Below are 57,671 nucleotides of genomic sequence, written 5' to 3'. Positions count from 1 at the left end.
GCCCCGGCCCGGCGTCACCGGAACGAACAGCAGCAAGCCGCCGTCGACCGAACGCGGCGGATAGTCACGGGCGTTGACCTGGAGGCGGCCGTCGCCGAGCCAGCGCATCTTGCCGGGACACAGCTCGTCGAGCGCCGCCGCCCAGCCGCCCTGGCTCAGCCGCGCGGTCCGCGCGACCACGTCGGCCTCGATGATCCGCCGCCGGCGCGGCCAGTTCGGCAGCACCGTCTCCTCCCAGACCCAGGTCAGGATCGCGGCCATCCGTCGGGGCAGGTCGGTCGCGGACCGCAGCGGCTCGGGCACCGGGCCGCCCAGCGAGACCGCCAGGTCCGCGACGGCCGCGGCAGGGTCCGCGTCCCGGACGACGGCGACCTCCTCCTCGAAGTTCTGCTCGCCGTCGCCGAGCGGCGTCGGGGTGAGGAAGTCGGCGTTCCAGGTGGCGCCGAGCGCGGCGCGTACCAGGAGCGCGTCCACCGGGTCGTGTGCCAACCGCCCCCGGTAGCGGGGGAGATGGGCCCCCAGCCAGATCCGCTCACCGGGGTTCGCGGCCGCCGGACGGTCCAGCGCCTTCAGCGCCGCGACCGTCTCGGCCAGCGGCGACACCACGAACCGGCTCCTCGCCAGTGCGTCCGCGTCGATCTGCCACCAGCCCATGTTTCGCCTCCCCGCGAAACTGTAACGGCACTGCGCCGCCGCCTTCCAGACTCCCTCGCATGCGCACCTATCGCGAGTTGTTCCGCACGCCCGAGTTCAGACCGTTCTTCTTCACTGTCGCCGTCCAGGTCGCCGCGCAGACCGTCGCCGGCCTGGGACTTGCCACCCTGGTCTACCGCGACACCGGGTCGCCGCTGCTGTCCGCGCTCGCCATGTTCGGACCCTCCCTCGCCCAAATGGTCGGCGCCGCCACGCTGTTGTCCGCCGCCGACCGGCTGCCGCCGCGCGCCGCCGTCACCGGCCTGGCGCTGCTGTTCGCGCTGAGCACCGCCCTCCAGGTCCTTCCGGACCTGTCCGTCGGGACCCTGTTCGCGATCCTGTTCGTGCAGGGCCTGATCGGCTCGGTGGGCGGCGGGGTGCGCATGGGGCTGCTCGGCGAGATCCTCTCCCGCGACGGGTACCTGCTCGGACGCTCGGTTCTCAACGTGGCCGTGGGCGTCTGCCAGATCGCCGGCTACGGCGCGGGCGGGCTGCTCGTCGCGGCGCTCTCGCCGCGCGGGGCGCTGCTGACGAGTGCGTCGCTCTACCTCGCCGCGGCCCTGGTCGCCCGCCTCGGCCTCAGCCGCCGGGCGCCGCGCGCGTCGGGCCGGCCGTCGGTCGCGGAGACCTGGCGCATCAACGGGCGGCTGTGGTCCTCCCCGGCGCGCCGCCGGATCTACCTGGCCCTGTGGGTGCCGAACGGGCTGATCGTGGGCTGCGAGTCGCTGTTCGTCCCGTGGGCCCCCGAGCAGGCCGGCACGCTGTTCGCCTGTGCCGCGATCGGCATGCTGGCGGGGGACGTGGCGGTGGGACGCTTCGTACCGAAGGCGTGGCGCGGCCGGCTCGCCTCGCCGCTGCAGGCCCTCCTCGCGGCCCCGTTCCTGCTGTTCGCCCTCGATCCGGCCCTGCCGCTCGCCCTTGCCGCGGTCACCGTGGCGACGGCCGGCTACGCCGCGAGCCTGCTGTTCCAGGAGAAGCTGCTGGCGCTGACGCCCGACGAGTTGAGCGGTCAGGCCCTGGGCCTGCACAGCTCGGGCATGCTCACGTTCCAGGGCGTGAGCGCCACGCTGGCCGGCGTACTGGCGCAGTACACGTCGACGACGACGGCGATGGCGCTGCTGGCCGGGCTCTCGCTGACGGTCACGGCGGCGCTCGTGGTCGCGGGCCGACGCACCCACGCGGAAGAGCGCGGACACGCGGACGAACCCGGACACGACGATGAACCCGGACACGCAGAAGAGCGCGGAACCAGGGACCGTAAACCTGGTTCCGCGCTCTCGTTGATGACCGCCCGACGGAGCGAGGCTGGCGCGACAGGACGTTCGCGCCGCCGGGCGGAGTCCGAATGAGCCCATGAGGCCGATGAGCTGGGGACCGCGGCGGCGACGACGGGCTTCTCTGCGTCCCTTCCTTCAGGTCAAGAAGGGGGCCGGTCCGCCCTTACCACCGCACTGGCTCGCACGCCGCCGCGGTCCTCAAGCCGTCCGGATCCCGACCACCCCTCATCCGGGCCGGGATTCGGACTGCGTACGGAACACGACCTCCCGTCATGTCCGTACGCGGTCTGGTACGGAGATCAGTCGCGCAGGGCGCGGACCGCCTCCTCCACGCGCTTGCCGTAGTCCGCGTCGGCGGCGGCGAAGTGCGCGATGTTCTTCTCGATGAGGTCCTCGCGGGAGACCTGGGAGAGGCCGCCGGCGATGTTGGCGACGAGGCGGTTCTTCTCGTCCTCGGACATCAGCCGGTACAGCTCACCGGCCTGGAAGAAGTCGTCGTCCTTGGTGTGCAGCGGGGCCGCGTGGGTGCCGGTCCAGCCGTGGATCGCGAGCGGCGCGGACAGCGGGGTGTCCGTCTGGGCCGGGCCCTGGTACGAGTTGGGCTCGTAGTTCTTGTCGTGGCGCGAGCCGTTGCGGGTGGCCATGTAGCCGTCCCGGCCGTAGTTGTCGGCCTCGGTCGCCTTGGGGGCGTTCACCGGCAGCTGGGTGTGGTTGACACCGAGACGGTAGCGGTGGGCGTCCGCGTAGGCGAACAGCCGGCCCTGGAGCATCTTGTCCGGCGAAGGACCGATGCCCGGCACGAAGTTGTTCGGGGAGAACGCGGCCTGCTCGACCTCGGCGAAGACGTTGTCCGGGTTGCGGTCGAGGACCATCCGGCCGACGCGCTGCAGCGGGTAGTCGCTGTGCGGCCACACCTTGGTGAGGTCGAACGGGTTGAAGCGGTACTCGGCGGCCTCGGCGGCCGGCATGACCTGGACGTACAGGGTCCAGGAGGGGTTCACGCCGCGCTCGATGGACTGCAGCAGGTCGGTCTGGTGCGAGTTGGCGTCGCTGCCGACGACCTCGGCGGCCTGCTCGGCGGAGAGCGAGCGGATGCCCTGGTTCGTCTTGAAGTGGTACTTGACGAAGAAGGCCTCGCCCGCCTCGTTGGTCCACTGGTAGGTGTGCGAGCCGTAGCCGTTCATGTGGCGGTACGAGGCGGGGATGCCGCGGTCGCCCATGAGCCAGGTCACCTGGTGCGTCGCCTCGGGGGCGTGCGCCCAGAAGTCCCAGACGTTGTCCGCCTCCTGCTTGCCCGTGAAGGGGTCGCGCTTCTGGGAGTGGATGAAGTCGGGGAACTTGATCGGGTCCTTGATGAAGAACACCGGGGTGTTGTTGCCGACGAGGTCGTAGTTGCCCTCTTCGGTGTAGAACTTCACCGCGAAGCCGCGCGGGTCGCGGACCGCGTCCGCGCCGCCGAGCGAGTCGGCCACGGTGGAGAAGCGGATGAAGAGCTCGGTCTTCTTGCCGACCTCGCCGAGGAAGTCCGCCTTGGTGTAGGCGGTGACGTCGTCGGTCACCTCGAAGTAGCCGTACGCGCCGGAGCCGCGGGCGTGCACCACGCGCTCCGGGATGCGCTCGCGGTTGAACCGGGCGAGCTTCTCCAGCAGGTGCTGGTCCTGGAGCAGGATGGGGCCACCGACGCCGGCGGTGGCGGAGTTCTGGTTGTCGGCGACGGGGGCGCCGGACTCGGTCGTAAGCACGCGCTTCGACATGGTGACCTTCCGTACAGGGGAGCTCTGCTGACATCTGCGTGACGGTGCGAGGAGCGTAAATTCGCCACCAACGCGACGTCAACAGTTTGTTGAAATTGAGGTGTGGTGTTCCGGGCGGCGACGACGCCTGGGCGCGACAGGACAGGTGTCAGCGCCGCCGCCGCCCGGAAATCTGGGCCCCGTAGGACGGGGTGGCCGATCAGACCTGCTGGCCGGAGAGGCGCTCGACGGCGCGCAGCAGGGCCGAGTGGTCCAGGCCGCCGTCGCCCTGCGCACGCAGGGAGGCGACGAGCTGGGCGACCACGGCGCCGACCGGGAGGGCCGCGCCGACGTTGCGGGCGGCGTCGGTGACGATGCCCATGTCCTTGTGGTGCAGGTCGATCCGGAAGCCGGGCTTGAAGTCCCGGTTCAGGAAGTTGTCCTTCTTGCGGGTCAGCACGGTCGAGCCGGCCAGACCGCCGTTGAGGACGTCCAGGGCGGCGTTCAGGTCCACGCCGGACTTCTCCAGGAAGACCACGGCCTCGGCGCACGCCTGGATGTTGACCGCGACGATCAGCTGGTTGGCGGCCTTCACCGTCTGGCCGGAGCCGTGCGGGCCACAGAGCACGATGGTCTTGCCGAGGGCCTCGAGGATCGGGAGGGCCTCGTCGAAGTCGGCCTGCTCGCCGCCGACCATGATGGACAGGACGGCCTCGATGGCGCCCGCCTCGCCGCCGGACACCGGGGCGTCGATGACGCGGATGCCCTTCTCGGCCGCGTTCTTCGCCAGGTCCACGGAGGTCTGCGGGGTGATCGACGACATGTCGACGATGAGGGCGCCGGACCTGGCGTTCTCGAGGATGCCCTCGGGACCGTAGTTGATGGCCTCGACCTGCGGGGAGGCCGGCACCATCGTGATGATGACGTCGGCGTCCTTGACGGCCTCGGCGATCGAGCCGGCCGCGGTGCCGCCGGCGGCGGCCAGGCGCTCCAGCTTGTCCTGCTCCAGGGTGAAGCCGGTGACGGAGTAGCCCGCCTTGATCAGGTTCTCGGACATGGGCGAGCCCATGATGCCGAGGCCGATCCAGGCGATCTTGGGAAGGTTGCTCATGAGGGTGCCTCTCAAAACAAGGTGGTACGGGGAGGAGTCAGGGGGTTCAGCGGGCCGCGCGGGCCTCGGCCGGGAGCCACTCGAAGGACGCGGCGGCGTCGGCGGCCTTGTACTCCAGGCCGACCCAGCCGTCGTATCCGGCCTTCTTGAGCTCGTCGAGCAGCTGCTCCAACGGGAGCGAGCCGGTGCCCGGCGCGCCGCGGCCCGGGTTGTCGGCGATCTGCACGTGGCCGGTCTTGTCGGCGTACTGCGCGATGACCTGGCTGACGTCCTCGCCGTTCATCGACAGGTGGTAGATGTCGAGGAGGAACTTGGCGTTGCCGAGTCCGGTGGCCGCGTTCACCTTGTCGACGACCTCGATGGCGGCGGGCGCGCTCACCAGCGGGTAGAGCGGCGACTCCGGCTTGTTGAGGGTCTCGACCAGGAGGATCGCACCGACCCGGTCGGCCGCGCGGGCCGCCAGGACCAGGTTCTCCAGGGCGAGGGCGTCCTGGACCTGCGGGTCCACGCCCTCGACGCGGTTGCCGTAGAGCGCGTTGAGCGCCTTGCAGCCGACCGAGGCGGCGAAGTCCGCGGCCACGTCGATGTTGGCGCGGAAGCGGTCCGACTCCTCACCCGGTACGGAGAGGGCGCCGCGGTCCGGGCCGGGCAGCTGTCCCGCGTAGAAGTTCAGGCCCACGAGCTGGGTGCCGGCGTCGTCGAGCGCCTTCTTCAGGGCGTCGAGCTCGCTCTGCTCGGGGGTGGCGGTGTCGATCCAGGGCCACCACAGCTCGACCGCGGTGAAGCCGGCCGCGGCGGCGGCCGCGGGGCGCTCCAGGAGCGGGAGTTCCGTGAAGAGGATCGACAGGTTCACATCGAAGCGCTGGTCCGTGTATCCCATGAGGGGCGGCGCTCCTTCCGTATTGCGGAAGTAACTTTCTGTCTGACGGAATGTTGCACGGACGGGTGGGGAGGTGTCAAGGGGGGTCGCGCAGGTCGGGCCTGCCGTAGGGGCGGCGCGGGGGTGGTGAGGGGGTGCGGACAGGGGTGGGGTCGGCGGACCCGACCGATCGGTCGGACGGGGAGTGGTCTCGGTAATGTCCGGTAATCGGGGAAGATCCACAGGGAATCCACAGCTCAACTTATTCAGCCGCGAGGATGACCGGCGCATTCCCGGTTTTCGAATGGGGTCGGGCCGGGCGACGCCTTTTCTGCGGAATGGCTGATTCGCCGTACAGGCCGTGATCATGAGAGTGCAATGAGAATTGACATGCTCTCGGCGCCCTGGCAAGAATCGCGGTGCCCGCTCACCCGGCGGGCAAAAAGGTACGAACCAACGGGCAAGAATTGGGGGAGAAATGAGCATGCGCAAGAGTCTGGCCGTCATGGGTGCCAGCGCCCTGCTGGCTCTCGGTTCCGGCGTCGCACTGGCGCCCTCCGCGTCCGCGGCCTCGGCCGGCAACGCGGGGCAGACGGCCGCCACTGCGCAGTCGTCCCAGGGGGAGGTCAAGTCCGGCGGTGCGGTCACCAAGTCCCTCGACAAGTCGACGGGCCTGGCCGCGGCGGCCAAGGGTGAGATCAACACCCTGGCCAGCTGCTGGAACGGCTCCACGTCCGGTCGGTACATGTACATGACCTGTTCCGGCAACGGGTACCGGGTCTACATCGACTGCTCCAACGGCTACCGGTACACGTTCCCGACGTACTACTACGGCACCTTCAACCACACCATGTGGTGCCCGTCCGGTACGTACGCCATCTGGGGCGGCTCCATCGGCGGCTGAGTCAGCCGGCCCGTCAGGGCGTGAACCTCGGGTCGAATTCGTGGACCGTCCGGAAGGTCCACGAATTCGGCTCTTTCGCGTGTGCGCGACCTGGAATCTTTTGCTCCGGTCTTTCTCATCCGTTTCTCATAAAGCTCTCATCGGTATCTCGGCGGCCCTTGGCAATCATGATCTCGCACGCCGCTCGGCGTGGATTTCCATGTATGCATGGACAGGGAGTCGACGTTGAAAATGCAACCTTTAAACCGTGTGGTGCTGAGCTCCGCCGCCGCATTGCTCTCGATCGGTCTGCTGGCCGGTTGCGGCGACGACCCGAAATCCGAGGTCCCGTCCGGAGGCGGCAAGCCCAGCGCCTCCGCCGAGGCACAGAGCAGCCCGGGCTCCGGCGAGCCCGACGCGGACGCTCTGAAGTTCGTCCGCTGCCTGCGGGACAACGGGCTGACCGTCGACGACCCGGAGAGCAACGGGAACGTCTCCATCCAGGTCACCGGGAGCCAGGACCAGGCCAAGATCGCCAAGGCCCAGGAGGCGTGCAAGCAGTTCGCCGGGGAGGGCGGCTCCGGCGGGGCCTCCCAGGGCAAGGAGACCGAGGAGCGCAAGACCTGGCGGCTCAAGGTCGAGGCCTGCATGCGGAAGAAGGGCTTCGATCTGGGCAACGTCAAGACCGGCCAGGAGAAGGAGCACGAGACGGCCACCCGGGCGTGCTACCAGGAGGCCGGCCCGGTACCGGGGCAGGGCGGGCAGTGACCGGCGCCGACCCCGGCGGCAGGGTCGCGCTGGGACCCGTCGTCGACGACCCGCCGGGCAGGCGGGTCCGCGCGCCGGCGCAGGCCCCGGGCGAGGAGACCCGGGTCGAGGACGCGGTGGCCGGGGAGGGCCCGCGCCGACCCCGACGTACCCGCATCCTCCTCGCGTCCTGCGTGGCCGTCGCCGCCGTCGCCACCGCGGGCGCGGTGGTCCTGGCCGGCCGGGGCGGGCAGGAGGCGCCGCCCGGCCGGGGGGAGGCCCCCGCCACCGCGCCCGTCACCCGCGGGGATCTCACCGCTTCGGAAACCCTCGACGGCACGCTGCAGTACGGCGACGAGGTCTTCCTGCCCAACCGGCTGAACGGGACCGTGACCTGGGTCGCCGCGCCGGGGACGCAGGTCGCCCGCGGCGGGGTCCTGTACCGGCTGGACGAGAAACCCGTCGTCCTGCTGTACGGCGACGTCCCCGCGTACCGCGCCTTCAAGGAGGACATGTCCGACGGCGGCGACGTGAAGGAGCTGGAGCGGAACCTCGCCGCGCTGGGCTACTCCGGCTTCACCGTCGACGAGGAGTTCACCGAGAACACCGCCGCCGCGATCAAGCGCTGGCAGAAGGACCTCGGCCTGAAGAAGACCGGCGAGCTGGAGCTCGGCCGGGTGCTCTTCGCCCCGCAGGCGGTACGGGCCGGGCAGCCCGACAAGAAACCCGGGGTCGAGGCGCAGAGCGGCAGCCCCGTCCTCGCCACCACCAGCGCCGAACGGTCGGTCACGGTCAAGGCCACCATGGCCCAGCAGCAGCTGCTGCCCCAGGGCGGGAAGGTCTCCGTGCTGCTGCCCGGCCGCGACGCCCCCGTCCCCGGCAAGGTGACCTCCGTCGGCACCGTCGTCGGCGGAGACGGCGACGGCGGGGACGACGACAAGGACGACGGCGGCGACCCGAAGAATGACGGCGACCGCACCGTGACCGTACGCATCGCGCTGCTCGACCAGAAGGCCGCCGGCGCGCTCACGTACGCACCCGTCCGCGTCCGGGCCGAGAGCGAACGGCGGCGCGGGGTGCTCTCCGTGCCCGTCGCCGCGCTGCTCGCCCTGCGCGAGGGCGGACACGGCGTCCAGGTCGTCGGGGCCGACGGCGCCACCCGCATCCTGCCGGTCACCACCGGGCTGTTCAGCGGCGGCCGGGTCGAGGTGTCGGGGGCGGGCGTCACCGAGGGACTCAAGGTGGGGATTCCGGCACTGTGAACGTCATCGGTGAGGTGACCGCGGAGGCGGTCGCCGGGGCGGACGAGGCCGGCGGGTCCGAACGCCTCGTGGTCGAGCTCGCGGGCGTGACCCGCAGCTATCCGGGCAGTCCGCCGGTGCATGCCGTGCGCGGGGTCTCGCTCCGTGTCCGGCCGGGCGAGCTGCTCGCGGTCGTGGGTCCGTCCGGCTCGGGCAAGTCCACGCTGCTGAACCTGATCGGCACCCTCGACCGGCCGTCCGCGGGGCGGGTGCGGATCGCGGGGTACGACGTGGACCGGCTCTCGGACCGGGAGCTGTCCACGCTGCGCGCGGAGCACATCGGCTTCGTCTTCCAGCAGTTCTTCCTCACCCCCGGGGTGAGCGCGGTCGGCAACGTGGCGGAGGGCCTGCTCTACACCGGGCTCTCCCGGCGGGACCGGATCGCCGCCGCCACCGAGAGCCTGCGCCGGGTCGGCCTCGGCCACCGGCTGACGCACCGCCCGCACGAGCTGTCCGGCGGCGAGCGCCAGCGCGTCGCGCTGGCCCGCGCGGTGGCCGGCCGGCCGAGCCTGCTCCTCGCCGACGAGCCCACGGGCTCGCTCGATTCGGCGTCCGGGGCGAGCGTGGTCGAGCTGCTGCGGGAGCTGAACGCGGACGGCACGACGGTCGTGGTCATCACCCACGACACGGACCTGGCGTCCCGGCTGCCCCGCCGCGTCACGATGCGCGACGGCCACCTGGTGGGGGACGAGACAACGGCCCCGGGCAGCGGCCGTCCGCCCGCTCCGTCCGGTGGGCCGGAGGCCGACGCTTCCGAGGAGGACCGCCGATGAACCCGTCCCTGCCGCCGCTCCGTCCGGCGCGGCTGCGACCGCTCGACGTGCTGCGGCTGAGCCTGTCCGGGCTGCGGGCCAAGCCGATGCGGGCGGTGCTGTCCGCCGCCGGGATCTCCATCGGCATCGCCGCGATGGTGGCCGTCATGGGCATCTCCACCTCCAGCCGGGCCGAGCTCCAGGCCACCCTGGACACGCTCGGCACCAACCTGCTGCGCGTCGAGGCGGGGGAGTCGCTGACCGGCGAGCGGACCGCCCTGCCGCCCGAGGTCACCGGCATGGTCCGGCGCGTCCCGCCCGTCACCGACGCCAGCTCCGTGGCCGGGATCGACGCCAAGGTCTATCGCTCCGAACTGATCCCGAAGGAGGAGACCAACGCGCTGGAGGTGATGGCGGTCCAGCCGGACCTGCTCGGCACCCTGGGCGTGCGCACCGCTCAGGGCGCCTGGCTCAACCGGGCGACCGGCCGCTACCCGGCGGTGGTGCTCGGCTCCGCGGCGGCGCGCCGGCTGGGGGTGATCCGACCGGAGCCGGGCCTGCAGATCCTGGTCGGCGGCAAGCAGTTCACCGTCGTCGGCGTCCTGGAGCCGGCCGTGCTCGCGCCCGAGCTCAACAGCGCCGTACTCGTCGGCTTCGAGGCCGCCCGGCGGACCCTGGAGTTCGACGGCCGCCCGACCGCGCTGTACGTGCGTGCCGAGGAGCACGCGGTGGGCGACGTGCGCGCCGTCCTGGCCCGTACGGTCAACCCGGAGCAGCCGGACGCGGTGCGGGTCGACCGGCCCTCGGACGCGCTCGCGGCCAAGCTCGCCGCGGACGAGGCGTTCACCGGCCTGCTGCTCGGCATCGGGGCGGTGGCCCTGCTGGTCGGCGGGATCGGCGTGGCCAACACCATGGTCATCGCGGTCCTGGAACGCCGCGGCGAGATCGGCCTGCGCAGGGCACTGGGTGCCACTCGGGGGCAGGTGCGGAACCAGTTCTTCACCGAGTCGCTGGTGCTGTCGGGCCTCGGGGGCTGTGGCGGCGCGCTGCTCGGCCTGGTCATCACCGTCGGGTACGCGGGGCATCGCGGCTGGCCGGTGGCCCTGCCGGCGACGGCCGTGGCGGGCGCGGCGCTGGGCACCCTGGTCATCGGCGCGGTGGCGGGCCTGTACCCGGCGGTGCGCGCGGCGAAGGTCTCGCCGACGACGGCCCTGGCCACGGCCTGAGCGCACGCGGCTGCCGCTACCGGCCCCGCGGACAGTAGCGTGGGGCCATGGTGCGTTTGAGAGTGGAGTTCACGACCGAGCCGTTCGACCTGGACGAGGCGCCGGAGCACGCGGTCGTGGCCCGGGAAGTCATCCAGTCGGCCGAGCTGGACGCGGTCGACGTCGGCCCCTTCGGCAACACCGCGGAAGGGGGCGCCGACCAGGTGCTGACCGCCGTCGACGCGCTGCTGCGCAAGTCGCTGGCGGCCGGCGCCACGCGGGTCTCCCTCCAGGTCAACGTGATCGGGGAGGGCGAGAAGTGACCGAGCACCCCCTCGTCGCGGCCGTGAAGCCGCTCGTCGACGCCATGGGCGCCGAGATACTCGGCCCCGAGCAGGCCGGGGCCGACGACGTCGTGCTGTCCTGGGAGGGCACGGACGTCGTCGCCGTACGGCTTCCGCAGCTGTCCGAGTCGCTGGACCACATCCTGGCGGCCATGGAGCGGCGGCACGGAAAGCCGCTGTCCGAGCTGGACCGCAAGGCCAAGCAGGAGACTGTCCGCATTCTGGAGGCACGGGGTGCCTTCTCGGTGCGCCACGGAGTGGAGACGGTGGCCGGCGCCCTGGGTGTCAGCCGCTTCACCGTGTACAACTACCTGAACAGGGAGACCGCCCTGAACAGGGAAAAGGCTCCCAAGGGCGACTAGTTGATCATGTCCCGGCACAAGCCGTCGTCCACATGTCGGGACGGCGGCTTTTGTATGACCGAGTTTTCAACAAAGTGTTGACGTGGTGTTGCGGAGGGCGTTAGCTATCCGCAGCCCGTCCGACGCACAGCGAAAAACAGCCACGGAGGCTTCCCGTGACTTCAGGTACGACACCGGGTCTCACCCGGTTCAACACCTCGGCGGACAGCGACGCTGTCGCGGCCCTCCACGAGGTGTGCTCCAGTTCGGCGTGGGGGAGCAAGGTTCTCGCCCAGCGCCCGTACACCACCGCCGAAGCCCTCTTCCTCGCCAGCGACGCCGCCATGGCCGAACTGACCGCCGAGGATCTGGCCGAGGCGATGGCGGGCCACCCGCCGATCGGTCGTCCGAAGGCAGGGGACCCGACCTCCTCCCGCGAGCAGAGCGGGATGGCCGGGGCCTCCGAGCAGCTCAAGGCGGAGATGCTCGAACTCAACCTGGCCTACCAGGACAAGTTCGGCCACGTCTTCCTGATCTGCGCCACCGGCAAGTCCGGTGCGGAGATGCGCGACGCGGTCCGGGAACGGATCGAGCACTCGCCCGAGCAGGAGCGGGAAATCGTCCGCACCGAGCTGGGCAAGATCAACCGGATCCGGCTGACCCGTCTCGTAGAGGAAGAGAACTGATGAGCACGGCAACCACCGCCTCGGTGTCCACGCACATCCTGGACACCAGCATCGGCCGCCCCGCCGAGGGCGTCGCGATCTCCCTGTCGGCCCGCTCGGGCTCCGACAAGGAGTGGACGGCGCTCGGCGGATCCGCCACCGACGCCGACGGGCGGTGCAAGGACCTGCCGGCGCTGCCGGAGGGCACCACCCACGTACGTCTCGACTTCGAGACCGAGGCGTACTTCCTGAGCAAGCACAACCAGCAAGCCGAGGCGCAGCAGGACGCCCCCGCGAATCGGGACAGCGATGCGTTCTTCCCGGAGGTGGCGATCACGTTCGCCGTCAAGCCGGGCGAGCACTACCACGTACCGCTGCTGCTCAACCCGTTCGGCTACTCCGTTTACCGAGGGAGCTAGCAGACATGCCCACGATTCTCGGCCAGAACCAGTACGGCAAAGCAGAGAACCGCGTCGTCAAGATCACGCGGGACGGCGACACCCACCACATCAAGGACCTCAACGTCTCCGTCGCCCTCTCCGGCGACCTCGACGACGTCCACCTCAACGGCTCGAACGCCAACTGCCTGCCCACCGACACGACCAAGAACACCGTGTTCGCCTTCGCCAAGGAATACGGGATCGAGTCGGCCGAGCAGTTCGGCATCCACCTGGCGCGTCACTTCGTGAACAGCCAGGAGCCCATCAAGCGGGCCCGGATCCGGATCGAGGAGTACGCCTGGGACCGCATCGCGTCCTCCGCGGCCAACTCCAAGTTCATCGGCGCCGACGAGGTCAACCACTCCTTCGTCCGTCAGGGCCAGGAGACCCGGGTCACCCAGATCACGTACGACGGTCAGAACTGGGAGGTCATCTCCGGCCTCAAGGACCTGATCGTCATGAACTCCACCAACTCGGAGTTCTGGGGCTACATCAAGGACAAGTACACGACGCTCCAGGAGGCGTACGACCGCATCCTGGCCACGCAGGTGTCCGGTCGCTGGCGGTTCAACTGGACCGACGACGAGCAGCGGATGCCCAACTGGGAGAAGTCCTACGCCGAGACGAAGAAGCACATGCTGCAGGCCTTCGCCGAGACGTACTCCCTCTCCCTGCAGCAGACGCTGTACCAGATGGCCTCCCGGATCATCAACCACCGTTCGGAGATCGACGAGGTCCGCTTCTCGCTCCCGAACAAGCACCACTTCCTGGTGGACCTGGAGCCGTTCGGCCTCAAGAACGAAAACGAGGTCTACTACGCCGCCGACCGCATGTACGGCCTGATCGAGGCCACCGTGCTGCGTGACGGAGCGACGGCGCAGATCCCGGTCGACATGACCAACCTCTAACGCGGACACCGAGTGGTCGCCCCCGCCCGTCCGCAGTCGGGCGGGGGCCCACCACAGCGGAGGAACCACCATGGCACAGCCTGCACAGGGGCCGGCATCCGCCGAAGGCCCGTGTCCCACCCCACCGGACTCCGTGAACCCGTCCGTCCACCCGGTGGATGAGAAGCTTCCCGCCTCGCGGCTCGTCCCCGCGGCACTCCAGCACATCGCCGCCATGTACGCGGGCGTCGTCACCCCTCCGCTCATCATCGGCCAGGCCGTCGGCCTGGACGCCGCCGGCATGACCCGGCTCATCGCTGCCGGCCTGCTCATCGCCGGCTGCGCCACGATCCTGCAGACCATCGGCGTCGGCGGCCTCGCCGGAAACCGGCTGCCGTTCGTCAACGCGGCCTCCTCCGCGGGCATCGCGCCGATGCTCGCCATCGCCGAGACCAGTGCCCCCGGACACCAACTCCCCGCCATCTACGGCGCGGTGATGGTCGCCGGAGTCTTCTGCCTCGCCGTCGGCCCGTTCTTCGGCCGGCTGCTCCGGTTCTTCCCGCCGCTCGTCACCGGCGTGGTGATCACCCTCATCGGTGTCACGCTGATGCCCGTGCCGGTGAGCTGGGCCCAGGGCGGCGACAGGACCGCCGCCGACTTCGGCGCCATGAAGTACCTGGCGCTGGCCGGCTTCACCCTCGTCGTCATCCTGCTCTTCCAGCGCTTCGGCGGGGGCTTCGTCAAGCAGATCGCGCTGCTGCTCGGCCTGTTCATCGGCACCGTCGCCGCGATCCCGTTCGGGATGGCCGACTTCACGGCGCTGCGCGAGGCCCCGGTTGCCGCGCTGCCCACCCCGTTCGCCTTCGGCGCCCCCGAGTTCCAGCCCGCCGCGATCCTCTCCCTGTGCATCGTGATGCTGGTGCTGATGACCGAGTCCAGCGCCGGCATGCTCGCCCTGGGCGAGATCTGCGAACGGCGCAGCGACGGCCGCACCATCACCCGCGGCCTGCGCACCGACGGCATCGCCACCCTGCTCGGCCCGGTCTTCGGCGGCTTCCCCACCTCCGCCTTCGCGCAGAACGTCGGCGTCGTCTCGCTCACCCGGGTCCGCTCCCGGTACGTCGTCGCCACGGCCGGTGGAGCGCTCCTGGTCCTCGGCGCCTTCCCGGTCCTCGGCGCGGTCGTCTCGCTGGTCCCCATGCCCGTCCTCGGCGGCGCCGGCATCGTCCTCTTCGGCTCGATCGCGGTCAGCGGCATCCGTACACTCTCGGAAGCCGGACTCGACGACAGCTCCAACATCATCCTGGTGGCCGTCGCGCTCGGAGCGGGCATCATCCCGCTCGCCGCGCCCACCTTCTACGCAGGCTTCCCGGCCTGGGCGCAGACCGTGCTCGGCTCCGGCATCAGCGCCGGAGCGCTCGTCGCCGTCACGCTCAACCTGTTCTTCCACCATCTCGGCACCCGGAGCCGTCACACGGTTCCGGCACTCAAATCCTCCTAGGGTCCTGCCGTGCCCACACCGCCACAGAGGAATGAAGGAAGCACCATGGCAGCACCTTCGGCAGCCCCCCAGCGCATCGTCATCGAGAACGCGGCGATCGCGACGGTCGACGCCAACGACACCGAGTACGCCACCGGCTACCTGGTCGTCGCCGACAACAAGATCGAGTCCCTCGGCGCCGGCAAGGCACCCGAGGGCCTGGAGAACGTGGTCCGCAGGACCGACGCGACCGGGCATCTGATCACGCCCGGTCTGATCAACACGCACCACCACTTCTACCAGTGGATCACCCGTGGTCTCGCCACCGACCACAACCTGTTCAACTGGCTCGTCGCCCTGTACCCGACCTGGGCGCGGATCGACGAGTCGATGGTCCGGGTCGCCGCGCAGGGCTCGCTCGCGATGATGGCCCGGGGCGGTGTCACCACCGCGATGGACCACCACTACGTGTTCCCGCAGGGCTCCGGCGACCTGTCCGGCGCGATCATCGGTGCCGCCAAGGACATGGGCGTCCGCTTCACCCTCGCCCGCGGCTCCATGGACCGCAGCGAGAAGGACGGCGGCCTGCCGCCGGACTTCGCCGTCGAGACCACCGAGGGCGCGCTCGCCGCGACCGAGGAGACCGTGAAGCGGTACCACGACGCCTCCTTCGACTCGATGACCCAGGTGGCCGTGGCCCCCTGCTCCCCGTTCTCCATCTCCACCGAGCTGCTCCGCGAGGGCGCCGCGCTCGGCCGTCGTCTCGGCGTGCGCATGCACACCCACGGCTCGGAGACCGTGGAGGAGGAGAAGTTCTGCCACGAGCTGTTCGGCATGGGCCCGACGGACTACTTCGAGTCCACTGGTTTCCTCGGCGAGGACGTGTGGATGGCGCACTGCGTCCACATGAACGACTCCGACATCGCCGCCTTCGCCCGGACCAAGACCGGTGTGGCGCACTGTCCGTCGTCCAACGCCCGGCTGGCCGCCGGCATCGCCCGGGTACCGGACATGCTCAAGGCCGGTGTCCCGGTCGGCCTCGGCGTCGACGGCACCGCCTCCAACGAGTCGGGCGAGCTGCACACCGAGCTCCGCAACGCGCTGCTGATCAACCGCCTCGGCGCGCACCGCGAGTCGGCGCTCAACGCCCGCCAGGCGCTGCGCCTCGGCACCTACGGCGGCGCCCAGGTGCTCGGCCGCGCCGACAACATCGGTTCGCTGGAGCCCGGCAAGCTCGCCGACTTCGTGCTCTGGAAGATCGACGGCATCGGGCACTCCTCGATCGCCGACCCGGTCACCGCGATCGTGTTCGGCGCCGCGGCCCCGGTGACGGCCTCGTTCGTCAACGGCAAGCAGATCGTCGAGAACAACCGCCTGCTGTTCGCGGACGAGGAGGCCATCGCCCGCGACGCGCGCGCCGAGGCCCAGCGCCTCGCCCGGATCACGGCCCAGGCCTGATCCGGCGGCCCGTGGCCGGCCCGTACTGGGCGGCCGGCCACACCACCCCGCACCATCGCACCACCCGCACCATCGCACCACCCCGGATTTCCGCGGCCCTTCGCAGGTCGCGGACGCAGAGTCCGGTCGAGGGGGACGGCCCTCGACCGGTCGCCACGGTCCCGAGCGGGGCCCGTGGCAGCCGGACGGGGGGTGTACGTATCCCCAGAGGTACGGCACCCCCCGGACGGTGAGTTCCTCCCATGGGCATTCGCCGCGTGCACCCCCCCCTCGTCGCGCGGACCGCACGACCTCATGAGCCGCACCCGTGAGGCGCACCACTGCACCACTTCGCACCACCTCCCTGACACCCGCGTTCACCGCCGACGTGTAACCGACCGGAGGAACCGCCGTGGCCGCTGAGCCCCAGGTTCGCAACGATGCAGACCGCCCCGACCCCGACGCCCGGACCACACATCCGGTCGACGAGACGCTCCCCCCAGTGAAGATGTTCACCAGTGGCCTCCAGCACGTGGCCGCCATGTACGCGGGCGTGGTGGCCCCGCCGCTCATCGTCGGTGCGGCTGTCGGACTGTCCGGCACCGAACTGACCTTCCTCACCGGTGCCAGCCTCTTCACCGCCGGCATCGCCACCTTCCTGCAGACGCTCGGCGTCTGGAAGATCGGCGCCCGGCTGCCGTTCGTCAACGGCGTCACCTTCGCCGGCGTCGCACCGATGCTGGCGATCGTCGACACCACGGACGACAAGGCCGACGCCCTGCCGATCATCTTCGGCGCGATCATCGTCGCCGGACTGCTCGGCTTCATAGCCGCCCCCTACTTCTCGAAGCTGGTCCGCTTCTTCCCGCCGGTCGTGACCGGCACGGTGATCACGCTCATCGGCGTCTCGCTGCTGCCCGTCGCCTTCGGCTGGGCCCAGGGCCCCAACCCCAGGGCCGAGGACTACGGTTCGACCACGTACCTGACGCTGGCCGCGATCACCCTCGTGGTGGTGCTGGTCCTGCGCCGCTTCACCACCGGCTTCCTCAAGCAGATCGCCGTCCTGGTCGGCCTGGTCATCGGTACGCTCATCGCCATTCCGTTCGGCGTCACCGACTTCAGCCCGGTCACCGAGGCGGACATCGTCGGCTTCCCGACCCCGTTCCACTTCGGCGCCCCGCAGTTCGCACTCGCCGCGATCATCTCGATGTGCGTCGTGATGCTCGTGTCGATGACCGAGTCGACCGCCGACATGCTCGCCCTCGGCGAGATCGTCGACCGCCCGGCCGACGAGAAGACCATCGCGGCCGGACTGCGTGCCGACACCCTCGGCTCCGCGATCAGCCCGCTGTTCAACGGCTTCATGTGCAGTGCCTTCGCGCAGAACATCGGCCTGGTCGCGATGACGAAGATCCGCAGCCGGTTCGTCGTCGCCTGCGGCGGTGGCTTCCTGGTCCTGATGGGCCTGTCCCCGGTCGCCGCCTCGCTCATCTCGGTCGTGCCGCGCCCGGTGCTCGGCGGCGCGGGCGTCGTCCTGTTCGGCTCGGTCGCGGCCAGCGGCATCCAGACCCTGGTCAAGGCCGGCCTGGAGAAGGACAACAACGTCCTGATCGTGGCCGTCTCGCTGGCGGTCGGCATCATCCCGATCACGGAGCCGGAGTTCTACCACGCCTTCCCGGAGACCGCGAAGATCATCCTGGACTCCGGCATCTCCACCGGCTGCGTGGCGGCCGTCCTGCTGAACCTGGTCTTCAACCACATCGGCCGGAACAGGGACGCCGACACCGTCACCGCGCCCATGGAGCCGGGCGAGGAGATCTCCGGAACCGCCGGCGCGAAGGCGGCGCACGTCCACTGAGCATGAGGACTCCTCTCTCCGAGCCGGTCCCCGCCACCGTGGCGGGGACCGGCGTCGTGCGTCCGGTCGTGCGTTCCGTCGTGCTGATCAACCCGAACACCTCGAAGGCGACGACGGCGATGATGACCGCCATCGCCTCCCGGGCGCTCGGCCCGGCGGGCGTGCCGGTACGCGGCGTGACCGTCGCCCGCGGCCCGCGGATGCTCACCGACCCGGCGGCGCTCGCGGCCGCCGCGCCGGAGGTCGTCGCCGCGGGCCTGCGGGCCGTGGCGACGGGCGACTGCGCGGCCCTGATCGTCGCCGCCTTCGGCGACCCGGGCGCCGCCGAACTCCGCGCGCGGGTGGGCGTCCCGGTCGTCGGCCTGGCGGAGGCGTCCCTCGCCGAGGCCGCGGCCGGCGGCGCGCGCTTCGGCGTGGCGACGACCACCCCGGCCCTGGCGGACGCGATCGCCGCCCGCGTCGCCGAGCTGGGACTCGCCGACCGCTACACCGGCATCCGCCTCACCGAGGGCGACCCCCACGAGCTGTCCGCCGACCCGGAGTCGCTCCGCGAGCGCCTGGCCGAAGCGGTCCGCCGCAGCCTCCAGGACGACGGCGCCACCCGCGTCGTCATCGGCGGCGGCCCACTGGGCGACGCGGCCGCGGCTCTGCGGACCCGCTTCCACGCCCCGGTCATCGCCCCGATCCCGGCGGCCTGCCGCAGCGTGCTGCGCCAACTGCCGGACGACGGCGCCGGCTCCACCGGTTAGCCCGTCATCCCCACCCCACCCCTCTCCTCCCCGGCGGCGATCCGCCTCCGGCACTCCTCGGCCAGCACCGGATACGCCACCGCGATGGCCTCGTACAGCCGGCGGTCGAGGAGCCGTTCCGCCTCGGGGCGGCCCACGTCGCCGAAGAGCCCGTCGAGCAGCACCTCGTAGCGCACCAGGGCGTGCCGCAGGTAGTTCACCTGCCACCGCACGAGCATCGCCGCCGTGACCTCGCCGGGCCCGCGCGCCCCCAGCAGCCGCCGGTGCCGCACCGCCCGCCGCTCCAGATCCGGGCCCGCCAGCCGGGGCACGGCGATGGGCTCCGCGCCGATCGCCGCGAGCACGGCCCGCCGCCGGGCGCGCGCCCCGGCGATCCCGGCGGCCGACCGGCTGCCGCCGGGCGCCCGGGAGCACAGCGCGAACTCCTCCGTCCGCTCGACCGCCTCCACCCGCGCCACCAGATACAGCAGCACCGGCGCGAGCGACCAGAGCCGCGGGCTGCGCCCCTGCACGTCGGGCGCGCCCAGCAGGCTCCGCACCATCGCGTCCGTCCAGCCACGTCGCCGCAGCCCGGTCACGGTCGTGTACGTCGTACGGTCCGTCATGAATCCCCCAACCCTCGATCACGGAGAGTGACGAATCCAGTGAAGCGCACCCCACTGACAACGCCCCCTTGCCGGGTGTCCCAGGGGTGTGCGATATAGGTCTGGACCAAATCGACGGACGGAGGCCCTCAGGTGCAACGCCCGCTCGCCGCAGCAGTGTTGACCATCGCCGCGTTCTCCGTCGCGGCCTGCGCGAAGGCCCCCGCCCCCGACACCCGCGCTCCCACGGCGCCGCGCGGCGTGACGGCGGAGGCCGGCAGCGCGACGACGGTCCACGTGATGTGGAGCGCCTCGGCGGACGACCGGGGCGTCGCCGTGTACGAGATCCACCGCGAGGGCCGCAAGGTCAAGGAGGTCCCCGCCACGACCCTGATGACCGACATCGAGGGCCTCGCTCCCGAAACCCCGTACGCCTTCACCGTCCTGGCCCGCGACGCCGCCGGCAACCGCTCCCCGCACAGCACGAAGATCCCGGTCACCACCCTCGCCGCCACGACCAGGGACACCCGGCCCCCCACCCGCCCGACGTCCGTACGCGGCACGGTGACCGGCCCCCGCACCGTCACCCTGACCTGGCACGCGGCAACCGACGACACGAACGTCACGGCCTACGACATCTACCAGGCCGACACCCGCATCCACACGGTCCCCGGCACGGCCGGGACGGCCCGCATCACGACCCTGCGCCCCGGCACGATCTACACCTTCACGGTCCGCGCCCGCGACGCGGCCGAGAACGAGTCCCCCGACAGCCCTCCGGTGGACCTCACCACCCCCGGCGGCGCGATCCCGACCGCGACAGCCCCCACCGACCTCACGGTGACGGCGACGAAGCGCGAGATCACGGTGACCTGGACCCCGCCGAAACCCGACGGAGCCCAGGTCACCGAACACCAGCTCCACCTCGACGGCCACCTGGCCACCACCATCGTCTGGGGCACCACCCCACCCCCTGGCCGCGCGACCTACACCTTCACGGTCCAGGACCCACCCGGCACCCGCTACACCGTCAAACTCCGCGCCAAACTCCCCGACGGCACCTGGGGCACCTTCTCCGCCCAGCGGACGGTGGTGGTGGGCGGGCCCCGCTGAGCCCGCCGGCGTTCACCACTGCGGGTGATCACGCCCGCCGGAGCCGCGCCCGACCGTGTCCGGATCTACCCTGCGAAGAGTGACAGGCACCGTGCTCAGCAACATCGGGCTCGACGCGTTCCTCGACGGGACGCCCGAGCTCCGTGACCCTTCGTCCGTCCGCGCCGCCGACGCCGTGCTCGGGCTGCTGGCGCTGCGCGGGGCCGATCGCAGATCCGGGTTGCCGGAGCCGACCGTGGAGCTCGTACGGCACGTACTCGTCGAGGACCTGCCGCGGTTCGTGTACGCGACGCCCGGCGAACTGGCCCTCTATCCCGCGGTCCTCGTCGCGCTGACGCAGCGGGTGCGGGAGGCCGGGCGGCTCAACGGGAAGCGGCAGGCGCGGATCGTGGCGGCGGTCGAGGAGTCGGCGCCCGATTTCGAGCGGGCGATGGCGGAGCCCGGCAACCTCACCTGGCAGCGCTGGTACGCCTCCCTGCTGCGGGCCGACGGCGTCGACGCCGACGACCCCGAAGGCGTCCGGGCCTGGCTCGCCGGGAGGGAGAGCGCGGTGCCGCCCGACGGGATGCACCGCGCCGATCTGACGATCCGGAGCGAGTTCGCCGGCACCGAGCTCGCCGCGCTGCTGACCTCGGCGTACGTCCGCGAGGCCGGAACACCCCCGCCTGCCGGGCCGGTCCTGGACGCCCACGACGTGTCGCACGGAGTGGGCGCGGTGGCCGCGCGGCTGACCGACCGATGGACCGCCGCCGGCCTGGCCGAGGCTCTGGCGGGGCCGCACGCGCACCTCGCGCCCGGGCCGGACGCCTTCCCCCATCTCGGCCTCGCGAACATGCTCCTTGACCAGCATCTCGACTACTACGGGGACTCGGGGCTCCCCGTCCCGCCGCCGCCCTTCCGCACGCCGCTCCCGCCGAGCGAGCTGGAGGCCGGCGCCGACCTGCTCGCCGCCGCCGTCGAGGAGATGCGGGGAGAGACCGCCGGACTGTTCGACGGCGACGCCGACCACCTGCTCTACCTGCTGTACGAACGGGGCTGCCTCCCCGAATCGGTTGCCCGGCGGGCCGCCGAGTACGGGACCCTGGAGGTCGACCCCGGCCTGGAGGACGCGCCCGTCGAGGTCCCCGAGGGCACCGGGCACGCGTACGTGCTCCCGCCCGTCGGGGAGCTGTCCCGGCTGATCGGGGTGCGGGACCTCACCGATGACGACCGGGCCGAGCTCGCGGCCGCGGCACAGGCGATGGCCGAGTCGGTCGACCGCCTCGCCGGCACCGACATGGTCTTCCGTTCCGGCGACGCCTTCGGGCTCACCCCGCAGGGCATCGAGGTGGTCCGCTATCTGCTGCGGGCCGGCTGGGTCGCGGCCCCGGACGACGACGAGGCCGCCGCCTGGGACGCTCCGACCCTGGTCGCCGCGGCGCGGAACTGGTCCACCCCGGCGGCCGCGCGCGTGCTGGCCGACTGGCTGCACGCGCACGGGGAGACCACCGAGGTCTGGTCCCGACTGCTCGGAGCCCTCACCACGGTCGAAGCCGGCGCCCCCGGCTCCGCCGACACGCGCCGCCTCTTCCGAGCCCTGGACACCTCCGCCGCCCCCGTCGAAGCCCTGCGCGCGGCCACCGAGGACCCGGTCGTCGGCGCGTACGCCTCCCGGGCCCTGGCCGCCCGCGGCGAACCGGACGCCGACGAGCGGGTGCCCCGCTCCGCCCGCGCCCTCCTGATCCTCGACCGGCTGGCCAGCGACAGGGACCGGAAACCGGCGGACCTCGCCGAAGCCGCAGCCGCCGCGGACTGGCCCGGCGGCGCCGCCTCCCTCACCCGGGAGATGGCAGCCGCCGACCCGTTCCTGGCGCACCGGATCCTGCCCCACCTCGGCATCGAGCCGCCTCCCCTACCAGGAGCCAAGCGCCGGCGCCGACGCTAGGCGCCAGGTGCTAGGACACCGCCGTCAGGCCAGTACCTCCGCGAGCTGCCGACCCTCGACCAACTCGCGCAACTTCGCCCTGGTCTGCTCGTCGGTGGAATAGACGACCGTGCCGATCATGCCCCGCGTCAGCAGCACCTTGTACGTGTGTCGGATCAGCAGGTTCACTTCGTCTTCCGGGGTCGATCGCTTGAAGACGGGGTCCTTCGACAGCGTGCGGTCGATCTCCCAGCCGCCCTCCCGCCACACCATGTCCGGGCCGATGATGACGCCGCTCCAGTCGTACTCGAAGCCCTGGGCGGTGTAGACGCAGCCGATCTGCCCGAAGCCGGCCGGGTCGGTGGCCCAGAGCGCCGACGGCGGAGCGCCGGCCACGGCGCGATCCCCGAACACGTTCCAGGGGCGCTCCCAGTCGCCGATCACGACGTCGGCGGGAAGGCTCTGCCCCGGCGCCGTCTCCTTCGTCCACTTCCAGCAGTAGCCGGCCGACATGCGTGCGCCGTACCCCTGCGCCCGCTTGCTCTCGAGGAACGCCTCCATCTCTCCCGGGCTGTCGGCCACCATCAGCTGCATCTTGTCGTCGGGTTCCCAGGCCACGGGGCCTCCGGGCTGGAGCCGCAGCAGGCGCAGCACCCAGCCCAGATACGCGTCGCTCCCTCCGCACCGGAACTGGCTGTCCAGGGGAATGACCGTGCAGCTCAGATCCTTGGCCGCGGCGGCCTCGCGGATCTGTGCGACGGTTCCCATCTCGCCGGGCCGCACGATCTGGTGCTCGTCCAGCAGGAACACCGGCACGCGAGCGGCGTCGATCAACTCCTCCACCTGCGGCCGGTCGGTTCGCTGCGCCGCAGGGGTGTACCGGTTCGCCGAAGTCAGTCGCATGCGGTGTGCCTCGTCGCAGATGATGACGTCGAGCGCGTTGCGTTCGGCTGTCATGAAGCTGTTGAAGTACTTGAAGAGCTCCTGCACCTCCCGCTTGCGGGCTCCGGCGACCTTGCGCATCGTCTTGGTGAAGGACTGCGAGCCCGTCGCATGCAGTGCGGTTCGACCCTGCCGGTAGAGCTCGCCGAGCAGGGACAGCGCGATGACGCTCTTTCCCGTTCCCGGGCCGCCGGTGACGACGACCACTTCCTTGCGGTCGGCCTGGGCGGCGCGGCGCACGGCACGCATGACGGTCTCGTACGCGACGCGCTGCTCATCCAGCAGGACGAACTGCTCCCGCTCGCGCACCTCTTGGGCGGCCACGGCCATGAGCTGCTTGGACGGTCCGACCTTTCCGGCCAACAACTGGTCAGCCGCGTCCGCTCCGTTGGCCGGTGCCAGCCGCGACTTCAGGAAGCGGACGAACTCGCCACGGCGCTCCTCGCTGAACAGCCATCCGCGCTCGCTCTCGCCGACTTCCGTGAGTCCCTTGATGCCGAACTCGGTCGCGTTGTGGAGATACGCGGCTCCGGCGATCCGCCCGGGATGGTTGCTCAGCGCACCGTTGAACGAGACGAGGTAGTCGCAGTATCCGCGAACCTGCTCGATGGGGTTGAGGACGGGCCGCGCGTACGCGTCGACTCGGCAAAGCAGCGGATCGTCGTCCTCGGGGGCGGCCTGGCTCCACTGCTTCAACTCGACTACGACGTACGACGGTTCCCCGGTCACGGGGTGCACGCCGGCCAGGACGGCATCGGCCCGCTTGCTCGTGAGAGGCAGGCCGTACTCGAACAACACGGTGACGTCGTCGAGCCCCGCCTCGAGCAGCACACTCAGCAGCGCGGGCAGACTGCGCTCCCATGACCGTGCTTCCGAGGCACTGGGTTGATGACCGTGATCGTGCACGAACTGTTCCGTCAGCCGGAGGAACAGCATCCCGCTCAAACCCTGGGCGGCGGCTGTGGAGACGGAATCACGAAGCAATGCAGGCTCCCGGGCAGCACGATATGAGACGCGCGGGTGGGGGCGTGTCCAGCGGCGGAAGCCCGGCGGGCCGCGAAGGCGATGATCTGAACATTATCTCGGGGCGCATGGTCGGATCCTTCGAAACGGAGGATGGGGCGGCATCCCGCCGCCCCATCCCTTCGGGTCGCTACCTGCGGCGCAGGAAGAACGAGAACAGCGCCCGCACTACGGCGACCAGCTGCTTGAGGATCTGCGGCCGGTCCGCGGAACTGGTGTCCGTCAGAGCGGCCTTGGCGATACTGCGAGCCGTGATGCAGGCGACGGCGAAGCATGCGGTGAAGGCGACCGCGATGGACACGGCGACGACAGCGCCGGTGGGAGAGGAGAACACTTGCACACCCTTGAATTCGGGTGCCGAATTCACGCACGGAAGAAACGATTCGCCTGAATTCGGGCACGGAGAAGACGGCCGATAGGACTTGCCTCAGGCGAAGTTCAGGAGGCGGGGCGGGTGCATTCCCTGCGGCATCGCGGTGCCCGGGAGATGAGGGGTGCGAGGGTGATGTGGGCGAAAGCCCTGAGATGGCACAAAGAGGCTAAGCCTCGAGGCGCAGGCATGCGCGCTCTCCTTACGGTGTGGAGGGCATGGTCCGACTTCGACAGCCCGGTGGGTTCCGTAAAACAGCGCGTCGACCGTAGCACGATCCGTAACACTCGTGGCCATTGATTTCGCCAAGGTCAGGAGCAACTCCGGCGCCGCGTTCGCCAGGGTAGGGTCGTTGATCTCGAGACTTGCGCCCGAAGGGCGCACGGAAGCACCCGGAGGTCGAGCGGTGACGGCAGCTGGCAAGCCCCCGGTTCCCAGGCCGGGGCCGCCGCGCAAGGAGCGTTGGTTCCAGCCCCGCCGTTCTGCCTTCGCCTGGGAGCAAGAAGGGCTTGACCACATCCGGCGCCTCATGCCGACTGCGGAGCCCTATCGAGCCTGGGCCACCTTCTCTTTCACCGCTGCGTCCGGTCGGACCAATGAGTGTGATCTGTTCATCGCTGTCCCAGGCGGCCTCTACCTGCTGGAACTCAAGGGACACCCCGGACGCGTCGTCAACCACGGAGACACCTGGCAGTTCCATGCCGACCGCGTACGCACGCTGAAGAACCCGCTCCACCTCACCGATCTCAAGTGCAAGGAGCTCAAGGGTCAGTTGGAGCGAGCAGCCCGGTCGATGGGAGTCGACCCGCGGCGCGTTCCGTTCGTCAAGCCCGCGGTCTTCCTGCACGATTCCAGCCTGGTCAGCAACCTCGACGAGTTCCAGCGCATCAACGTCTACGGACGCAACGACGGCGCGAGCGGACTCGCCAAGGTCTGGGACGACCTGCTGGGACGTCCGCCGGAGCGGGAGAGCTGGCGCATCACCCCGCAAACCGGCCAACTGCTCGAGCAGTTGATGCAGAAGATAGGCATCAGTCACTCCACGGCCCACCTGCGCTACGGAGACGACTGGAAGCTCGAGCCTGGCGCGCTGGATGCAGGGCCCGGCTGGGAGGACCGTCTCGCCGTCCGTGACGACGGACTCGTGCAGGAGGAGGGCCGAGTCCGGATATACCTCGTCGAGCAGATGGCCGGCGAGGCCGCGAGACGAGCCGCGGACCGTGCTGCGCGGCGCGAGTACCAAGTACTGCAGGGCATCACCCATCGCGGTATCGCGCAGGCTGTCCAGATCCGGCAGCACCAGGGCGGACCCGCGATCCTCTTCCGTCACCGGCACTCCGATCTGCGACTCGACGCCTACCTGGCGGCGTACGGCGGGAAACTCACGCCGGAGACACGGCTCGACCTGGTGCGTCAGCTGGCCGAGGCGCTCCGCTATGCCCATAACCGTTCGCTTTACCACCGGGCACTGTCTGCTCGGTCGGTGTACGTCTCCGCGAAGGAGAACGGTGCCGAACCCGTCATACGCATCACCGACTGGCAGACCGCCGCACGTGACTTCGACACCACCTCGATGCGCTCGATCGGCGACACGCCGCTCGACGGCGGGCTGATCGAGGACTCTGCTCAGGTCTACCTCGCGCCGGAGACGGACCAGGAGTTTGCCGACCCGGTGGACCTGGACCTGTTCGGGCTCGGAGCCATCTCGTACCTCCTGCTCACGGGAGAACCGCCGGCACCCCAGCGCAGCGCCTTGATCGAGCGGCTCTCTGCCGAAGGAGGCCTGCACCCGTACGCCGTGGCCGACGGGCTGTCCGACAGCCTGGACGACCTGATCTATCGGGCCACCCGCGCGGAGGTGGTCGACCGTCTGCCTTCCGCCGACCGGTTCCTGGACCTTCTGGACGAGGCCGAGCAGCTCACCGCTGCCCCTGATCAGCCTGCTGCGGTTCAGGGTGATCCGCTGACGGCGCTTCCCGGACAGCCGGTCGATGCCGAATGGACGGTCAAGCGTGTTCTGGGTACCGGGGCGACGGCACGGGCCCTCCTCGTCGAGCGCGTCCTCGAGGAGTCGACGGACCCGGACGGCAAGCAGGTCGTCGAGGAGCGGGTCTTCAAAGTCGCGCTCGACCAGGAGAAGGATTCCCGGCTGTACGCGGAGGCCAATGCGCTCAAGTCGGTGGGCGGCGGCCGGATCATTCGGCTGCTCGACGAGCCGCGGGAGATCGCTGGTCACACCGTCCTCGAGCTCGAATGCGCGGGCGAAGCGACGCTCGGAGCCCGACTGCGCGGCGAAGGACGGCTGACCTACGACCAGTTGGAGCGCTACGGGAACGACCTGTTCATCGCGCTCGACCAGCTTGCGGCCAAGGGGGTTCGGCACCGCGACATCAAGCCGGACAACCTGGGTCTGCACAAGCGCGACGACGGATCATGGGAGCTGCTGCTGTTCGACTTCTCTCTGGCCGATGCCTCGGAACGGGACATCACCGCAGGAACCCGCGGCTACCTCGATCCGTTCCTCGGCAGCACCCGCCGCTCGCTCTACGACGATCACGCCGAGCGGTACGCGGCCGCCGTCACGCTGCACGAGATGGCGTCCGGTGAACGGCCGGTCTGGGGAGACGGCCAGAGCGATCCGCGAATGAGCGACGACGCGGACCTGTTCGTCGCCGCAGAGCTGTTCGAACCTGGGCTGCGCGACGGGCTCACCACGTTCTTCCAGCGCGCCCTCCACCGCGATGTCGACCGTCGCTTCGACACGTTCAAGCAGATGGAGGACGCCTGGCGGCAGATCTTCCGTACGGCCGACTCCGCCAAGCCGGCCACGACCCAGGCCACGGTCGGCGCCGTTCCCTCGACGACGGAGGAGGCCAGGGAGACGGCCGCTGCGGCGGCTGAGCTCAGCACCGCACTGGATGCTGCAGGGCTTTCGCCGCGAGCGGTGTCCGTCGCGAACGGGCTGGGTGCGGTCACGGTGGGCGAACTGCTCGACGTACCCCCTCACACCATCGCCAGGGCTCGTGGGGCGGGCACGCTGGTGCGCCGAGAACTGAACCGTCGCCACAAGCAGTGGACCGCGATGCTCAAGCGACCGGCCGGGGGCGAGGAGCCCCGGCCGGCGGCAAAGGTCGGCAGTTCTTCGGGTTCTGCCGCTGGTTCGCCCTTGAACGAGGCGCGGCTGACCGCTGCGGAGTCGATCGACTCCCTGGCCACCCGGCTCGCACCAGGTCCTGCGCGCAAGGGCAACCTCAAGCCGGAGGTCGTCCGGCTGACCCTGGGGCTGCCCGATGCCAAGGAGGAGGGCGGAGCACTTTCTGACCTGGGTCCTTGGCCACCCCAGACACTCATCGCGAAGCACCTGAACAGCAGTCAGCCGACCGTCTCGCGTCACCATGTGGCGGCGATCGAGGAATGGGCCGCGACGGATTGGATCTCGCACATCCGGGACGAGCTGGTGCAGATCCTCGGCCAGGCCGGCCGAGTGATGACCGTTCACGAAGCAGCGACCGAACTGCGTGTACGACATGGAGCCGCTGACGACTCCGTGGAGCGGACACTGGCGAAGGCGCTCGCCGTCGTGCGCGCCGCTGCCGACGCCGAGGCGCTGCAGCGCGGGGCCGATCGCGAACCCCGTCTCGAGGTGCTTCGACGCGGTCCGCACGTGTTGCTGGCCCTCGACTCGCTGCCGGGCACCGACGACCCCACGCCCCAGGAACTGGCGGGCTATGCCACGGCGCTCGGTGCGGCCGCCGACCGGCTGGCTGCAGAAGACCCGCTGCCCGGCCGGGCCACGGTCGTGCGCACGCTCCGCGAAGTGGCCGCCCCCGACGGCATGGCTCCGTTGGCGGATACCCGCCTGGTGGGTCTGGCGGCGGTGATCTCGCAGAACGCGTCTGCTTCGCCGCGGCTCGAGATCTACCCGAAGTCCCTCGGTCTGGCCCGTGCCATCCGCATCTCCCAGGCAGCCGCAGGTGTCCGCCGTGAGACCGGTGTCTCGATCGGAGAGCTCGTCGCTCGTATCAAGGCTCGATTCCCGTCGCTGCCGGTTTCTGCCGCTCTCACGCATATCGAGATCGAGGACGCGCTCACCGAGGCGGGGTTCCCGCTGGAGTACGACACCGTACGCAAGCGCTTCTTCCCGCCCGTCGCCGAAGGCGCGCGCTGGACGAGCTCCACGTACACGCGCACCAGCGTGCTCGTTGCCGAAGCCCGGGCGGCAGTGGCTGTCGGCCGCGACCCGCAGGCCCTGGTGCGCACCAAGTTGACTGCGGCTGCAGAGCGCGGCGGCTTCCTCGCACTCACCCTCAAGGGCGCGGACCTGCCGGGCACAGCCGCGGCGGTCGCCGCCGAGTTCGGCGTGACACCGGTGGACTTCAACGCCGAGTTCCTCGCCGCCTTCCGTGTGCTTGCCGAGGAGTTGGGTACGGACTGGTCCAAGGTGCTGCGAGCCGACGCCGCCTTCACGACCGGAGGCGAACTGAAGCCGGGCCTGCGCTCCTACGTCCAACGCGTCACGGGCAGACTGCTGGAGCGCTTCATCGCCCGCGCGGAAGAGGCAGGCCCGAAGGCGGTGCTTTTCTTCCACAATGCGGGCCTGTTGGCCCGGTATTTCGACGGCGGCGGCCACGACCTGTTGGTCGCCCTGCAACAGGCGGCCCGGCGCCCTGCCCAGCTTCCTCACGGGCTCTGGTGGCTGTGCCCGATGGAGGACCCGAAGCAGACTCCATCGCTGGACGGTCGCACGGTGGAGGTCGTCGACCGGGCCACGGAGTGGGCGGTGCTGGACACCTTGTTCCTGAAGGCGCTCCGTGCAGAACGTACGGACGCGTGACACACGCAATACGTCTCTGACATTGATTCAGGAAAGGGAGAAACCGCTCTTCACGCGGTCGGGCCCTGGTCGTAGGATTCTCCAATCAGGGGGATCAGCGGAATCGGAGCGGCTGGAGGGCACCCTCTCGGGCGCAGCTTTGCCCTGGGCCGGTGCGGCTTCATCTGGGCACGTCGCTTCTCGTGGGCCCCAGCGAGAGAACACGAGCAGCTAGGACGAGTGTGGCAAACCCGAGTGCTTTCGGTGGCGGCGAAGAGCTGGAACGGTTCAAGGCGATCTTGGCCAACTGGCGCACGTCCCTCGTCGACTTGAGTGGCCGCAATCGGCTGCTCAACTTCCGGCACACCAAGGCGGCGACCCTGGAGATCGCGCATCCGTCTGCCGAGGAGCTCGTCGAAGGCCTGGAGCGCGGCTGGGAGTTCGCACCGCTGCCCGATGAGGAACCCGATGCCGACGGCTCCGATGGAGCCGTGGCAGAGAAGGGCCCTGCCGAACGGCGTGACGCCAGGCAAGGGATCGTCACCCAGAAGACCACGGGGCCGGCCCTCCTGCGTGCCCTGACCAGCTTGCGCAGCAAGTCCACCCAGCTCTTCAACGACTACGGCCTGTGGACACTGCAGCTCGGCGTCGGCATGCTCCGCTGGCGAGAGGACGGTGCATCGACGAGCAGCGATGCGCCGCTCATTCTGCTTCCCGTACGCATCGAGCGGCTGGCCAACGGCCGGATCCGCCTGGTGCTCAACGATGACGAGGAGCCGCGGCTCAACCCGGCGCTCAGAGTCAAGCTGGAGCAGTTCCACATCGACTGGTCGCCCGTCACGGAGCAGGATCCGACGGACCTCGACGCCGTGATCCACGCTGTCGCCACCGCAGTGGAGGGGAAGTCGGGCTGGGAGGTCTCCCGGCGCGTGGTGCTGGCGCTCTTCGCCTCCCACAAGGAGTCGATGTACCAGGACCTGCTGGAGAACGAGGCGCGCATCCTGGGCAGTGATCTCGTACGGGCGGTGGCGCTCGGTCCCAAGGCGGGACTGGCGTCGGATCGCTTCGACTTCGAAGAGATCGACGCCGACCGGATCGACGAGCTCAGTCCGCCCGAGGACAGCCCGCTCGTCCTCGACGCCGATGCGTCGCAGCGGCAGGCCGTCGCGGCCGCTGTCGCCGGGCAGTCCTTCGTGCTCGACGGCCCGCCCGGTACGGGCAAGAGCCAGACGATCACCAACATGATCGCCGGTCTGATGCACGCGGGCCGTAGCGTGCTCTTCGTCAGTGAGAAGGCCGCCGCTCTCGACGTGGTGCTGGACCGGCTGAAGTCCGTCGGACTCGACTCGTACGCCCTGCCTCTGCACAGTCACAACACCAGCCGTCGAGCCGTCGCTCAAGAGCTGGGCCGGGCCCTCGAAGAGGAGCCGCGCGCGCCCCGGCTCTCCCAGGAGGCGGTCGCCCGGGCCCGCGAGGCGCGTGAGGCCCTCAGCGCCTACGCGGAGGCGATGAACGAGATCAGCCAGCCGCTCGGCCAGAGCCTGCACGATGTGATCGGCAGGGTCGGACGGCTCTCCGAGGCACCCGTGGCGTTCCTGGCTTCTGAGGCCGACGGCGGCACCCGGAAGCAGAAGGTGTTCGACGCTGCAGCACTCAGTGCCCAGGATCTGCACCTCGTCATCGAGGCGACGAAGGCCATCGCCGATGCCTGGCAGGCGGTCGCCGATCCGTCCTTTCCATGGCGGGACCTGAAGGCCGGAAGCCCCCACCCCCGTCCGGCGCTCGACCAGGCCATGGCGGCCAGGGACGGGCTGGCCGCGGCCGTGGCGCGCTACCAGGATCTCTCCGCCGACGGGGAGCCGATCGAGGACGAGGACGGAGTCCGGCGGCTCATCAAGATTCTTGAGCTGGTTGAATCACGTCGTCCCGTGCCCGAGGCCTGGCTGACCAGCGCCGACTTCGCCGACAAGGTGGAGAGCCCAGTCGATGACTTCGTCTCCGATCTGAAGAAGGTGGTCCGGGCACAGGCCACGGCCCGCTCCGTGGCAGGAGCCCGCTGGGAGGAACTCTCGCCACGACTCACGCCGGTGCCGAGCGAGGCCGAGCATGCCCTGGGCACGCTGTCGCCGGCAGGCATGGATCCGTCCGGGCTGACGGAGGAAGGCGCGGACGAGCTGGCGCGTGAGTTCGAGACGACCGCGGACCGCCTCGAGCGTACGCACCGCGGCCTTGCGGAGCTCGCGCAGCAGTTGGGTCTGAACATCCCCGGCAGCGCAGCGGCAGCGGACGACCTGTGCGACGTCGTGGCACTGGCCGGCGCCGAACACCGGCCCCTCGAGCAGTGGCTCGTGCCTGGTGGAGCAGCCGAGGCGGACAGGGCAGCGGTCAGTGTCGTCGCTGACGGACTGCGCGCGTTCACCGCCCGACGTGACACGGTTCTGTCCGCTCAGGCACGCGCGACCGCCGAGGCCGGGCCTGGGTGGGCAGCGATTCCCGCCGCGCTCGACGCGGAAGCCCCGGCTTCCGAGCAGGACCTCGCCGGCCTGGAGCCGGCCGGCCTGGCCCTGGGCTCGCTGACGCGTACGCAGGCCGCGGAGCTCTCCGATGGGTTCGCGAGCCTGGGGGCGGCCCTCGAATCGGCCGACCAGCACGCCGTATCCATGGCCAGGCTTCTCGGCCGGGACCGGCCGAGAAGCACCCAGGAGGCCGAGGAGCTGATCGCTCTCGTGGAGCTGGCCACGGCTTCCCATCGGATGCTGGAGGCCTGGTTCGACCCGCAGGTGATGCCCCGAGTACGGGAAGCCTGCGCGGAGATTAGCGACGCCGCACGTCGACTTACTGACGCCGAACAGGCTGCTCAGAGCGTCTTCCGCCCCGAGACCGCCGTCACACCCGAACTGCCGGACCTGATACGCCGCCTGTCCGAAGGTTCGCGAGGAATCGGCGGCCTGTTGTCCGGCGCGGTGCGGGCAGACCGTAAGGCACTCGGTGCGTTGACGATCGCGGGCTCGTGGCGTAGCGAGCTCTACGACCAGCTGCCTCTCGCCCTCGCCTGGCATACGGCCCACGACCGCCTGCGGTCGCTCGCCCGTACACATGCCGCTCATCTCGGGCGCTACGCGGGGACCGATCTGCCCGACGTGCCTGCCATGGAAGCGGCACTGGCGCACGCCGACTCCGTGCACCGGCTCGCGCCGGACACGGTCCTGGATCCGCACCGTCGCGGTTTGCTCGCCCTTCAGGTTGCGGACGGTCGCGCTCCTGCCCGCGAGCTGCTGGAGCACTCCCGGGCCCTGAGCGACGACCTGGGCACCTGGCGGCAGGATCTGACGCGCCCCCACCTGGCGGCTGCGGCGGACGAGCTCACCAAGCGTTCTCTGGTGGATGCCGCCCGCTGGCTGCGCGACCACCTCGATCCGCTCGCGCGGGCCGTCGACGTCATCGACACCGTGGCCTCCATCGGCCGTCGCGAAGACGGACCCGACTTCGCGTACACGCTCGCCGGCGCGCGGACGGCGATCAGCGCCGCACAGGAGAGCCGGCGCGAGACTGAGGGGTTCGCGGCAGACGCGGATACGCACCGTCGCCTTCTGGGCTCCTGGTACAAGGGCCTGGACACCGACCCTGCAGAGCTGTGTGCACCCGCATCCGGGACGGCGCAGGGAGAGGGCGAGATTGCCGAACTCCTGCACCGGGCCTGGAGCGTGCGCGAATCCACGCCGGGCGCCTGTTCCGACGACGAGCAGCGCAAGCTGCTGGGCCGGTACGCGCCCGACGGCCGTGCCGACACTGTCGCACTGCAGGATGCACTGGAAGCCGCGCACACGGTGGAACGGCTGGCGCCGGACACGCTCGGCGACCCCGCACGCCGGGCACGCCTCGTCGGCTTCCTCGCCGACGGACGTCCCGTCCCGCAGAGCGTTCTGCGGCAGGCAGAGCCGCAGATCCGTACCGACCTGTTCGCCTGGCGGGAGTACGCCGGGCAGCCGCACCTGGCAGCCGCAGGCGCGCACCTGCTCGCCGGCCCGCTGCAGGACGCCGCGCGCTGGCTGCGCGCCCACATCGAACCCTTCGAGGACGCGGCCGACCTCCTCCATGCGGTGGCGCGCGTTGCCGACGCCCCGAGCGGGCTGTCCCTCTCGCGAGCCCGTGAGGCCGTGACGGCGGTGCTCGACGCGCGGGCAGCCGAGTCCCGGTTCACCGAGGAGGCGCCCGCGCACCGGGAGCTGATCGGTGACCTCTACCAGGGGGCGGCGACCGACAAGGGAGCTGTGCTCGACGCCCTGGACTGGGCCCAGAAGGTACGACGGACAGCACACGGAGGCCACGGGGCGCGGCTGTCCGTCCCGGCGGCCAGGCTGTTGCTGGACGCTTCGGCAGACACGTCCGTGGCCGACCGGCACGACGACTGGCAGCGCCAGCGGGACAACCTGGTGGCGCACTTCGACGTGCAGCGCGGCCGTCTGCTGCAGCGCGAGCTCCGGGAGTCGCTGCCGGCCGCCGCGATATGCCTGTCCCAGCTGGACGAGGACCCCTTCGGCCCCGAGGCGTGGACCACCTGCGCCGAGTCCCTCAAGCTGCTGCGACGGTACGGCCTGGACGGTCTGCCCTCGCAACTCGCCCAGCGCGAGGTGTCCGCAGCTGACTTCCCCGCGGCCGTCGAACGCGCGGTCCTCACCGCGTGGATCGAGCGCCGCCTCGAACTCGACGCCCGGCTCAAGCCCATGCGAGCGGTCGACCGCGACCAGCTCGTCGAGCGCTTCCGCGACGCGGACCGCGGCCTTGTAGAGGCCGCCCACGCCGAGGTCATCGCTGCCTGCAATGCCCGTCGCCCGCGCCGAACCAACATTGGCCCGGCGGCCGAGCTGCGCCGACAGGCGCAACTCAAGCGCCGCCACAAGCCCGTACGACAGCTGCTCGGCGAGACACGAGATGTCGTACGGCTCATCAAGCCCTGCTTCATGATGAGTCCACTGACGGTCAGTCAATTCCTCCCGTCGGACTTCCGCTTCGACGTCGTCATCTTCGACGAGGCGTCCCAGGTGCTGCCCCAGGACGCGGTGAACTCCATCTACCGCGGCAGCGCGCTCATCGTGGCGGGCGACCAGAAGCAGCTCCCGCCGACCTCGTTCTTCAGCGCGGGTGGCGACGGCGATGACGACGACGAGTGGGACGAGGAGGGCGCGGACAACTTCGAGTCCGTGCTCGACGCCTGCAAGGCTACGGGTGTGCTGCGAGGCCTGCCGCTGCGGTGGCACTACCGGAGCCGCCACGAGAATCTCATCGCCTTCAGCAACCACGAGTTCTACGACGACACCATGGTGACCTTCCCGGGCGCTTTCGAGCAGAGCCCGGACCTCGGTGTGGAGTTCTACAAGGCCGACGGGGTTTATGACCGGGGCGGTCGCAGCAACAACCCGGGCGAAGCTGCCGTGGTGGCGCAGCGCGTGATCCATCACTTCGCCACCCGGCCGGGGCTCAGCCTGGGCGTGGTGGCTCTGTCCAAGGCGCAGGCCGAGGCCATCGAGGAAGCCGTCCAGAAGGCGCGAACGGCCAGGCCCGACCTGGATCGCTTCTTCACCGAAGATCGGCTCGACGGCTTCTTCGTCAAGAACCTGGAAACCGTTCAGGGCGACGAGCGCGACGTGATCATCCTGTCGGTCGGCTACGGCCCGGACCAGCGCGGCAAGTTGCTCTCGACGTTCGGCCCCATCAACAGGGACGGCGGCTGGCGCCGGCTCAACGTCGCCGTGACCCGTGCTCGGCGGCGGATGGAGGTCGTCGCCTCGTTCCACGGCTCAGAGCTGTCCGACAGCGGCAACAAGAGCGTCCAGCACCTGAAGCGCTACCTCCAGTACGCCGAGCACGGCCCGCACATCCTGCAGACGGCTGCGGCCGACCCGGACGCCGTGCCGGAGAGCCCCTTCGAGGAGGAGGTCCTGGACGTCCTGCGCGGCTGGGGCTACTCGGTACAGCCCCAGGTCGGGGTCGCCGGATTCCGCATCGACATGGCCGTACGACATCCTGCGGCCCCGGGCAGCTATGCCCTCGGCATCGAATGCGACGGCGTCATGTACCACTCCTCCCGCGCGGCGCGTGACCGCGACCGGCTGCGGGAGTCCGTGCTGCGCGACCTCGGCTGGAAGCTGCACCGCATCTGGGGCACCGACTGGTACCGCAACCGCCGGGACGCGATGGCGCGGCTGCGGGCTGCCGTCGAGGAGGCATGTGCGCGGGACCCGTTTGAGGTGACGGCGGAAGAGCCGGCGGGCGACAGGGCGGTCGCGGAGGTACCCGCCCGGGCGGAGACATTGACGGACACGACGCCGACGGTGACGTTCGTGGCGGTGGACGACGGACCGCCGGCGTGGAGCCGGGCGTACGAGGAGGTCGTCGACGCCCAGCTGGTCAACCTGCGGCTCACTTCCGCCAAGCGGCGCGGCATGCGGTACGCGGAGCTGCAGGACCCGGACGCCGTAGGGGTCGTAGCCGACGTCGCCCTCTCCGTGATCAAGGCTGAGGGCCCGATGACGGAGGACCTGATCTTCACTCGGGTCCGTTCGGCGTGGGGCATCGCAAGGGCGGGCGCGGTGGTCCGGGACTCGGTTCGTCGAGCCCTGCGGAAGATCGCCTCCGCGGGCCAGATTGTGCGAGTTGGCGAGGCGTACGACGTCCCGGACCGAGAGCGGATGTTCGCCCGCACGCCGACGCTGACGGTGGCGCGCAAGGTCGGGCAGGTCCCGTCGGTCGAGCGGCGGCTCGTCGTGCGGCACGTGGTCGAGGAGAGTCCGGGTGTCCACCGGGACGAGCTGATGCGCGAGGTCGCGCGCTTCTTCGGCTGGACGCGGCGGGGTCCTGACATCAGGGACGCGCTCACGGCCGATGTGGACGAGCTAGTCGCGCAGGGGGCGGTCCGTGAAACGGACGGTTTCCTGATGCCTACGGATGGTGACTGACGGGTCGCGAAGGTGCCGCTCGGTGCTGTCGGCGCCGAGCGGCTGGACCCTGTTCGAATTATGTCGAACTGTCCGGTGGGCTGCTCCTGAGCTGGCAAGATGGACAGCTGAACGTATGGGTGGGTTTGGGTGACGGAGAAGAGGGGCGCCCCGGTGGACAAGGCCGCACTGCTGAAGGACCTGCGCAAGCAGGTCACCGTTCTCGAGGACGATCTTCGGGCGCGGACGGACTCGGTGGACGAGTTCCGTGCGGATCTTGAACGCGAGTACGAGGCGGCGCGCGAGTCGAAGCGTACGGCGGCAACGTACGGGGCCTGGCGCGACGAGCGCGTGACGCAGGCAGCGGCGGGGTGGGTCCTGGCGACGGTGTTCGTGCGCTTCTGTGAGGACAACGGCCTCATCGAAGACCCGTACATCGCCGGCCCCGGCGAGCGCCTCGCGGACGCGGAGGACCGCCAGGCGGCGTTCTTCCGCGAGCACCCTGAGCTGAACGACCGCGACTGGCTGGTTGCAGGCTTCGAGTCGCTGGCCGGCTCGCACGAGGCCGTGGCGGGACTGTTTGAGCGGCGGCACAATCCGCTGTGGGAGCTGAGCCCGTCGTATGAGGCGGCGACCAGGCTGCTGGGGTTCTGGCGGGAGCGGGGCGCGGACGGCGAGATCGTCCACGTGTTTGCGGACGATGAGCTGGACACCCGTTTCCTGGGGGACCTGTACCAGGACCTGAGCGAGCACGCCCGGAAGACGTACGCGCTGCTGCAGACGCCGGAGTTCGTGGAGGAGTTCATCCTCGACCTGACGCTGGAGCCGGCGGTCGAGGAGTTCGGCCTCGACCCGGCCTGGAAGCACAAGCCGGTGGGGTGGAAGGGCGATGACCCCATCGTGCGGGGTTTGCGCTGTATCGACCCTGCGTGCGGGTCGGGTCACTTCCTGCTGGGCATGTTCAGCCGCCTCCTGGAGAAGTGGCGCGCGGCGGAGCCGGGCACTGATGACTGGGAGCTGGTGCGTCGGAGCTTGGAGTCCGTGCACGGCTGCGACAAGAACCCGTTCGCGGTGGCGATCGCCCGGTTCCGGTTGCTGGTGGCCGCACTGAAGGCGTGCGGTGAGCGGCGGTTGTCGGCCGCGCCGGCGTTCCCGATCAACGTGGCGGTGGGGGACTCGCTGTTGCATGGGCGGGGCGTGGAGTCGGTGACGGAGACGCTGTTCGGGGACGAAGAGGGGATGTTCGCGTACCGCACGGAGGACGTGCGGGAGTATGTGGAGAAGGTGGATCTCCTGGGGCGGGGGACGTACCACGTCGTGGTGGGGAACCCGCCTTACATCACGGTGAAGGACAAGCAGGAGAACGAGAACTACCGGAAGGCGTACGACGCGTGCGCGGGAACGTACGCGCTGTCGGTGCCGTTTGTGCAGCGGATCTTCGAACTGGCGGTGCGGGGCAAGGGGATGCAGCCCGCAGGGTTCACAGGCCAGATCACAGCGAACTCTTTCATGAAGCGTGAATTCGGAAAGAAGCTGATTGAGGAGTACTTCGTCAGTGGTCGCGTGGGCGTGACGCTCACGCATGTGGTCGATACGTCGGGCGCCTATATCCCGGGGCACGGAACGCCGACTGTGATTCTCGCGGGCCGTAACAGTCTGCCGAGCGAGAAGGGTGTCATCCGAGCGGTGCTGGGTGTGCGTGGCGAGCCTGATCAGCCGAGTGTCGCCTCCGAGGGGCTGGTCTGGCAGGCGATCCGCGAGCAGATCGGCAGGCCCGGCAGCGAATCCGAGTGGGTGTCGGTGGCCGATGCTCCGTGGATGACGTACACGAAGCACCCGTGGTCGCTCAGCGGAGGCGGTGCTGGTGAGCTGGCCGAGCGGATCACCCGGTCCTGTAGGCCGCTTCGCACGCGAATCGAGACGCCAATCGGCAGGGCCATCAGGGCGGGCGCGGACGAGGCGTTCATGCGGCCGCTGCGGCCGACACTGCGCACGGTTCTCGACCGGCGGGCCCTCAGGCCGCTGATGATCGGCGAAGTCGTGCGCGACTGGGCCGCTGGGCCGATGGACGGCATCTGGTATCCCTACGACCCGGACGTTGATTCTGAGGCCATTGCGGCTGAACTCTTTCCGTGGAGGACTCTTCTGGCGGCAAGGCGGACGTTCCAGGGGGACATGGAAGCGGCGGGTCTGCGGTGGTGGGAGTACATGCAGCACACAGCGTCTGCGTATGTGTCACCGCTGTCGATCACGTTCGCGGAGGTGGCGACGCACAACCACTTCGTGCTGGATCGGGGTGGGAGCGTGTTCAAGCAGACGTCGCCGGTGATTAAGCTTCCGGAGGGAGCAACCGAGGAAGGCCACGTGGCTCTGCTCGGATTGCTAAATTCTTCCGTGGCTTGTTTTTGGCTAAAGCAGACGTGTTTCTGTAAAGGGAACGCCACTGCGTCAAGTGGCATGGCGGATCAGCCGTGGTCGTGGAACTATCAGTTTGGCAGCACTAAGATTGCCGAACTTCCACTTCCTGGGGAGCTGCCGCTCAGAATTGGGTCTGCTGTTAGCGCTGCAGCACATGCGCTGCGCGAGCACGCTCCGTCGGCTGTCGCCTCACGGGGAATTCCAGTCGGGGCTGACCTCCGTGAGGCTAGCGTTACTTACGCCCGTATCCGTGCGCAGATGATTGCCCTCCAGGAGGAGCTGGACTGGACTGTCTACGGCTTGTACGACCTCCTCACCGCTGAAGAGGTGGCGCGTACAACCCTGGCCAGCGTTGCTGACGTCCCTGAACTCACCCTTGGAGAGCGGGCGTTTGAGATCGTTCTGGCGCGCAAGGTGGCCGCAGGTGAGGCTGAGACCGCTTGGTTCGAGCGGCACGGGTCCACCCCCGTCACTGAGATTCCTGCTCACTGGCCCGAGGAGTACAAGGCCGTTGTCCAGGCGCGGATCGACATCATCAACTCCCGCAAGGACATTGCCCTCATCGAGCGTCCCGAGTGCAAGCGGCGCTGGGCGTCCGAGCCCTGGGAGAAGAAGGAGAAGGAAGCACTCCGTACCTGGCTGCTCGACCGGTGCGAGGACGAAAACCTCTGGTTCGGCCTCCGGGATGGCTTCCGCGCGCCCCGGACGCTGACCGTTTCCCAGCTCGCCGACGCCCTCCGGCAGGACGCCGACGTGCAGGCCGTCGCCGAGTTGTACGCCGCCGATCACATGGGCAAGCGCGACGCCACCCTCGCGACCGTGCTCGCGGACGTGATCGCCAGCGAGCACGTTCCGTACCTCGCCGCCATGCGCTACAAGGACTCCGGTCTTCGTAAGCGGGCCCAGTGGGAGCAGGTCTGGGACCTCCAGCGGGAGGAGGACAAGACGGGGGAGCGGCTCGACATCCCCGTGCCGCCGAAGTACAGCTCCTCCGACTTCCTCAAGACGTCCTACTGGTCGCACCGAGGGAAGCTGGACGTGCCCAAGGAGCGGTTCATCTCCTACCCGGACGCGTCGCCCGACTCCGACTCGTCCATCCTGCTCGGCTGGGCCGGCTGGGACCACAAGGATCAGGTTCAGGCGCTGGTCAATGTGATCAATGACCGGACTGAGCAGGCCGGTTGGGACACTCCCCGCCTCACTCCGCTCGTCGCTGGGATCCAGGAGCTGATGCCCTGGGTCCACCAGTGGCACGGCCAGCACGACGACGAGTGGGGCGGCACACCGTCCGAGGAGTACCAGGCGTACCTGGACGAGCAGCGTGCCAAGCACGGGCTCTCGGCGGAGGACCTCACGGCCTGGCGTCCGGTGAAGAAGGCGGGCGGTCGGGCCAAGAAGTCCGACTGACGCCGCGCGTACAAGCGCGTACAGACGATGGTGCCCCGCCACCGGAACGATCCGGTGGCGGGGCATCATCGTCCGTGCTGGCTCAGTCCCGGGCGGCAAACCCCACGAAGGCCGCCCAGCCCTCAGGGCCGATGGACAGGAACGGACCCGTCCTGTCCTTGGAGTCGCGCACAAGGACGGTGTCTGTCGAGGTCGCGACCTCGATGCACTCGCCACCCGAGCCTGTGCTGTAGCTGCTCTTGAACCAGGCGGTCTCGGGCGCGGCCACTCGGGGCTCTTCGACGTTCATGCCTCTCCCAGCAACTTCTCGACAAGGGCTTGCGATTCGCTCGGAGTGAGCGCCTGCGCCCGGAGGATCCCGTACTGCTCCTCGATCTCCCGGACGGACGTCCGATCCGTGTAGAGGCGGCTGTCCTTGTACGCCTCCACGTAGGCGATCCTCTGCCCATCCCTGGTTTCGATCAAGGTGAAGGGTCCGTCCAGGCCAGCATGCTCCTCACGTGCGATCGGCATCACCTGGATTTCGACGTTGCGGTGGTGTCCGTACATGAGGATCTGCTCCAGCTGGCCCCGCATGACTTCCTTGCCGCCCAAGGGGCGCCGGAGGACGAACTCTTCGATGACGAAGCTGATGGTGGGCAGTGGCTTGCGGGTGAAGATCTCCTGGCGGGCCATGCGCGCTGCAACGCGCTGCGTGACTGTTTCCTCGTCGAGCAGAGGCCGCCACATCGTGAATACGGCCCGCGCGTACTCCTCTGTCTGCAACAGGCCTGGTACGGCTTTCGTTGCGTACACGTGCAACGCAACCGCCTGGGTCTCCAACCGCGCCGCGTCCCGGAAGAACGCCGGATACTGCGCCCTCGCCACCTCCTCCTTCCCCGCCCTCAACACCCCACCCGCGTCCAGCACCTCGTCCGCCCGGTCAATGAACCGCGCCGGCGGAATCCGCCGCCCCTGCTCGAACGACGCGATCGTCGACGCCGAGTACCCCGTCCGCGCACCCAACTCCGGACGCTCCATCCCCACCCGCATCCGGCACAGCTTCAGCTGCTGCCCGAAGACGTGCAGGATCCCTGACCCGGACTCGCCTCCGTCCCCGCCCCCACTCCCGTGATCCCGTTCCGACGACGACCCCTGCTCGTCCACCACGACCCGTACCTCCCAGGTCACGCCCCACGCCACGTACACCCCGCCCACCGCCGCGTACAGGCCGCATCCGTCAGCGGGTCACTCCTGGTCAACAGTACTCACGCACCGCAACCGTGGTGCCCATGAACCGAGCGATTACCCCTCCCGGGGCGCAACAACAACACCCGACTACCACCCACGAGTTCGTCATGCAGTTCACGTCCACCCCACGTGGTGCCCGCCTCGCCCGCCGGCTTGCTTCTCACCGGCTCGATGACTGGGGCCATCCCTACACCTCCACCACCAACGAGACCCTCACCCTCATCACCGCCGAGCTCGCGGCCAACGCCGTACGCCACGGTCACGTCCCCGGCCGGGACTTCCGCCTCCGCCTACTCCGTACCTCGACCGCCCTCCGCGTCGAAGTCACCGACACCCGCACCGAGCGTCGCCCCACCACGGCCCCCACCCACACCCCGCCGTCTCCCGGCGACGAGTCGGGACGCGGGCTGTTTCTCGTCTCTCAGCTCGCCGATCGCTTCGGCTGCGAACCCCGCACCGGTGGTGCCCCCGGCAAGACCGTCTGGGCAGAGCTCGACGTGCCGAGCAGCCCCCGCCGCCCCACCTCACCCACTACCCACCCCGACCCCATCTCCCGGATCTCAAAAATGATCTGATGACGTGTCATTCATCTCGCTAGCCTTGACGCGTCACTGTGGGTCGCCATCGACCCACCCGCACCACGTTTCAGGACGACCGTGAAGATCAAGCGAGTACGCATCGAGAACTTCTGCTGCCTGCACCAGGTGGACATCGCCTTCGACGAGATCACCTCGTTCATCGGCCCGACCGGCGTCGGCAAGTCCACCGTGCTTCGCGCACTCGATTGGTTCTTCAACGGAGAAAAGTCGGTCGCCCTCACCACCGACGACGTCCACTCGGCCGCGGCTGAGGCCGACACCAAGAGGCTCTCCGTCGAGGTCGAGTTCGACGGACTCACCGCCTTCGACCGCGAGGCCCTGGGCCGGTACGCCCCGGACGACGCCACCACCGTCAGCATCTGGCGCACGTGGGACGACGGCGAGGACAAGATCACCGGCAAGGCGCTCGCGTACGCGCCCTTCGAGGAGATCCGGGGGACGCCGGGTGGTGCGATGCCGAAGCGCAAGGCGTACAACGAGCTCAGGGAGAGCAACCCTGCCCTCGGCCTGCCCTCCGTCGGCAGTGAGAAGGCGATGAACGAGGCCATGCTCGCCTGGGAGCGGAGTCACCGCGACCGGCTCAGCGAGGCCATCGTCGAGGACACCCACTTCTTCGGGTTCGCCGGGCAGAGCAAGCTCGCTGAGCTGATCGACTTCGTCTTCGTCTCGGCCGACCTGCGGGCGTACGAGCAGACGGACGACCAGAAGTCGTCCGCCATCGCCCGCATCCTCGATCACGCCGTCGACCGCTCCGAGGCGGACGCCCAGCTCGGCGAGATCGAGGAGAGCGCCCAGCTCGCCCGTCAGGCCGTCCACGACAACGTGTACGGGCCCGCCCTGAAGGACATCTCCGACGCGCTCTCCGCCGAGGTCGCCAGGCTCACCACCGGGCGTCAGGTGATCGTGACCTCGACGGTGCGGGCGCCGAGGCCGGCCAAGACCGCGTTCCAGGTGAGCATCAAGGACGGAGCGGCCGAGACCTCCGTACACCGGCAGGGGCACGGGTTCCAGCGGGCGCTGATCATCGCGGCGCTCAAGTACCTCGCCGATCGCAGGCGGCCGCTCGACGGGACGCGGACGCTGTGCCTGGCGATCGAGGAGCCGGAGCTGTTCCAGCACCCTCCGCAGGCACGGACGTTCGCGGAGGTGCTGCGCGGACTGGTGGCGACCTCCCCGGAGGGTACGCAGGTGATGTACGCGACGCACAGCCCGGTCTTCATCGACCCGGCCGGCTACCACCAGATCCGCAGGCTCAGCCGCGACGCGGGTGCGGCGCACCCAGTCACGCGGGTGTGGCAGGCGTCGGAGGAGGAGCTCTGCCGGTCGCTGTCCGGGCTGGTGAAGGAGGAGGCGATCCGGCGCCGGACCGGGGTGCGGCTGACGAGCTCGCTTGCCGAGGGGTTCTTCGCCCATGCGGTGGTGCTCGGCGAGGGGACGACGGACGGGGCGCTCCTGAGCGGCTGCGCGGAGCGCAGTGGGATCAATCTCGGTGCCGAGGGCATCACCTTCATCGATGTGAACGGCAGGGACAGCCTGCTGCTCAGCCACGCGATCCTGTCGGCGATGGGCGTCCCCTGCCATGTCGTGTTCGATGGGGACGAAGGCATGCTGGCGCGCAAGCGCGAGTCCGTTGAGTACCTGGACGGCGCGAGGCGCGCGGAGCTGGAGGCTAAGTTCGAGCAGGAGGCCCGCAAGATCTCCGAGAAGAACGCGGACCTGCTCGGCTACCTGGGGGAGACCCGGTCGCCCTGGCCGGCGACCGCCTCCGCGGCCTGCCACACCGTGTTCGGGGACAACCTCGAGACGTTCCTCGAGGAGAGCTGGCCTGCGTGGGGCGAGCGGAGGCGGGAGCTCATCGAGGCGGGGGAGGGTGCGCCGGAGAAGAACGCGGCGACGTACCGGGAGGCTGCTCGTACGGCGGCGACGGAGCCGCCATACGTCCTGCAGGTGCTGCTCGACAACGTCAGGTCCATGGCCCGTTGACGGCCGGCGTCACCAGGTGACCAGGCCGGTGGAGTGCTCGGCGGGCACCCTCCACCGGTCCTCTGCTGGGCTGTCGGTCAGCTGCATGTGCCCTTCCGCGCCTCCGTCACGACCACGTCCTCAAGCCGGACGGACAACGCCCTGTCCCGTTTCGGGTCCCACAGCCAGACGCGATCGCCGGACGGGCCGAACGTCAGCAGCGGTCTGGACGGGGCGAGCGGGCCGTTGAAGACGGAGATCTCCTTCTCCATCGGCTTCACGCAGACCAGCGCGCCCTGCACTCCGTAGTACGGCGCCGGGTGGCGGCCCGAGGCGGCTGCCGCTTGGGCTCGGGACGCCGCGACCTGTGCGCTGATGAGGCCGGCGGTCAGCGTCATGGCGACGACGAACAGGCTCATGAAGGGCACTCCGACGCGCACCATCCCTTGGGCATGGATCCACTGGTGGTAGTGACGCATCCATCCGGCGATGGCCAGGAGCACCAAGGTCAGGGCGAGCGCGATGCCGACCGGTTTCATCGAAGCCGCGTAGGACCAGTACACCGACACTGGGATCGCGTCCGACGGGACGCCGAATCCGTACCGCAGGTACATCGTGTGCAGCAGACCCCCGAACCACGGCAGGCTGACGGCGAGCGCGGGCACCAGCGCCGGAACGGCCCAGTTGGCGTTCCGGCTGAACCAAGAGTGCACAAACGCGTACGCGAGCCCGTAGACGATCAGGACAAGCGCCACGAGGCCGACCGCCCCGTACAGCATCACGCGAGCGGCCTCGGCCGGCGTGCCCGGCGCGGTCAACGCGAGGAGCAGGCCGCACGCGGCCATCGGGGCGACGGCCATGGCACCCCATGCGAGTTGCACAACTCGTGGGTGATTCTCACGTCGCTTGGTCAGCTGATGCCCGACAGGCCACACAAGCGCGCCCGCCATGAGAATCGGCACCAACACCCACAGTCCGTCGACCAGCGTGGTCGCGAATCCGCAGGCCGTCGCCACGACGAGCAAAGCCATCAGGGGCAGGACGACACGCCATGCCGAGGGGGAGGGCGGCGGCGCGTCGAGGTCACGGCCCTCCATGCCCATGGGGATGCGGAGTTGGAGGGCGGCGGGGTCGTAGGCGTGTCGGGTGAGCACTCCCCGCTGCAGTCGCTCAGCGACCGTCTCGACGGACGGCCGTCCAGGCTGCTTGGTGACGCGGACGGTCGTCACCATGCCGAGCAGGGTGCGCCAGGTGAAGATGCGTGCGCTCAGAGTGGGCTGTTCAGGGGATTCGGATGTCGCTGGCCGGCGCCTGCCAAACGCATGAAACACCGTCCGGTAGTCGATGGAGAGCTCATGCTCGATCAGGCCCGCGTCCACCACCCACATTCCCGCCTGGTGGTCTCGAGCCAGTGCTTCGATCGACGAGACGGCGGCCTGTACGGCACCGAATCGCGCACCGTAGAGGCGGACTTCGACCATCAGGCCTCGTCGCCCGTTGCCCAGCGCGTCCGCCTCGCCGTCGCGAGCCGCCGCCCAAGCTCGTACCGACCACCCCCGACCCTCCAGCAGTTGCGTGGCCAGACTCACCTCTTCAGGGCTGTCCACCACCGCCACCAGTACCTCGACCCGTCGGTTGAACGGACCCGTCGGCAGAGCTGCCCCCGCCGCGCCGGTTTCGCCGCCTTGTCCATCGGAACCGCCCCGCGGTCCAGGCACCTGCGCGCCAACCGCTCCCGTCACTAACACCCTTGAACCTCCTCATCTCATGCGCGCCCGCAATTGGCCGAGACGCGCCTCCCGCTTTCCGCCCCAGCCTGGAACCATGCCGACCATGCCCGGGGCACGTGCCCGGTCAACGACGGGGAGCGCGCAGCAGTATGGGGTACACGGACACGTCCGCGGGGCAGTCTTCCGGGCGGGGCATCTTCGACTGCGACGGGGCCCACCGGACTCCACTCAAGGCCGACTACGAGCGGCTCTTCCAGGCCGGCATGGTCGTTCTCGACACCAACGTGCTGCTCAACCTGTACCGCTCCAACGCCCGTACCCGCCAGGACACTCTGGCCGTGCTGAGCAAGCTCCGTGACCGGCTGTGGGTCCCGCACCAGGTGCTCACCGAGTTCTGGCGCAATCGGGAGCAGAAGTCCATCCGCCACCATCACAGCACCAGGGCCAAGGAGACCTCCCTTGCCCTGGACAAGGCTCGTCGGTCCGCTCACGACGCCGTCGACCGGTGGATGAAGGATGTACGGCTCAAGCAGGAGGAACGCGTCACCGAGCGCATCGCCGAGGGGCTGAAGGCCCTCTCCGAGGCGATGGACGGGCTGCGGGAACTGATCGACGAGCAGGCTCGGCGCGATGTCCTGGAGGGGACGGAGGAGACCCACAGCGATCCGGTCCTGACCGAACTCGAACCGCTCCTTCAGGGACGCATCGGCGAGCCGCTCCCGGAGGACGAGTACGACCGGGCGGTCCAGACGGCCCAGAAGCGGGCCGACGAGGAGATCCCGCCCGGGTTCGAGGACTTCAAGAACAAGCCGCCCGAGCGGGCGGCGGGTGACTACCTGCTCTGGGTGCAGCTCCTCAAGGAGGCGCAGAGCCGGAAGACCGACGTGCTGCTGGTGACCGGCGACGTCAAGAAGGACTGGTGGCACCCGAGAGACGGAGACGTCCCCGCCCGACCCCGCGCCGAGCTGCTGGTGGAACTGCGCGAGCATGCGGACGTACGGCTCTTCATGCTCACCCCGGCGGAACTGCTCACCTGGGCCGAGGAACTGCTGGACGGCCTGGACGTCGACATGGATTCGGTCGGCGACCTGGAACAGCTGCGTGAGGCGGACCGTGGGGACACTGCCGTCGAGACGGGCTGGACCCGGCAGTCGCTCGGCACCTTCGTCGAGCATCTGCGGGTGCGCTACCCGGCCTGGGCCAAGGTGGTTATCGCCGCCGCCATGAACGGCGGATTCGTGGATCGGGCCACCGTGTACGACCTGGCCGGGTTTCCGGACGACCGGCAGCTGAAGGGGTTCACCCGCCCCATCAGCACCGTGGCGAGGGAGCTGGAGGACCAGGGGCTGCTGAGTGGGGAGGAGTCTTTCCTGCTCCACACGATCTACGGGTCGGCGACGGAGCCCTCATGGGCCACCGGCTTCCGGATCCCGGACGAGGCTGTTCCGCTGCTCGTGGAGATCTTCGGGGACGGGACCGGCCGCTCGCAGCCCTCCCGGGGCGAGAGCGACCCGGGCGACGGCGCGAACCCGCAGGAAGCATGACTCCGGGGGTGGTGCCAAGGCGCGGCCCCGATGGCCCCACTGCCCCGGTTCGAGCATGATCCACTGATCTTGACGGAAGTCTCGATGCCCCGACTGACCGGCCTTCCGAGCTGGCAAGATGGGGGAGACATGCGCGTTGCGCGGAATTGTGAACCGCCGAGTGAGGGAACGAGAGCCACCGATGCCCACGAATGAACTCTTCCTGCGGGATGTCATCGACATCAAGGAAGACGTCCACGCCGGCGACTTCAAGGTGGAGCTCACCGGTGGCTTCACCGAGACCGACGCCCGGGTCGCGGAATACGTGGTCACCGACCAGCTGAAGCTGGCCTTCGGGAAGGCCCTCGGTATGGTCCGGGCCTCGGTTCGCAGCGGGAACTCGCATGCCGCGTACCTTCATGGATCTTTCGGCTCCGGTAAGAGCCACTTCCTGACCGTGCTGCACGCGGTGCTGAACAACGAGCCCTCCGCCCGGGCCAAGCCGCGGCTCCAGGAGGTCATCGCCGAACACGACGAGTGGCTGCGCGGCAAGCGGTTCCTGATGGTGCCGTACCACCTCGTCGGCTCGACCGACCTGGACTCGGCGCTGCTCGGCGGGTACGTCGCCGAGGTGCGGCGTCTCCACCCCGGCGCGCCCACCCCGCCCGTCTACCGGGCCGACTCGATGCTCGCAGACGCGGCGAAGCTGCGGAACAGCATCGGCGACGATGCGTTCATCGCACTGCTGCCCGGCGCCGCTGACTCCAGCGCCTCGGGCGCCGCGGACGCCGACCTCGACGATCTCGACGTGATCGACAGCACGGGATCGGTCTGGGCTTCTGGCGAGCTGGACGCCGCCTTCGCCGCGCCGGCCGGTGACGCCCGGCGGGACCGGCTCGTCTCCGCCCTCCTGACCGGCCCGATGTCGTCCTACGCGGAGGGTGCCCGCGGCGACGCCCAGGCGTTCCTGCCGCTGGAGAACGGGCTCGCCGTCATCAGCCGGCATGCCAAGTCGCTGGGCTATGACGGGATCGTGCTGTTCCTCGACGAGCTGATCCTGTGGCTCCAGGCGCACATGTCGAACCGCGAGAAGGTGAACTCGGAGGTCGGCAAGCTGGTCAAGCTGATCGAGTCCGGTGACAGCGCACGTCCCGTCCCCATCGTTTCCTTCATCTCTCGGCAGCGTGACCTCTCCCAGCTCGTCGGTGCCGACGTCGTCGGCGCTGACGTGAAGAATCTCGAGCAGCAGGTCGAGTACCTGAAGGGCCGCTTCGATGTGGTGAGCCTGGAGGACCGCAACCTGCCGGAGATCATCAAGGAGCGCATCCTCAAGCCGAAGGACGAGGCGGCGCGAGCCGCACTCGACGGGGCCTTCGGGGCGGTCGAGTCCACGAGCTCCCAGGTGCGGGACGTCCTGCTCGACGCGCACGGTGCCACCCAGGCGGACTGGTCTGACTTCCGCGCCGTCTACCCGCTGTCGCCCGCACTGCTGAACGTCCTCGTGGCGCTCTCGGGCGCGCTTCAGCGGGAGCGGACCGGTCTCAAGCTGCTTCAGGAGATGCTGCGGCGGCGCCGGGCCGACTTCAAGCTGGGCGAGCTCATCCCTCTCGGTGACCTGTGGGATGTGCTGTCCGACGGTACCGGCGAGGCGTTCACGGACCGGCTCAAGAACGAGGCCGAGGCCGCCCACACCTTCCACAACAAGGTCCGGGCGCACCTCCTGGAGAAGTACGGCTCGGAGGAGAACGAGAAGTTCATCGCCGACGACCGGTTCATCAAGACATTGCTTCTCGCCGCTCTCGCCCCCGACGTTCCCGCCCTCAAGAGGCTCACCGGTGGGCGGATCGCCGCCCTAAACCACGGTTCCATCCGCTCTCGGACCGTCGCCCCCGGTTCGCTCGTCGTGACCCGACTGCGGGAACTGCAGGCCGAGTTCGGCGAGATCCGGGCCGACGGCGACCAGGATCCGGTGTTCACGCTGCACCTGTCCGACCTGGACATCGAGCCGCTACTGGACATGGTGGCCGACGAGGACCGCACCGGGGCCCGTCGCATCTGGGTCAAGGATCAGCTGTGGAAGGCGCTCGGGCTGAAGGACACCGGGGCGTTCGTCTGCGAGCACGAGATCGTCTGGAGGGGCACCCGGCGCACGGCCGAGTTCGTCTTCGAGAACGTCCGCGACACCACGCAGCTGCCGACCGAGCAGTTCCGCCCCGGCGTGGACGGGCGGGTCCGGTTCATCCTGGACTATCCCTTCGACGACGGTCAGCACTTCCCCAACGACGACGCCCAGCGCGTGGAGCTCCTGCGCGCCGAAGGGGTCATGGCCCCGACGCTCGTCTGGCTGCCGTCCTTCTTCTCCGAGCAGAAGAACGCCCAGCTCGGACGCCTGATCAAGATCAATTACCTGCTCGAGCGCGATCGCCTCGACGACTACGCCGGGCATCTCGCCTCGGACGACCGGGTGCGCGTCCGCCACCAGCTGGCGGCCCAGCGCGACACCCTGACCTCGCAGCTCACCGCGACCCTGGCGCAGCTCTACGGCATCGCCAAGGTGGACGAGAACAGCGTGTCCGCAGAGGTCAGCGAAGGGAAGCACATCCTGCCGCTACTCCCCGAGTACGGCCGGCCCCAGCTGCTGGGCGGCAAATCCTTCGCGGACAACCTGCGGCACCTGGCCGACGGGGCCTTCGGGGCGCTCTACCCCAAGCATCCTGATTTCGACCGGGCAGGCGATCGGAAGCCGATCACCATAGGCGAGCTGAAGACCGCCCTGACGTGGATCACCCGGGCCATGGACGACGGCGGCCGGCGCATCGAGGTCGACAGTCACCACCTCAAGACGGTCAAGAAGATTGTGGAACCGCTCGAACTGGGCCAGGTCCACGACGGTCCGCTGGTTCTCCGCAACGACTGGCGTCAGCGGATCAATCAGACCGCCCACCAGCACCGGCCCGGCGCCGAGGACCTGTCGGTCGAGGAGATCCGCGGGTGGATCGCCAAGGACCACGGCTGGACCGGGCTGGACAAGAACATCAGCAGCCTGATCATCGCGACGTACGCGCTGCTCGACGACCGTGCCTGGATTCTCCACGGAGGCAGCGCGCTGGCGCAGTCTCCCGAGCTGAGCGACATCGGGGCCGGTCACGCGCTCCGTGCCCAGCAGCTGCCCACTGCCGAGGAGTACGCGACAGCCCGGGAGAAGGCAGCCAAGATCTTCGGTGTGGCGGTGCAGCCCACCCTCTTCGCCCGAAATGTCAACAAGCTGTACACCGGCGTCCGGGACAAGATCAATCAGTACGAGCAGCCGGTCAACGCGGTTCGGACGTCGCTGAACCGGCACGCCGACGCCCTGGGCCTGGACCCGGAGGCCGGCTCGCGGACGTCGTCGGTGAAGGATGCGGCGGACCTGCTCGCCCGCCTGGCGCGTCACCACGAGGCCACCGCCCTGGTGAAGGAACTGGCCGAGGCGTCGTACACCACGTCCGACACAGTGCTGGCCACCGCGCTGACCTCGGCCCCGGACGTACTCAAGGCCCTGGACAGCGCGGACTGGCAGCTCCTGGACAGCGTTCGTGGCTTCGTCGGGCGTCAGGACACCCTCGGCGAGCGGGCCGAGCGACTGATCGCGGAGATCGCCGAGGCGGCGTCGGCCAGTGAGTTCGAACGCTCGCTGATCCCGCCCCTGGAGTCGCTTCGCACCAAGGCCGTGGCGCTGATCAGGGACGCGGCCCAGCTGGCCCAGGTGGCGGAGCCGGTGGCCCAGCCCGTACTTGCTGAGCCGACCGCCGACGACGTGCGGCTCACCCAGCACGGTGAGCCGTCCGTTCCGTCCGACCGACCCCAGGCCGGTCCCCAGGTACCCGTCGCAGGGGGCCCGGGCACAAGCGGCTCCCGTACTGTGCGGCTGCAGCCCAGCCACCTGGAGAACGCGCTGAGCAAGGCGATCGACAACCTGTGGGACGAGATCCTCGCCTACGCGAACGCGAACCCGGGCATGGCCGTCGAGATCACCTGGCAGGTCGTCCCGCCGGAGCACAGCGGCCCCGCCGACGGTGAGGCGCGCTCCTGATGGCGGTGCGCCCGCTCATCGATCGTCGGATGGTCGAGGCTCTTCTCGAGACGGAGCTGCGGCGTGCCAGGGACCGGCGACTACTGCTCGTCCACGCGCGCTACGACAGCACGGCGCCGACCGACTTCACGGCGCGTGTCGACGGCCGACAGCGGCAGGTTCGCGTGACCGACCAGGAGTCCGTCCTGGGGATCGCCGACGCCTGGCAGCGAGTCCTCGCCGAGCCGGACTCCGACCGGCTGCTCGTCGTCACGACCGATGTGCCGGCCGGCGCGCTCGGCTGGGACCTCCGTGCCCATGCCGTGGGGCGCCGCAGTCTCACCGTGGACCGGGCCGAGATCGTCAAGCAGCTCTTCGGCGCCTCCGATATCGACCCCCGCATGATCCGTGAGGCGTGGCTGCTCGAGGCTTTGATCGATGCCGAACCCAAGGAAGGCTGGCCGCGCGAAGCATCCGTACTCACCCGCGACGCGGCCGTTCACGCTCTCGTCCGCGAGCAGCTGGGCCTGGGCCGTGCCGATGGCGGCAACTCGCTCGACCTCGACACCAATGCACTGCTCGCATGGTCTCGGACATCGGCCGGCCCCTCCCGATTCCAGGAGCTCTCGCCGTCCGAACGAGAGGGCGTGACAGTCTGGTTGACCGGCGTCATCGGCGCGGCGGCCCCCACGCTGCTGGCCCTTGTGGCGGACGGCCGCGCCCAGGATGCCATGGCCCTCGGTGTCCTGGGGTCAGTCCTGAGCGCTCCGGACGCTCCTCCCGGAGCGAGCTTCGCGCTCGGGGGGCTGTTCGGCTCGTCGCTGCGCTCGGTGGAGGACTTGCCGAAGTTCACCGCCTCAGTCGTCGGCACGCTCGCTCGGTGGATCGGTGAAGCCGAGGCCAACACGGCGCAGGGCGCGGAGGCGCGTCAGCGCACGTTCTCCGTCCTGGACCGGGCCGACAAGCTGGCTGCCGAGGCGGGCCTCGGCCATGCTCTGCGGACCGATCCGCTGCTGCCCTCCGGCCTGAAGGCGCGCCTGACTGACCTCGCCACCGCGCTGGAAGGTTCCTCGCAGGAGGCGGAGGCCGCCCTGGAGCAGGTGCTGTCCCATCAACTGGCGCGCCTGCACCAGGCCAGTTGCACCGCCGCTCGCATGGCCGTCCGTATCGTCCGATGGCTCGACACTCCGACCCCTGCCGTGGCATCGGTCGGGCAGGCGGTGACCGACCACGTGGCGCAGTGGGGATGGGCCGACCGGGCCCTGGCCGTCCTCGCGGAGGGGGACCCGCTGGGTGGCAGCGTCGTCGGCCAGGCGTACCACCGCCTGATCGGCAAGGCGCGGGCGCGCCGCGCCGCCATCGACGAGGCATTTGCCACCCGGCTCTCGGGCTGGACCAGGACCGCCACGGCCGACGCGCCCGCGGGGGCCTTGGTCATCGAGGACGTCCTCGCCACCCTCGCCGTACCGTTGGCCGGTGCAGGCAAGGGGGCGCCGCCGCTGGTGCTGGTCCTCGACGGCATGAGCGCGGCCATAGCGGCGCAGCTCGGCGACGAGATCGACCGCCGGGTCTGGACGGAAGTCGTGCCCGCACCCCAGGACGAGGAGGCGCCGCGGCGGCAGGCAGCGGTGTCCATGCTTCCCTCGGTCACCACCATCAGCCGGGCCTCGCTGCTCTGCGGAACCGCCACGAGCGGCAAACAGGCGGCGGAGGTCCAGGGGTTCGCGTCGTTCTGGCAGCGGCACCGGCGGGAGGGCACCCTTTTCCACAAGGGGCAGATCGGCGGGGCCGAGGGGCACCGGATCGCCCCGGAGCTGTTGGAGTCGCTCGCCGGGGACGGAGTCGTCGGGGTCGTGCTGAACACCATCGACGACGCCCTGGACCACGGGCGGGAGGGCGAGCGGACCCGGTGGCGGCTCAAGGACATCAGCCACCTCCTGGACCTGCTCAACGCGGCCCGCGACTACGGACGTCCCGTGGTCCTCGTATCCGACCACGGTCATGTGATCGACCGATCGCCGAAGGGGCAGGGCCCGACGAAGGCGACAGGCGTCCAGAGTGCGCGGTGGCGTACGGGCACGGCGGCCGAGGGCGAGATCGAGCTCCGTGGCCCGAGGGTGCTGGAGGGCGACGGAAGCATCATCGCGCCATGGCGTGAGAACATCAGGTACACGCCACGCAAGGCGGGCTATCACGGCGGTGCTGCGCTCGCGGAGGTCACCGTACCGGTGATCACATTGGTGCCCTCCCAGGAGCTGCTGCCACCCGGCTGGGTGGTACTGCCGCACGAGCAGGCCGTACCTCACTGGTGGGAGTCCCGCGCCGACGCCGCTGTGAGCCAAGAGGCGGAGACATCGGCCCCGCGCCGGAGCCGCCGGCAGAAGGCGGACCAGCAGGTCGAGGGGTTGTTCGAGGCGGCGGAAGTGGTCCCCGAGACCCTGACGCTGGGTGGCAAGGTCGTGGCGACGCAGAGGTATCAGACCCAGAAGGCGTTCGTGCGACGCGCACCCGACGCCAAGGCCGTGTCGGCCGTGATCGACGCGCTCGCCGACGCGGGCGGAAGGCTCACCCCGGACGCGGTGGCGGCTGCCGCAACCGCTGCCACCGGAAGGTCGCAACGGAATCCGGAAATTTTCGTCACCGTGGTGCAGCGGCTCCTCAACGTCGAGGGCTACGGCGTCCTCGACCTGGTGGATGCGGGACGGACCGTCGAGCTGAACATCCCGCTTCTGCAAGACCAGTTCGGAACGGAGCAGCCTTGACCGGCGTCACCGAGATCAGCCTGGCCCGCCGCCGTGAGGTGGTGGGTGCCCTGCGCCGCGGAACTGTGCCGCAGACGGGCCTCGACCTGTTCGCGGTCGGGCTCGACCGCTTCACCACTGCACTCGACGACGACCTTGCCACGGTGGCGCGCGGGGGATCCGCCTTCCACGCCATCCGGGGCGAGTACGGGTCCGGCAAGACCTTCTTCGCACGATGGCTCGCCGAACGGGCCAAGAGGGCGGGGCTCGCGACGACCGAGGTGCAGATCTCCGAGACGGAGACCCCACTGCACCGGCTCGAGACGGTCTACCGCCGGCTCACCGAACGGCTTGCCACCGCCACCCACCAGCCCAGCGCACTCAAGGCGGTCGTCGATTCATGGTTCTACACCCTCGAGGAGGAGATCCTCGACGCCGGTGAGGTCTCGGACGACGACGAGAAGGCGCTCGCCGCGGCCGTAGACGAGCTCATGGAGCAGCGGCTCGCCGATGTCGCGCGCACCACTCCTGCGTTCGCCGCCGCACTGCGGGGCTACCGCGACGCCCGCGCGAACGGTGACGCCGCGACCGCTGAGGCGCTCATTGCCTGGCTCGGCGGCCAGAAATCCGTGGCGGCGTCGGCGCGCCGCGCAGCAGGAGTCCGCGGCGACCTCGACCACTTCGGGGCGATGGGCTTCCTGCAAGGACTGCTGACCGTGCTCCGGGACTGTGGACACCCCGGACTTTTGGTGGTTCTCGACGAGATCGAGACCCTGCAGCGTGTCCGCGGCGATGTGCGGGAGAAAGGGCTCAACGCCCTGCGCCAACTGCTCGACGAGATCGACGCGGGCCGCTTCCCCGGGCTGTTCCTGGTGATCACGGGAACGCCCGCGTTCTACGACGGGCAGCAGGGCGTCCAGCGTCTGGCTCCCCTTGCACAACGCCTCGCCACCGACTTCACGACCGATCCGCGCTTCGACTCCCCGCGCGCGGTCCAGCTGCGCCTCGCCGGTTTCGATCTCCCCGGACTCGGCGAACTCGGACGCAACGTTCGAGACCTGTACGCGGGAGCGGCACGGAACCCGGAGCGCATCGCCGCACGCGTCGACGACGCCTACTTGGGCGAGCTGGCTGCAGCGGTCACCGGCGGGCTGGGCGGGAAGGTGGGAGTCGCCCCCCGGCTGTTCCTGCGCAAGCTCGTCGCCGATGTACTCGACCGGGTCGACGAGTTCGAGGAGTTCGACCCCCGGCTGCACTACGCACTCACGGTGTCCAGTGCCGAGCTCAACGAGGTCGAACGGAACGCCGCCACAGCCGATGCGGACGACATCGAACTGGATCTTCCGTGAGTTCCCTGGACGATCTCGACCCCGTACTCACTCATCACATCGTCAACTCGCTCGGCTGGCGGAGTCTGCGGCCCTTGCAAGAGGACGCGATCGAGCCCCTGATGGCCGGCGAGGACGCGATCCTGCTGGCTCCGACAGCGGGTGGGAAGACCGAAGCCGCTTCCTTCCCGATCCTGTCGAGAATGACAGCAGAGCGATGGCAGGGCACCTCGGTCCTGTACCTGTGCCCTCTAAAGGCTTTGCTCAACAACTTGCTGCCACGGTTGGAGACATACACATCCTGGCTCGGGCGTACGGCCGCGCTCTGGCACGGAGATGTGACGGCGGGGCAGCGTAAGCGCATTCTGAACAACCGGCCCGATGTGCTGCTCACGACGCCCGAGTCGATGGAGGCGATGCTGGTCAGCGCGAACGTCGACCACAAGGCGTTCTTCTCGGGGCTGAGGACCGTCGTCGTCGACGAGGTGCATGCCTTCGCCGGGGACGATCGGGGATGGCATCTCCTCGCGCTGCTCGAGCGGCTGCAGAAGTCCGTGGGCCGTCCGATCCAGCGCGTCGGGCTGTCCGCCACCGTGGGAAATCCCGTCGAACTGCTTCATTGGCTTCAAGGGTCCGGGGCGGGCCATCGGGTGGCACGCGTGGTCGCGCCGCACCTTGACGCCTCGCCTGCCGCGCATTCGGCGACGAATGAGCCCGTGGTCGACATCCAACTCGACTACGTCGGCTCCGTGGACAACGCGGCCACGGTCATTGCCTCCCTGCACGCGGGTGAGAAGCGACTCGTCTTCTGCGAATCGCGCCGCATGGTGGAGGAACTGGGTGAAAAGCTGCGTCTACGGGGCGTGACGACGTTCCTGTCGCACGCCTCACTGTCCGTCGACGAGCGCCGACGTGCGGAGCAGGCGTTCGCGGAGGCCCGGGACTGTGTCATCGTGTCGACCAGCACGCTGGAACTGGGAATCGACGTCGGCGACCTGGACCGGGTGATCCAGCTCGAGGCGCCGGCCACAGTGGCTTCGTTCCTGCAGCGGCTCGGCCGTACCGGACGCAGAACAGGAACGACACGCAATTGCCTCTTCCTGGCGTTGACCGAGGACGGACTGCTGTCCGCGGCCGGGCTGCTCCTGCTCTGGTCCCGGGGATGGGTAGAACCAATCGTTCCCCCGCCCGAGCCACGCCACATCGTGGCACAGCAGCTCATTGCGCTTTGTTTGCAGGAGCACCGGGTCGGTGACCGCCTCTGGCCCGAGTGGTGGAACGGGCTCGGTCCGTTCGGGCAGCCGGCAGAGCCGATTGTGCGGCACCTGGTGGACGAGGGCTTCCTCGACCGGGACGGCGGCATGCTCTTCGTGGGGCCGGAAGCGGAGCGCCGTTTCGGGCACCGGCATTTCATGGGGCTTACGGCGGTCTTCACCGCACCGCCTCAGTTCACTGTGTTCCAAGGGCGGTCCGAGATCGGGAGGACGGACCCGGACCTGCTCACCGAGGAGATCGAGGGGCCCAGGAAGCTGCTCCTGGCCGGTCGAAGCTGGCTCGTCACGTACATCGACTGGCGCCGCAAGCGCTGCTACGTGGAGCCGACCGACGGTGGTGGCAAGGCCAAGTGGAGCGGGCTGGGATTTGCCCGGGCCACCTCGTTCGAGCTGACCCGGGCTGTCCGAGAGGTGCTGCTGGGTGCCGATCCCTCGGTGAAGCTGACGAAACGGGCTGTGGCTTCGCTCGCCGAGGCGAGGGACCATTTCATGGACGCCGTACATCCGGGTGGCACCCTTGTCACCCGAGGGCGGTGCGGGTACATCCGCTGGTGGACCTGGGCAGGTCACCGGGCCAACGCGACCCTTGCTGCCTCCCTGGGTGCAGTCACCTCACCGGCCCAGCGCATCAACGACTGCTGGATCAGGCTCCGGGAAGACGTCGACCCGCGGGCCTGGAAACAAGCAGTAGCCGATGTGTCGGGAGGGCTGTGCCTCCCCGAGGTGGATCCCCGGGCGGTGAAGGGCCTGAAGTTCGGAGAGGCGCTTCCGCCCCGCCTCGCGGAAGCGACCCTCGCGACTCGGTTCGCCGACATGGCGGGTGCCCGGACGGTTCTGGAAGAGCCGACCAGATTCGTGGTCGAGGCAGGGACCTGACCGTCAGGACACCGCCGTCAGGTACATCCCCGACGTGCCCGAGCCCGCCGTGTTGCGGCAGGTGAAGTTGCCGGTGGGCTGGGCGTG

Annotated in this window: 38 protein-coding genes (2 of these 38 running past the window's edge); 27 read left to right on the top strand and 11 right to left on the bottom strand. The window is 69.7% G+C overall.

Features of this window, described 5'->3' with window-relative positions; all coding sequences use genetic code 11:
- On the bottom strand, window positions 1–654 hold the 5' portion of the coding sequence (locus R2D22_RS07590) for a transcriptional regulator (RefSeq protein WP_318102110.1). 318 nt of this gene lie to the left of the window's left edge; 654 of the gene's 972 nt are visible here — the first part of the coding sequence; its start codon is at window positions 652–654; its stop codon lies beyond the left edge, outside the window.
- A 59-nt stretch (window positions 655–713) separates the two neighbouring features.
- Between R2D22_RS07590 and R2D22_RS07585 the strand changes: the two genes are divergently transcribed.
- On the top strand, window positions 714–2,042 hold the full coding sequence (locus R2D22_RS07585; protein ID WP_318102109.1) for an MFS transporter: 1,329 nt from the start codon (window positions 714–716) through the stop codon (window positions 2,040–2,042).
- Window positions 2,043–2,269: 227 nt separating this feature from the next.
- Here R2D22_RS07585 and R2D22_RS07580 read toward each other — a convergent pair whose 3' ends face one another.
- From R2D22_RS07580 to R2D22_RS07570, 3 genes are all read right to left on the bottom strand, one after another.
- Window positions 2,270–3,724, bottom strand: a complete 1,455-nt coding sequence (locus R2D22_RS07580) for a catalase (protein ID WP_318102107.1) — start codon at window positions 3,722–3,724, stop codon at window positions 2,270–2,272.
- 199 nt (window positions 3,725–3,923) lie between these two features.
- Entirely contained in the window at window positions 3,924–4,814 is an 891-nt protein-coding gene (locus R2D22_RS07575; RefSeq protein WP_318102106.1) for a 2-hydroxy-3-oxopropionate reductase, read from the bottom strand.
- 46 nt (window positions 4,815–4,860) lie between these two features.
- Entirely contained in the window at window positions 4,861–5,694 is an 834-nt protein-coding gene (locus R2D22_RS07570; RefSeq protein WP_318102104.1) for a TIM barrel protein, read from the bottom strand.
- 463 nt (window positions 5,695–6,157) lie between these two features.
- Between R2D22_RS07570 and R2D22_RS07565 the strand changes: the two genes are divergently transcribed.
- The 14 genes from R2D22_RS07565 (at window position 6,158) to R2D22_RS07500 (ending at window position 18,762) form a co-directional block, all read left to right on the top strand.
- Window positions 6,158–6,577 carry a hypothetical protein gene (locus R2D22_RS07565; protein ID WP_318102103.1) on the top strand — a complete coding sequence of 140 codons (420 nt, stop codon included), beginning with the start codon at window positions 6,158–6,160 and terminating at the stop codon, window positions 6,575–6,577.
- 252 nt (window positions 6,578–6,829) lie between these two features.
- Complete coding sequence (locus R2D22_RS07560; RefSeq protein WP_318102101.1) at window positions 6,830–7,324, top strand: hypothetical protein; 495 nt, start codon at window positions 6,830–6,832, stop codon at window positions 7,322–7,324.
- Window positions 7,321–8,565 (top strand): efflux RND transporter periplasmic adaptor subunit, encoded by a 1,245-nt coding sequence (locus R2D22_RS07555; protein WP_318102100.1) that lies wholly within the window; start codon window positions 7,321–7,323, stop codon window positions 8,563–8,565. The genes R2D22_RS07560 and R2D22_RS07555 overlap by 4 nt, the downstream gene beginning before the upstream one ends.
- Window positions 8,566–8,570: 5 nt before the next feature.
- Window positions 8,571–9,377 carry an ABC transporter ATP-binding protein gene (locus R2D22_RS07550; protein WP_411977126.1) on the top strand — a complete coding sequence of 269 codons (807 nt, stop codon included), beginning with the start codon at window positions 8,571–8,573 and terminating at the stop codon, window positions 9,375–9,377.
- Window positions 9,374–10,582 carry an ABC transporter permease gene (locus R2D22_RS07545; protein WP_318102099.1) on the top strand — a complete coding sequence of 403 codons (1,209 nt, stop codon included), beginning with the start codon at window positions 9,374–9,376 and terminating at the stop codon, window positions 10,580–10,582. The genes R2D22_RS07550 and R2D22_RS07545 overlap by 4 nt, the downstream gene beginning before the upstream one ends.
- Window positions 10,583–10,632: 50 nt before the next feature.
- Window positions 10,633–10,884, top strand: a complete 252-nt coding sequence (locus R2D22_RS07540; RefSeq protein WP_318109640.1) for a YkoF family thiamine-binding protein — start codon at window positions 10,633–10,635, stop codon at window positions 10,882–10,884.
- A gap of 44 nt (window positions 10,885–10,928) precedes the next feature.
- The gene (locus R2D22_RS07535; RefSeq protein ID WP_318109638.1) at window positions 10,929–11,267 is read left to right on the top strand and encodes a helix-turn-helix domain-containing protein; all 339 of its coding nucleotides are present in this window, start codon (window positions 10,929–10,931) and stop codon (window positions 11,265–11,267) included.
- 155 nt (window positions 11,268–11,422) lie between these two features.
- A complete protein-coding gene (gene uraD, locus R2D22_RS07530; RefSeq protein ID WP_318102097.1) occupies window positions 11,423–11,932 on the top strand; it encodes a 2-oxo-4-hydroxy-4-carboxy-5-ureidoimidazoline decarboxylase in 510 nt (169 codons plus the stop codon).
- Complete coding sequence (gene uraH / locus R2D22_RS07525) at window positions 11,932–12,330, top strand: hydroxyisourate hydrolase (protein ID WP_318102095.1); 399 nt, start codon at window positions 11,932–11,934, stop codon at window positions 12,328–12,330. The genes uraD and uraH overlap by 1 nt, the downstream gene beginning before the upstream one ends.
- A 5-nt stretch (window positions 12,331–12,335) precedes the next feature.
- Window positions 12,336–13,259 (top strand): factor-independent urate hydroxylase, encoded by a 924-nt coding sequence (pucL, locus tag R2D22_RS07520; RefSeq protein ID WP_318102094.1) that lies wholly within the window; start codon window positions 12,336–12,338, stop codon window positions 13,257–13,259.
- 70 nt (window positions 13,260–13,329) lie between these two features.
- The gene (locus tag R2D22_RS07515; RefSeq protein WP_318102093.1) at window positions 13,330–14,739 is read left to right on the top strand and encodes a nucleobase:cation symporter-2 family protein; all 1,410 of its coding nucleotides are present in this window, start codon (window positions 13,330–13,332) and stop codon (window positions 14,737–14,739) included.
- A gap of 45 nt (window positions 14,740–14,784) precedes the next feature.
- A complete protein-coding gene (locus R2D22_RS07510; RefSeq protein WP_318102092.1) occupies window positions 14,785–16,176 on the top strand; it encodes an 8-oxoguanine deaminase in 1,392 nt (463 codons plus the stop codon).
- Window positions 16,177–16,663: 487 nt separating this feature from the next.
- Window positions 16,664–18,013 (top strand): nucleobase:cation symporter-2 family protein, encoded by a 1,350-nt coding sequence (locus R2D22_RS07505; protein ID WP_318109636.1) that lies wholly within the window; start codon window positions 16,664–16,666, stop codon window positions 18,011–18,013.
- A gap of 2 nt (window positions 18,014–18,015) precedes the next feature.
- A complete protein-coding gene (locus R2D22_RS07500; RefSeq protein ID WP_318102091.1) occupies window positions 18,016–18,762 on the top strand; it encodes an aspartate/glutamate racemase family protein in 747 nt (248 codons plus the stop codon).
- Here the strand turns inward: R2D22_RS07500 and R2D22_RS07495 are convergent.
- Entirely contained in the window at window positions 18,759–19,367 is a 609-nt protein-coding gene (locus tag R2D22_RS07495) for a hypothetical protein (protein WP_318102090.1), read from the bottom strand. The two genes, R2D22_RS07500 and R2D22_RS07495, sit on opposite strands and share 4 nt — an antisense overlap.
- A 132-nt stretch (window positions 19,368–19,499) precedes the next feature.
- Between R2D22_RS07495 and R2D22_RS07490 the strand changes: the two genes are divergently transcribed.
- Both R2D22_RS07490 and R2D22_RS07485 read left to right on the top strand, forming a co-directional pair.
- Complete coding sequence (locus R2D22_RS07490; RefSeq protein ID WP_411976991.1) at window positions 19,500–20,459, top strand: fibronectin type III domain-containing protein; 960 nt, start codon at window positions 19,500–19,502, stop codon at window positions 20,457–20,459.
- A gap of 79 nt (window positions 20,460–20,538) precedes the next feature.
- The gene (locus R2D22_RS07485) at window positions 20,539–22,383 is read left to right on the top strand and encodes a hypothetical protein (RefSeq protein WP_318102088.1); all 1,845 of its coding nucleotides are present in this window, start codon (window positions 20,539–20,541) and stop codon (window positions 22,381–22,383) included.
- 24 nt (window positions 22,384–22,407) lie between these two features.
- Here R2D22_RS07485 and R2D22_RS07480 read toward each other — a convergent pair whose 3' ends face one another.
- Together R2D22_RS07480 and R2D22_RS07475 are read right to left on the bottom strand one after the other, a co-directional pair.
- Window positions 22,408–24,240 carry a DUF2075 domain-containing protein gene (locus R2D22_RS07480; RefSeq protein WP_318102086.1) on the bottom strand — a complete coding sequence of 611 codons (1,833 nt, stop codon included), beginning with the start codon at window positions 24,238–24,240 and terminating at the stop codon, window positions 22,408–22,410.
- 217 nt (window positions 24,241–24,457) lie between these two features.
- Window positions 24,458–24,661 carry a hypothetical protein gene (locus tag R2D22_RS07475; RefSeq protein WP_318102085.1) on the bottom strand — a complete coding sequence of 68 codons (204 nt, stop codon included), beginning with the start codon at window positions 24,659–24,661 and terminating at the stop codon, window positions 24,458–24,460.
- Window positions 24,662–25,103: 442 nt separating this feature from the next.
- Between R2D22_RS07475 and pglW the strand changes: the two genes are divergently transcribed.
- The 3 genes from pglW to pglX all read left to right on the top strand — a co-directional run bounded on the left by pglW (window position 25,104) and on the right by pglX (window position 40,270).
- Window positions 25,104–29,531, top strand: coding sequence for a BREX system serine/threonine kinase PglW (gene pglW / locus R2D22_RS07470; RefSeq protein WP_318102084.1), 4,428 nt, complete (start codon window positions 25,104–25,106; stop codon window positions 29,529–29,531).
- Window positions 29,532–29,752: 221 nt separating this feature from the next.
- Window positions 29,753–36,466, top strand: a complete 6,714-nt coding sequence (locus tag R2D22_RS07465) for a DUF3320 domain-containing protein (protein WP_318102082.1) — start codon at window positions 29,753–29,755, stop codon at window positions 36,464–36,466.
- 129 nt (window positions 36,467–36,595) lie between these two features.
- On the top strand, window positions 36,596–40,270 hold the full coding sequence (gene pglX / locus R2D22_RS07460) for a BREX-2 system adenine-specific DNA-methyltransferase PglX (protein ID WP_318102081.1): 3,675 nt from the start codon (window positions 36,596–36,598) through the stop codon (window positions 40,268–40,270).
- 82 nt (window positions 40,271–40,352) lie between these two features.
- On the opposite strand, the gene R2D22_RS07455 is transcribed toward pglX, so the two are convergent.
- Together R2D22_RS07455 and R2D22_RS07450 are read right to left on the bottom strand one after the other, a co-directional pair.
- Window positions 40,353–40,559: a DUF397 domain-containing protein gene (locus tag R2D22_RS07455; RefSeq protein ID WP_318102079.1), complete on the bottom strand. Its 207-nt coding sequence runs from the start codon at window positions 40,557–40,559 to the stop codon at window positions 40,353–40,355.
- On the bottom strand, window positions 40,556–41,416 hold the full coding sequence (locus R2D22_RS07450; RefSeq protein ID WP_318109632.1) for a helix-turn-helix domain-containing protein: 861 nt from the start codon (window positions 41,414–41,416) through the stop codon (window positions 40,556–40,558). Before R2D22_RS07450 ends, R2D22_RS07455 begins: the two co-directional genes overlap by 4 nt.
- Window positions 41,417–41,607: 191 nt before the next feature.
- Here R2D22_RS07450 and R2D22_RS07445 point away from each other — a divergent pair, with 191 nt between their 5' ends.
- Both R2D22_RS07445 and R2D22_RS07440 read left to right on the top strand, forming a co-directional pair.
- On the top strand, window positions 41,608–42,075 hold the full coding sequence (locus R2D22_RS07445) for an ATP-binding protein (protein WP_318102077.1): 468 nt from the start codon (window positions 41,608–41,610) through the stop codon (window positions 42,073–42,075).
- Between the two features lie 81 nt (window positions 42,076–42,156).
- Window positions 42,157–44,082, top strand: coding sequence for an ATP-dependent nuclease (locus tag R2D22_RS07440; protein WP_318102075.1), 1,926 nt, complete (start codon window positions 42,157–42,159; stop codon window positions 44,080–44,082).
- A 77-nt stretch (window positions 44,083–44,159) separates the two neighbouring features.
- Here R2D22_RS07440 and R2D22_RS07435 read toward each other — a convergent pair whose 3' ends face one another.
- Entirely contained in the window at window positions 44,160–45,677 is a 1,518-nt protein-coding gene (locus R2D22_RS07435) for a hypothetical protein (RefSeq protein WP_318102074.1), read from the bottom strand.
- A gap of 263 nt (window positions 45,678–45,940) precedes the next feature.
- Between R2D22_RS07435 and R2D22_RS07430 the strand changes: the two genes are divergently transcribed.
- From R2D22_RS07430 to R2D22_RS07410, 5 genes are all read left to right on the top strand, one after another.
- A complete protein-coding gene (locus tag R2D22_RS07430) occupies window positions 45,941–47,335 on the top strand; it encodes a PIN-like domain-containing protein (RefSeq protein ID WP_318102072.1) in 1,395 nt (464 codons plus the stop codon).
- Window positions 47,336–47,516: 181 nt separating this feature from the next.
- Window positions 47,517–51,386: a BREX-2 system ATPase PglY family protein gene (locus R2D22_RS07425; RefSeq protein ID WP_318102070.1), complete on the top strand. Its 3,870-nt coding sequence runs from the start codon at window positions 47,517–47,519 to the stop codon at window positions 51,384–51,386.
- 29 nt (window positions 51,387–51,415) lie between these two features.
- Entirely contained in the window at window positions 51,416–54,127 is a 2,712-nt protein-coding gene (gene pglZ, locus R2D22_RS07420) for a BREX-2 system phosphatase PglZ (RefSeq protein WP_318102069.1), read from the top strand.
- Entirely contained in the window at window positions 54,124–55,455 is a 1,332-nt protein-coding gene (gene brxD, locus R2D22_RS07415) for a BREX system ATP-binding protein BrxD (protein ID WP_318102068.1), read from the top strand. Before pglZ ends, brxD begins: the two co-directional genes overlap by 4 nt.
- Window positions 55,452–57,584: a DEAD/DEAH box helicase gene (locus tag R2D22_RS07410; RefSeq protein ID WP_318102067.1), complete on the top strand. Its 2,133-nt coding sequence runs from the start codon at window positions 55,452–55,454 to the stop codon at window positions 57,582–57,584. Before brxD ends, R2D22_RS07410 begins: the two co-directional genes overlap by 4 nt.
- A 3-nt stretch (window positions 57,585–57,587) precedes the next feature.
- Here R2D22_RS07410 and R2D22_RS07405 read toward each other — a convergent pair whose 3' ends face one another.
- Window positions 57,588–57,671: the 3' portion of a GDSL-type esterase/lipase family protein gene (locus R2D22_RS07405; RefSeq protein WP_318102065.1), read on the bottom strand. Its footprint extends 1,083 nt past the window's final position; 84 of the gene's 1,167 nt are visible here — the last part of the coding sequence; its start codon lies beyond the right edge, outside the window — the gene reads right to left on this strand; its stop codon occupies window positions 57,588–57,590.

The sequence above is a fragment of the Streptomyces sp. HUAS YS2 genome (genome assembly GCF_033343995.1).
GTDB lineage: Bacteria > Actinomycetota > Actinomycetes > Streptomycetales > Streptomycetaceae > Streptomyces > Streptomyces solicathayae.
Note: the sequence above shows the minus strand (reverse complement) of the source record. Positions and strands in the feature narration are given on the sequence as shown.

What these genes read in the sequence shown, in the direction of transcription:
- R2D22_RS07585 (WP_318102109.1), top strand. Translation starts at nt 714, where the DNA reads ATGCGCACCTATCGCGAGTTGTTCCGCACGCCCGAGTTCAGACCGTTC.
- R2D22_RS07580 (WP_318102107.1), bottom strand. Translation starts at nt 3,724, where the DNA reads ATGTCGAAGCGCGTGCTTACGACCGAGTCCGGCGCCCCCGTCGCCGAC.
- R2D22_RS07575 (WP_318102106.1), bottom strand. Translation starts at nt 4,814, where the DNA reads ATGAGCAACCTTCCCAAGATCGCCTGGATCGGCCTCGGCATCATGGGC.
- R2D22_RS07570 (WP_318102104.1), bottom strand. Translation starts at nt 5,694, where the DNA reads ATGGGATACACGGACCAGCGCTTCGATGTGAACCTGTCGATCCTCTTC.
- R2D22_RS07565 (WP_318102103.1), top strand. Translation starts at nt 6,158, where the DNA reads ATGCGCAAGAGTCTGGCCGTCATGGGTGCCAGCGCCCTGCTGGCTCTC.
- R2D22_RS07545 (WP_318102099.1), top strand. Translation starts at nt 9,374, where the DNA reads ATGAACCCGTCCCTGCCGCCGCTCCGTCCGGCGCGGCTGCGACCGCTC.
- R2D22_RS07535 (WP_318109638.1), top strand. Translation starts at nt 10,929, where the DNA reads ATGGGCGCCGAGATACTCGGCCCCGAGCAGGCCGGGGCCGACGACGTC.
- uraH (WP_318102095.1), top strand. Translation starts at nt 11,932, where the DNA reads ATGAGCACGGCAACCACCGCCTCGGTGTCCACGCACATCCTGGACACC.
- pucL (WP_318102094.1), top strand. Translation starts at nt 12,336, where the DNA reads ATGCCCACGATTCTCGGCCAGAACCAGTACGGCAAAGCAGAGAACCGC.
- R2D22_RS07515 (WP_318102093.1), top strand. Translation starts at nt 13,330, where the DNA reads ATGGCACAGCCTGCACAGGGGCCGGCATCCGCCGAAGGCCCGTGTCCC.
- R2D22_RS07510 (WP_318102092.1), top strand. Translation starts at nt 14,785, where the DNA reads ATGGCAGCACCTTCGGCAGCCCCCCAGCGCATCGTCATCGAGAACGCG.
- R2D22_RS07505 (WP_318109636.1), top strand. Translation starts at nt 16,664, where the DNA reads ATGTTCACCAGTGGCCTCCAGCACGTGGCCGCCATGTACGCGGGCGTG.
- R2D22_RS07500 (WP_318102091.1), top strand. Translation starts at nt 18,016, where the DNA reads ATGAGGACTCCTCTCTCCGAGCCGGTCCCCGCCACCGTGGCGGGGACC.
- R2D22_RS07495 (WP_318102090.1), bottom strand. Translation starts at nt 19,367, where the DNA reads ATGACGGACCGTACGACGTACACGACCGTGACCGGGCTGCGGCGACGT.
- R2D22_RS07480 (WP_318102086.1), bottom strand. Translation starts at nt 24,240, where the DNA reads ATGCTGTTCCTCCGGCTGACGGAACAGTTCGTGCACGATCACGGTCAT.
- R2D22_RS07455 (WP_318102079.1), bottom strand. Translation starts at nt 40,559, where the DNA reads ATGAACGTCGAAGAGCCCCGAGTGGCCGCGCCCGAGACCGCCTGGTTC.
- R2D22_RS07445 (WP_318102077.1), top strand. Translation starts at nt 41,608, where the DNA reads ATGCAGTTCACGTCCACCCCACGTGGTGCCCGCCTCGCCCGCCGGCTT.
- R2D22_RS07430 (WP_318102072.1), top strand. Translation starts at nt 45,941, where the DNA reads ATGGGGTACACGGACACGTCCGCGGGGCAGTCTTCCGGGCGGGGCATC.
- R2D22_RS07425 (WP_318102070.1), top strand. Translation starts at nt 47,517, where the DNA reads ATGCCCACGAATGAACTCTTCCTGCGGGATGTCATCGACATCAAGGAA.
- pglZ (WP_318102069.1), top strand. Translation starts at nt 51,416, where the DNA reads ATGGTCGAGGCTCTTCTCGAGACGGAGCTGCGGCGTGCCAGGGACCGG.